Source organism: Bradyrhizobium lablabi, assembly GCF_018131005.1.
Taxonomy (GTDB): Bacteria; Pseudomonadota; Alphaproteobacteria; order Rhizobiales; family Xanthobacteraceae; genus Bradyrhizobium; species Bradyrhizobium lablabi_D.
Genome location: NZ_JAFCJK010000002.1, coordinates 965,857 through 1,022,551 on the forward strand (window position 1 = coordinate 965,857; position 56,695 = coordinate 1,022,551).

The 56,695-nt window shown below is 61.2% G+C and carries 57 protein-coding genes and 1 pseudogene (1 of these 58 cut by a window edge); 33 read left to right on the forward strand and 25 right to left on the reverse strand.

The window, feature by feature from the left end; translation table 11 throughout:
* Positions 1-84: 84 nt before the first annotated feature.
* Positions 85-1,260, forward strand: a complete 1,176-nt coding sequence (locus tag JQ553_RS09480; protein WP_212499606.1) for an LLM class flavin-dependent oxidoreductase — start codon at positions 85-87, stop codon at positions 1,258-1,260.
* A gap of 788 nt (positions 1,261-2,048) precedes the next feature.
* Positions 2,049-2,267, forward strand: a complete 219-nt coding sequence (locus JQ553_RS09485; RefSeq protein ID WP_212499607.1) for a hypothetical protein — start codon at positions 2,049-2,051, stop codon at positions 2,265-2,267.
* Here the strand turns inward: JQ553_RS09485 and JQ553_RS35225 are convergent.
* Positions 2,261-2,503 (reverse strand): DUF6894 family protein, encoded by a 243-nt coding sequence (locus JQ553_RS35225; protein ID WP_409363044.1) that lies wholly within the window; start codon positions 2,501-2,503, stop codon positions 2,261-2,263. The two genes, JQ553_RS09485 and JQ553_RS35225, sit on opposite strands and share 7 nt — an antisense overlap.
* A 208-nt stretch (positions 2,504-2,711) precedes the next feature.
* Between JQ553_RS35225 and JQ553_RS09490 the strand changes: the two genes are divergently transcribed.
* Positions 2,712-3,260, forward strand: a complete 549-nt coding sequence (locus JQ553_RS09490) for a hypothetical protein (RefSeq protein ID WP_249144055.1) — start codon at positions 2,712-2,714, stop codon at positions 3,258-3,260.
* Between the two features lie 509 nt (positions 3,261-3,769).
* Positions 3,770-4,159: a hypothetical protein gene (locus JQ553_RS09495; protein ID WP_212499608.1), complete on the forward strand. Its 390-nt coding sequence runs from the start codon at positions 3,770-3,772 to the stop codon at positions 4,157-4,159.
* Between the two features lie 213 nt (positions 4,160-4,372).
* Here JQ553_RS09495 and JQ553_RS09500 read toward each other — a convergent pair whose 3' ends face one another.
* Positions 4,373-4,834: a VOC family protein gene (locus JQ553_RS09500; RefSeq protein WP_212499609.1), complete on the reverse strand. Its 462-nt coding sequence runs from the start codon at positions 4,832-4,834 to the stop codon at positions 4,373-4,375.
* A 909-nt stretch (positions 4,835-5,743) separates the two neighbouring features.
* Positions 5,744-5,935 (reverse strand): annotated as a pseudogene (locus JQ553_RS35230) (IS481 family transposase); the annotation flags it as partial.
* Positions 5,936-6,713: 778 nt separating this feature from the next.
* Here JQ553_RS35230 and JQ553_RS09505 point away from each other — a divergent pair.
* From JQ553_RS09505 to JQ553_RS09530, 5 genes are all read left to right on the forward strand, one after another.
* Positions 6,714-6,899, forward strand: coding sequence for a hypothetical protein (locus JQ553_RS09505; protein WP_212499738.1), 186 nt, complete (start codon positions 6,714-6,716; stop codon positions 6,897-6,899).
* A gap of 575 nt (positions 6,900-7,474) precedes the next feature.
* Positions 7,475-7,735 carry a DUF3551 domain-containing protein gene (locus JQ553_RS09510; RefSeq protein ID WP_212499610.1) on the forward strand — a complete coding sequence of 87 codons (261 nt, stop codon included), beginning with the start codon at positions 7,475-7,477 and terminating at the stop codon, positions 7,733-7,735.
* Between the two features lie 919 nt (positions 7,736-8,654).
* Complete coding sequence (locus JQ553_RS34890) at positions 8,655-9,332, forward strand: PEP-CTERM sorting domain-containing protein (protein WP_212499612.1); 678 nt, start codon at positions 8,655-8,657, stop codon at positions 9,330-9,332.
* A gap of 586 nt (positions 9,333-9,918) precedes the next feature.
* Entirely contained in the window at positions 9,919-10,062 is a 144-nt protein-coding gene (locus JQ553_RS35235; RefSeq protein ID WP_409363049.1) for an H-NS family nucleoid-associated regulatory protein, read from the forward strand.
* 65 nt (positions 10,063-10,127) lie between these two features.
* Entirely contained in the window at positions 10,128-10,487 is a 360-nt protein-coding gene (locus tag JQ553_RS09530) for a hypothetical protein (RefSeq protein WP_212499614.1), read from the forward strand.
* A 141-nt stretch (positions 10,488-10,628) separates the two neighbouring features.
* Here the strand turns inward: JQ553_RS09530 and JQ553_RS09535 are convergent, their stop codons facing one another.
* The gene (locus tag JQ553_RS09535) at positions 10,629-11,267 is read right to left on the reverse strand and encodes an invasion associated locus B family protein (RefSeq protein ID WP_212499615.1); all 639 of its coding nucleotides are present in this window, start codon (positions 11,265-11,267) and stop codon (positions 10,629-10,631) included.
* A gap of 71 nt (positions 11,268-11,338) precedes the next feature.
* Positions 11,339-12,223 (reverse strand): dienelactone hydrolase family protein, encoded by an 885-nt coding sequence (locus JQ553_RS09540; protein WP_212499616.1) that lies wholly within the window; start codon positions 12,221-12,223, stop codon positions 11,339-11,341.
* Between the two features lie 345 nt (positions 12,224-12,568).
* On the opposite strand from JQ553_RS09540, the gene JQ553_RS09545 reads away from it, so the two are divergent.
* Entirely contained in the window at positions 12,569-15,673 is a 3,105-nt protein-coding gene (locus JQ553_RS09545; protein ID WP_249144056.1) for a GAF domain-containing protein, read from the forward strand.
* Positions 15,674-16,180: 507 nt separating this feature from the next.
* Here the strand turns inward: JQ553_RS09545 and JQ553_RS09550 are convergent.
* Positions 16,181-17,383, reverse strand: coding sequence for an aspartate kinase (locus JQ553_RS09550; protein ID WP_212499617.1), 1,203 nt, complete (start codon positions 17,381-17,383; stop codon positions 16,181-16,183).
* Positions 17,384-18,562, reverse strand: coding sequence for an N-acetylglucosamine-6-phosphate deacetylase (nagA, locus tag JQ553_RS09555; protein ID WP_212499618.1), 1,179 nt, complete (start codon positions 18,560-18,562; stop codon positions 17,384-17,386).
* Positions 18,563-18,948: 386 nt separating this feature from the next.
* On the opposite strand from nagA, the gene JQ553_RS09560 reads away from it, so the two are divergent.
* The 6 genes from JQ553_RS09560 (at position 18,949) to JQ553_RS09585 (ending at position 24,923) form a co-directional block, all read left to right on the forward strand.
* A complete protein-coding gene (locus tag JQ553_RS09560; RefSeq protein ID WP_283817233.1) occupies positions 18,949-19,941 on the forward strand; it encodes an N-acetylmuramic acid 6-phosphate etherase in 993 nt (330 codons plus the stop codon).
* Positions 19,942-19,952: 11 nt separating this feature from the next.
* Complete coding sequence (locus JQ553_RS09565; protein WP_212499619.1) at positions 19,953-20,951, forward strand: SIS domain-containing protein; 999 nt, start codon at positions 19,953-19,955, stop codon at positions 20,949-20,951.
* A 306-nt stretch (positions 20,952-21,257) separates the two neighbouring features.
* Positions 21,258-22,262, forward strand: a complete 1,005-nt coding sequence (locus tag JQ553_RS09570; RefSeq protein WP_212499620.1) for a cyclopropane-fatty-acyl-phospholipid synthase family protein — start codon at positions 21,258-21,260, stop codon at positions 22,260-22,262.
* Positions 22,263-23,396: 1,134 nt separating this feature from the next.
* Entirely contained in the window at positions 23,397-23,684 is a 288-nt protein-coding gene (locus tag JQ553_RS09575; RefSeq protein ID WP_212499621.1) for a DUF3892 domain-containing protein, read from the forward strand.
* Positions 23,685-23,988: 304 nt separating this feature from the next.
* Positions 23,989-24,141, forward strand: coding sequence for a hypothetical protein (locus tag JQ553_RS09580; RefSeq protein ID WP_212499622.1), 153 nt, complete (start codon positions 23,989-23,991; stop codon positions 24,139-24,141).
* Between the two features lie 488 nt (positions 24,142-24,629).
* Positions 24,630-24,923: a hypothetical protein gene (locus JQ553_RS09585; RefSeq protein WP_212499623.1), complete on the forward strand. Its 294-nt coding sequence runs from the start codon at positions 24,630-24,632 to the stop codon at positions 24,921-24,923.
* A 297-nt stretch (positions 24,924-25,220) separates the two neighbouring features.
* Here JQ553_RS09585 and JQ553_RS09590 read toward each other — a convergent pair whose 3' ends face one another.
* The 5 genes from JQ553_RS09590 to JQ553_RS09610 all read right to left on the reverse strand — a co-directional run bounded on the left by JQ553_RS09590 (position 25,221) and on the right by JQ553_RS09610 (position 27,777).
* Complete coding sequence (locus tag JQ553_RS09590; protein ID WP_312015108.1) at positions 25,221-25,679, reverse strand: hypothetical protein; 459 nt, start codon at positions 25,677-25,679, stop codon at positions 25,221-25,223.
* A gap of 59 nt (positions 25,680-25,738) precedes the next feature.
* Positions 25,739-25,903 carry a hypothetical protein gene (locus JQ553_RS09595; protein WP_212499624.1) on the reverse strand — a complete coding sequence of 55 codons (165 nt, stop codon included), beginning with the start codon at positions 25,901-25,903 and terminating at the stop codon, positions 25,739-25,741.
* 87 nt (positions 25,904-25,990) lie between these two features.
* Positions 25,991-26,200: a DUF3551 domain-containing protein gene (locus tag JQ553_RS09600; protein ID WP_409363045.1), complete on the reverse strand. Its 210-nt coding sequence runs from the start codon at positions 26,198-26,200 to the stop codon at positions 25,991-25,993.
* A 385-nt stretch (positions 26,201-26,585) separates the two neighbouring features.
* Positions 26,586-27,437 carry a 3-hydroxybutyryl-CoA dehydrogenase gene (locus JQ553_RS09605; protein WP_212499626.1) on the reverse strand — a complete coding sequence of 284 codons (852 nt, stop codon included), beginning with the start codon at positions 27,435-27,437 and terminating at the stop codon, positions 26,586-26,588.
* Between the two features lie 148 nt (positions 27,438-27,585).
* Positions 27,586-27,777 (reverse strand): hypothetical protein, encoded by a 192-nt coding sequence (locus tag JQ553_RS09610; protein ID WP_212499627.1) that lies wholly within the window; start codon positions 27,775-27,777, stop codon positions 27,586-27,588.
* A 1,047-nt stretch (positions 27,778-28,824) separates the two neighbouring features.
* Between JQ553_RS09610 and JQ553_RS09615 the strand changes: the two genes are divergently transcribed.
* The 6 genes from JQ553_RS09615 (at position 28,825) to JQ553_RS09635 (ending at position 32,590) form a co-directional block, all read left to right on the forward strand.
* Complete coding sequence (locus JQ553_RS09615; RefSeq protein WP_212499628.1) at positions 28,825-29,028, forward strand: hypothetical protein; 204 nt, start codon at positions 28,825-28,827, stop codon at positions 29,026-29,028.
* A 73-nt stretch (positions 29,029-29,101) separates the two neighbouring features.
* Complete coding sequence (locus JQ553_RS09620; protein WP_212499629.1) at positions 29,102-29,350, forward strand: hypothetical protein; 249 nt, start codon at positions 29,102-29,104, stop codon at positions 29,348-29,350.
* Between the two features lie 215 nt (positions 29,351-29,565).
* Positions 29,566-30,855 (forward strand): hemolysin family protein, encoded by a 1,290-nt coding sequence (locus tag JQ553_RS09625; protein ID WP_212499630.1) that lies wholly within the window; start codon positions 29,566-29,568, stop codon positions 30,853-30,855.
* A 103-nt stretch (positions 30,856-30,958) separates the two neighbouring features.
* Positions 30,959-31,558, forward strand: a complete 600-nt coding sequence (locus JQ553_RS09630) for a formyltransferase family protein (RefSeq protein WP_212499631.1) — start codon at positions 30,959-30,961, stop codon at positions 31,556-31,558.
* A 173-nt stretch (positions 31,559-31,731) separates the two neighbouring features.
* A complete protein-coding gene (locus JQ553_RS34360) occupies positions 31,732-32,091 on the forward strand; it encodes a hypothetical protein (RefSeq protein WP_249144057.1) in 360 nt (119 codons plus the stop codon).
* On the forward strand, positions 32,036-32,590 hold the full coding sequence (locus JQ553_RS09635; protein ID WP_212499632.1) for a hypothetical protein: 555 nt from the start codon (positions 32,036-32,038) through the stop codon (positions 32,588-32,590). Before JQ553_RS34360 ends, JQ553_RS09635 begins: the two co-directional genes overlap by 56 nt.
* A 115-nt stretch (positions 32,591-32,705) precedes the next feature.
* Here JQ553_RS09635 and JQ553_RS09640 read toward each other — a convergent pair whose 3' ends face one another.
* The gene (locus JQ553_RS09640) at positions 32,706-33,104 is read right to left on the reverse strand and encodes a RidA family protein (protein ID WP_212499633.1); all 399 of its coding nucleotides are present in this window, start codon (positions 33,102-33,104) and stop codon (positions 32,706-32,708) included.
* A 138-nt stretch (positions 33,105-33,242) separates the two neighbouring features.
* Between JQ553_RS09640 and JQ553_RS09645 the strand changes: the two genes are divergently transcribed.
* Positions 33,243-34,121, forward strand: coding sequence for a DMT family transporter (locus JQ553_RS09645; protein ID WP_212499634.1), 879 nt, complete (start codon positions 33,243-33,245; stop codon positions 34,119-34,121).
* Positions 34,122-34,276: 155 nt separating this feature from the next.
* Here the strand turns inward: JQ553_RS09645 and JQ553_RS09650 are convergent, their stop codons facing one another.
* Together JQ553_RS09650 and cysK are read right to left on the reverse strand one after the other, a co-directional pair.
* Complete coding sequence (locus JQ553_RS09650; protein ID WP_212499635.1) at positions 34,277-34,516, reverse strand: BrnA antitoxin family protein; 240 nt, start codon at positions 34,514-34,516, stop codon at positions 34,277-34,279.
* Between the two features lie 3 nt (positions 34,517-34,519).
* Positions 34,520-35,494 carry a cysteine synthase A gene (cysK, locus tag JQ553_RS09655; RefSeq protein ID WP_212499636.1) on the reverse strand — a complete coding sequence of 325 codons (975 nt, stop codon included), beginning with the start codon at positions 35,492-35,494 and terminating at the stop codon, positions 34,520-34,522.
* 253 nt (positions 35,495-35,747) lie between these two features.
* On the opposite strand from cysK, the gene JQ553_RS34365 reads away from it, so the two are divergent.
* Positions 35,748-35,963, forward strand: coding sequence for a hypothetical protein (locus JQ553_RS34365; RefSeq protein WP_249144058.1), 216 nt, complete (start codon positions 35,748-35,750; stop codon positions 35,961-35,963).
* A 13-nt stretch (positions 35,964-35,976) separates the two neighbouring features.
* Here JQ553_RS34365 and tgt read toward each other — a convergent pair whose 3' ends face one another.
* Positions 35,977-37,110 (reverse strand): tRNA guanosine(34) transglycosylase Tgt, encoded by a 1,134-nt coding sequence (gene tgt / locus JQ553_RS09660; RefSeq protein ID WP_212499637.1) that lies wholly within the window; start codon positions 37,108-37,110, stop codon positions 35,977-35,979.
* A 262-nt stretch (positions 37,111-37,372) separates the two neighbouring features.
* Here tgt and JQ553_RS09665 point away from each other — a divergent pair, with 262 nt between their 5' ends.
* Positions 37,373-38,410 carry an aspartate-semialdehyde dehydrogenase gene (locus JQ553_RS09665; RefSeq protein ID WP_212499638.1) on the forward strand — a complete coding sequence of 346 codons (1,038 nt, stop codon included), beginning with the start codon at positions 37,373-37,375 and terminating at the stop codon, positions 38,408-38,410.
* A gap of 216 nt (positions 38,411-38,626) precedes the next feature.
* On the opposite strand, the gene queA is transcribed toward JQ553_RS09665, so the two are convergent.
* The 5 genes from queA to coaD all read right to left on the reverse strand — a co-directional run bounded on the left by queA (position 38,627) and on the right by coaD (position 42,008).
* Entirely contained in the window at positions 38,627-39,724 is a 1,098-nt protein-coding gene (queA, locus tag JQ553_RS09670) for a tRNA preQ1(34) S-adenosylmethionine ribosyltransferase-isomerase QueA (protein ID WP_212499639.1), read from the reverse strand.
* A gap of 294 nt (positions 39,725-40,018) precedes the next feature.
* Positions 40,019-40,483: a peptidylprolyl isomerase gene (locus tag JQ553_RS09675; RefSeq protein WP_212499640.1), complete on the reverse strand. Its 465-nt coding sequence runs from the start codon at positions 40,481-40,483 to the stop codon at positions 40,019-40,021.
* Entirely contained in the window at positions 40,459-40,893 is a 435-nt protein-coding gene (locus JQ553_RS09680) for a hypothetical protein (RefSeq protein WP_212499641.1), read from the reverse strand. The genes JQ553_RS09675 and JQ553_RS09680 overlap by 25 nt, the downstream gene beginning before the upstream one ends.
* Before the next feature lie 9 nt (positions 40,894-40,902).
* Positions 40,903-41,466: a peptidylprolyl isomerase gene (locus JQ553_RS09685; RefSeq protein WP_212499642.1), complete on the reverse strand. Its 564-nt coding sequence runs from the start codon at positions 41,464-41,466 to the stop codon at positions 40,903-40,905.
* 44 nt (positions 41,467-41,510) lie between these two features.
* Positions 41,511-42,008 (reverse strand): pantetheine-phosphate adenylyltransferase, encoded by a 498-nt coding sequence (coaD, locus tag JQ553_RS09690; RefSeq protein WP_212499643.1) that lies wholly within the window; start codon positions 42,006-42,008, stop codon positions 41,511-41,513.
* 266 nt (positions 42,009-42,274) lie between these two features.
* Between coaD and JQ553_RS09695 the strand changes: the two genes are divergently transcribed.
* Both JQ553_RS09695 and JQ553_RS09700 read left to right on the forward strand, forming a co-directional pair.
* Positions 42,275-42,532 (forward strand): hypothetical protein, encoded by a 258-nt coding sequence (locus tag JQ553_RS09695; RefSeq protein WP_212499644.1) that lies wholly within the window; start codon positions 42,275-42,277, stop codon positions 42,530-42,532.
* Positions 42,533-42,644: 112 nt separating this feature from the next.
* A complete protein-coding gene (locus JQ553_RS09700; protein WP_312015109.1) occupies positions 42,645-44,558 on the forward strand; it encodes a KUP/HAK/KT family potassium transporter in 1,914 nt (637 codons plus the stop codon).
* Positions 44,559-44,619: 61 nt separating this feature from the next.
* On the opposite strand, the gene JQ553_RS09705 is transcribed toward JQ553_RS09700, so the two are convergent.
* From JQ553_RS09705 to JQ553_RS09720, 4 genes are all read right to left on the reverse strand, one after another.
* Positions 44,620-45,273: a hypothetical protein gene (locus JQ553_RS09705; protein WP_212499645.1), complete on the reverse strand. Its 654-nt coding sequence runs from the start codon at positions 45,271-45,273 to the stop codon at positions 44,620-44,622.
* Between the two features lie 194 nt (positions 45,274-45,467).
* Positions 45,468-48,194, reverse strand: a complete 2,727-nt coding sequence (gene gyrA / locus JQ553_RS09710) for a DNA gyrase subunit A (protein ID WP_212499646.1) — start codon at positions 48,192-48,194, stop codon at positions 45,468-45,470.
* A 202-nt stretch (positions 48,195-48,396) separates the two neighbouring features.
* The gene (locus JQ553_RS09715) at positions 48,397-48,795 is read right to left on the reverse strand and encodes a DUF2306 domain-containing protein (protein ID WP_212499647.1); all 399 of its coding nucleotides are present in this window, start codon (positions 48,793-48,795) and stop codon (positions 48,397-48,399) included.
* Positions 48,796-48,826: 31 nt separating this feature from the next.
* Positions 48,827-49,318: a single-stranded DNA-binding protein gene (locus JQ553_RS09720; protein ID WP_212499648.1), complete on the reverse strand. Its 492-nt coding sequence runs from the start codon at positions 49,316-49,318 to the stop codon at positions 48,827-48,829.
* Between the two features lie 440 nt (positions 49,319-49,758).
* On the opposite strand from JQ553_RS09720, the gene JQ553_RS09725 reads away from it, so the two are divergent.
* The 6 genes from JQ553_RS09725 to JQ553_RS09750 all read left to right on the forward strand — a co-directional run.
* Positions 49,759-50,505 (forward strand): outer membrane protein, encoded by a 747-nt coding sequence (locus tag JQ553_RS09725; protein ID WP_212499649.1) that lies wholly within the window; start codon positions 49,759-49,761, stop codon positions 50,503-50,505.
* Between the two features lie 261 nt (positions 50,506-50,766).
* Positions 50,767-51,537, forward strand: coding sequence for an outer membrane protein (locus tag JQ553_RS09730; RefSeq protein WP_212499650.1), 771 nt, complete (start codon positions 50,767-50,769; stop codon positions 51,535-51,537).
* Between the two features lie 238 nt (positions 51,538-51,775).
* Positions 51,776-52,438 (forward strand): outer membrane protein, encoded by a 663-nt coding sequence (locus JQ553_RS09735; protein WP_212499651.1) that lies wholly within the window; start codon positions 51,776-51,778, stop codon positions 52,436-52,438.
* 247 nt (positions 52,439-52,685) lie between these two features.
* On the forward strand, positions 52,686-55,661 hold the full coding sequence (uvrA, locus tag JQ553_RS09740; RefSeq protein WP_212499652.1) for an excinuclease ABC subunit UvrA: 2,976 nt from the start codon (positions 52,686-52,688) through the stop codon (positions 55,659-55,661).
* A gap of 51 nt (positions 55,662-55,712) precedes the next feature.
* Positions 55,713-56,354 (forward strand): HAD-IA family hydrolase, encoded by a 642-nt coding sequence (locus JQ553_RS09745; RefSeq protein WP_212499731.1) that lies wholly within the window; start codon positions 55,713-55,715, stop codon positions 56,352-56,354.
* A gap of 132 nt (positions 56,355-56,486) precedes the next feature.
* Positions 56,487-56,695, forward strand: partial view of a DinB family protein gene (locus JQ553_RS09750; RefSeq protein WP_212499653.1) — the beginning only. It continues 355 nt past the right edge of the window; only the first 209 of its 564 coding nucleotides appear in the window; its start codon is at positions 56,487-56,489; its stop codon lies beyond the right edge, outside the window.

Here is a 56,695-nt window from a genome sequence, read left to right on the forward strand (position 1 = left end):
TGTCGGGGAACCGCGGACCAAGCGCCAGCTTGAACCGGGTCAGTAGGCCAGCGACGGCCCCACCAAAAGTGGAGGAATGTCCCCATGAGCCAGCGTCTGCGCTTCGGCATTTTTCTCGCGCCCTTCCATAAGCCCGGCATCAACCCAACGCTCGCATTGCAGAGCGATCTCGATCTCATCCAGTGGCTGGATCGCTGCGGCTATGATGAAGCGTGGCTCGGCGAGCATCACTCTGCTGGCACCGAGCTTTCCGCCTCTCCGGAAATCATGATAGCGACGGCAGCCGAGCGCACGCGTCACATCAAACTCGGCAGCGGGGTGATCAGCGTTTCGTATCACAACCCTCTGTGGGTCGCTGAGCGCATCGTTCTCCTTGACCATTTGACGCGCGGGCGGGCGATGCTGGGCCTCGGCCCGGGCTCGCTACCCACCGACGGCGCCATGATCGGTCTGCAGCAGAGTCAGACGCGCGGGCTGCTGGAAGATGGCGTTGCCATCATCACGGAGCTTTTGACCAGCGACGAACCGGTCACGTTCAAGAACGATCGCTGGGACCTGCGCGAGGCGCGGCTGCACCTGCGGCCTTACTCCAACCCACTCTTCGACGTTGCTGTCGCGGCCGTAGCGTCTCCTACCGGCGCCAAGCTTGCCGGCCGATATGGCCTGGGCATGCTGTCGGTGGGCGCTACCACCGCCGCCGGCTTTGATGCGCTGGCGCTGCATTGGGATGTGCTGACTGCCGAGGCGAAGGCGCATGGCAAAACCGTTGACCGGAGCAAGTGGCGACTTGTTGGCTTGTGCCACATCGCGGAAACCAAAGAACAGGCACATCGCGACGTCGAATACGGCATCGAGCACTGGTTCCGCTACTTCCAGCAGGTCGCCGCATTCCCCCAAATGGCGGTGGTCGGCAACTCGGTCGCCGAAATGATCGAGTTCATCAACGGCTCAGGCCTCGGTGCTATCGGCACGCCGGACGCGTGCGCCGCCCAGATCGAGCGGTTGTGGCAACAATCTAGCGGCGGCTTTGGCGCCTATCTGCTGTTGGCGCACAACTGGGCCAATCCTTCAGCAACATTGCGCAGCTACGAACTGATCGCACGCGAGGTGATGCCGCAGTTCCAGGGCCACGCGCAGGCGACGCTTGATGCCGCGCGCCGCGCCAAGGAGGTCCGCGAGAGGCTCGCGGCGGCACAGGCGCAAGCCGTCGAAGATGCCCGAGCGCGCTATGGCGCGGAGGTGGCCAAGCGGCAGGCTTGAGCTATTCGGCATCGCCGCAAATCCAGCCATTCCGCGCTCAGTTCGTTCGGGCTCGAATTCCTTCGTCGGTCGCGAGAACATAATAGGTTTCGTAAGGAGACATACCCTCGCTGATGACCGGGTGAAGGGCCGGCTGCGAGCTTTTTTGAATAGGTGCACCCTGTGCCAAGGGCGTGACATGGCGGATCTCCCGCTTTGCAGTGACCCGTTTTGCGACGAACTGCCGTTACACCGCGCTGGTGGGCCTCCAAAGGCAGCGTGGTCGCCACGCACCATTTGAGTGCGCCATCAGCGACTGACAACCCCCGCACCAGAGCAACGGCCACAGGCTATGCGCGAAAGACTTGAGCGAATTGGGTTTCAACGCGCGCCGCCTCATCGGCCACAGCAAGCCGGATTTGGCGGACCGGACCAATCCAATCCGCTTACTCGCAGGTCAGATCGGATCAAGTGCGTTTTGATGCCCGCTATGCCCCAAAGGACATAGCACAAACCAAGCCTGCGTCCGACGCAGCGCGGATCCACTTCATTCGCTGACGTCGAACAGGGTGCCAAACGCCGCCTACGCGCCGAGAGCTTCACGGACCACTACAGTCACGCCCGTCAGCTTTTCGTCAGTCAGACCATAGGGGAGCAAGCCCTAGCTGCCTTGGATTGCAGCCAGGAAGCATTCGAGCCTGATTGAGCACTCAGCGCATGCGAAAGCATGGGACAGATCGATTCCCGTTGTCTCCGCTATTGAAGATCCCTCCATCCCACTTCCTCTTTGGTCGGTCGACACGGGCTTCTTGGAATTCTTCCGACCCTTTAAGCAGGCGACGCTTGCGGTCGGCCTGATCGTCGGCCGATGCTTCTGGATTGGTAATGCGATCGATTGCGTTCGCCGCCATTTCCCGAGCCCGGCGTTTCTGGTCTTCACTCGACTGCCGGCTGGTGAGCTCACGGCTTCGAGGGCGAACGACAGCGTCGAAGCCAAGTCTGAAACGGGCGAAGGAACAGGTCATTGACGTCGAACGATGTTCGGGCGACCCCCCGATGTAATCGGCGCCTCAAATATCTCGTTGCCACTGTCATCTCGGACCGAGATATAGTTTCCGGGTTTCGCGAAATTCGGCCGCTCGGTGCCAATCCTATGAGCGACGAACTGCGCGTGGTCCTTTGCTTCCTTGCGGGACCGGCACTGGTGCCCCAAGACATCGTGGGCCGGAAGTTCGCCGGCTAAATCAAAGAAGAACCTCTTCATTGGCGTACAACGCAGTGCTGCGCCGGCCGTTCCTGAACGGCCGTGACGCTGCACTCCTGCTTTTGAACGATCTTGCCCCTGGGCAACCGCCTCGCCGGTTACAAGGTTGTCCCTGCAGATCGATCCCCAGCGAGGATCGGCCGGCACCGCCGCGGTAAGTCACGGGAGCTGACCATTCCATCAATTGAGAGCCCGCGTCGCGTCGACAATGAAACATTTCGAGCCATCGGAGTTTGAATTTGCTTCGGAGAAATTAACAGTGAAGCAAATCCTGAAACCGGTCATTTATGTGCTGGCCGCCCTGTATTTCCTCGTCGACGCGGCTTTCACGGCCATCGCGAGGCCAATATCTAACTGGCTCGCCAGGCATGTCGTGTTGAGGCGGTTGCGCGCCTGGATTAGATCGTTGCGGCCCTACCCGTCGCTGGCGCTGTTTTCGGTGCCGGTGATCATGCTGGAACCGGTCAAGCCGATGGCCGCATATCTGGCCGCTACAGGTCAGATGGTGAGCAGCGTCGTGACATTGATCGTCGGCGAGCTTCTAAAGCTCGTCCTGGTCGAGCGCCTCTTCGACCTTACTCGGGACAAGCTGATGAAAATTCCGGCCTTTGCCTGGGTGTACACAAAATTCCGCGAAGCCAAGGCTTGGCTGAAAGCCACCGAGGCTTGGAAGGCCATTGTCACGATAGCCAAGACCGCCCGTCAGTATGCAAGCCAGATGAAGAAATCCGCTGCGACGGCGTTTCGGCAGCCTTAGGCCATGACTCGCCGCCACTGCGAAGGGGCTTCTACTCGAACGGCGTGAAGCGGCTTCGAGCGCACTGGCGCGCTCGGAAAGCCGCTCAAAAAAGAAGGGTTGCGCTCGTCGTGGGTTCGGGCAGCAGCTTCCAAACTACACTCCCGCCCCCCGGCTCTCGAGAACCCCAAATCCCGGCAGCTGGGCTTTTGCGCGAACAGGTCCTCTCCAGGCTGGATGAGCTGCCGCGCTCACGCCGCTCGAGCCATCCTAGGGCGGTGGCGTGGTCGAACCCAGCCCTTCCATCCGGCCGGCGTGGCCTGAAAAGCATCGGCTCATCGAGCCGTCGTCTTACCGTTGGTTAACGTCCCCCGCTCCAAAGGGGACGTGACACCAGGGACGGCCCCAGCGAAGCACCCGCTGGGGCCGTTTTGATTTTAGTTACAGCTGTGCGCCGATCCGGACTTCATGGGAACAATGGTTCTTCGAATCGGTTGTCGAGCGTGCTTAACCAAGCAGAAGCATGTTGGATGCCGTATTGTAGCGGTCGATCGCTTGTTTTGTGGAGTTTTCCGTTCCTGCTTGTTCTGAGCGGCTGCAGCGAAAAGCCCGAGTGCGATTCAATCGAAACCCGAAATGCCGTGCTCCAGATTGTTTCGGACGACCACGGTAATCCGCTGGTCAACTTCGCTGCCAAAAATTCAACCGCAATGCCAAATCCGGAAAACGTTAAACCGCTATATCTTCTCGGTGAAAGAATAGTCACCACTTCAACGAGTGAGGACAAGCGAACGCTACAATGTAGCGGCGCGATTTCGGTTAGTGTTGGCGACACAAAAGCGTCTAAAGAGGTAGAGTTTACGGTACAACAATCGTTGGACGGCAAGATTTCCGTATCGGTTATTCCATTCCAGTTTTGAAATCTCCTTGCCGCGTCTGGGGTGGGTTGTTCTCGCCCTGACCGCCCAAGTTTCGGCATCGCTTATCGACGACGTCCGCTCTAACCTCCGGAGAACGGACACGCGGGTAAGGGACCCGCACGGAAATCAGAGCATGCCGTCAACTTCTCGCACGTGCGATCACCACTCGGCCTTTTTCTCTCGCTTGTACGTTCATAGCTGGGCTTTGGTCCTCTAACCGTTCTGGGTACCGTCAGCGTAGCCACCACCGATCTGTGTGCCAGGCGCCAGCAGTCCTTTGCCCGGAACATGATTGATCTCCAACCTCGTGCCGTCCGGATCCTCAAACAGCACCGAGTAGTAGCCGGGTGCGAAATTGTCCTCCTGCGGTGCGTGAATGATGTGTGCGCCGATCTTTAAAAGAAAGTTGTAAACCTCGTCGACGTCGGCACGTTCTCGCGCACGAAAACAATGATGATGTAATCCGACAGTGCCCTGACGGAATCGTTGGCCGGCATACTCCTCTGCTGGAGCATGAATGCCAAATCCCGTACGACCGCCGACACAATAGAAGGTGTTCACGGTGTCCGCCACGATCGTAAGGCCCATAAATGGCAATAGCTGTGCGTAGAAGGCGCGTGCGGATGCAAAATTTCCAGCCGTGATGAATGTGTGGGCGATACCATTGATTTGCATATTCTATCCTCCCGCAATTATCAGTTTTCCAAGAGCGGTTCCCCTGCCGCCTGAAGCCGTGGTCGTCACGAAGGGCCCTTGGCCTTTGGGATTCGCGGCCTAGCCACGGAGCCTCAACATTTGAATTGCAGATGCGCGTGAAAAGGTTCGGGCGCGGTAGCCAAAAAAACCGTTCTTTGACTTTTTTGGTTGCCCCTACCCCTCAACTTGGCCGATCTGAGCCGAAAGCCATGAGCAGCAAGCCTGCCTCGCTTACACGCCGAACCAACGGCTCAGCGATAGACCAAGCCGACGCGCGGTGGTGCCGTAGGCTTCCGATTTGCGTTAAGTCGTCACATCGAGATGTTCAGCAACACCTCCGACTCAATACGGTCCGAATTTCAAGGCAGGGACGCGTGAGGAACATTGGCGGTTAGTTCAAAAACGTCACACCAAGTCGGCGTGCATCACGCCAAACTACTTGGCATATCGTATCGACGTCCGCGCTCGGAATGCGCAATCCGAAGGCCGCGGGCACGAAAGGCGCGTCAGGAGTCTGAACGACTGCGGAGGAAGCCGTGAGATGGCGGACCTTGCAGCGCATGGGAGCACCATCAATCACTATCTGGCCTGCACAGACATTGCGCTGCCGCTCGTTCGCCAAGTCTCGCCGTTCCCCATTATACCGAGGCGGATGTTGATTGGCGATTCCCGACTCAAATAAGGCCAGACCGTGGTTTCATGCGACGCCGCGAGCCTTTCTTCCATGGCAGCGAGCGCTGCCAGTACGCTGTCCTGCGCCTTGACCGTCCCTGCGCTCGGCCTGCTTCGTGTCACCTCACCCATTCGCCAGGCAATCTCGCGTGCAGTCATGCCGTCCAAGCTATCCTCAAGCACCGCGAAGTGTGCGCCCAGGGCCGAGGCGGTTACCTAAGACAATGGTGACAACCTCGTGCCGAACGGGTTGGCGAGGGGCTGCGAGGTTCTCTGCTCCAGTCGAAATATCCCGGATCGTAGTGCATGAAGCTGACGAGCCAAATGCCGTCGTCGACCTCCTTGATGCCGCTTTTATCCGGCCAGCACGGTGGAGAGGTTGATCCGCTTCCGGTGCTGGCGGAGCCGTTGGATCGTCCGCCCCTGGCACGCGCCTTGCCAATGGGTCGATGCTGGCATTTCCGCGACCCAGCTTGATACAGGGCGCCGCCGGGACGCTATGTTTCGAGCCCGGCGGCGTACTTTCTTGGGATAACTCGTATCTCCAGAGGCGTAGTCGCCCCTTGCGTTTCCGGTGATTTCCGGGCTTGCCGCCGAGCCCAAGTCATTCGGTGCGGACTAATTTCGACGATGAAACGATTGAATGGTCAGGTAGCTGATCGCAACTCTTTCGCTCTTTGAGAGGGTGGATCGGAGTAGAGCCAAATGTCGAGGTCTCGGCGGCGTTGGTGAATTCGGCCAGACTTGAATCCGACGACCACTCCACGTAAGCGATAAGGGCGAAGACAACTGCTGCCACGAGGAGAAGCTGAACCGCCGCCGTGGCGCCTATTCCCCACCAATTCTGGCTAGCGAATAATGGCATGGCGGTTCTTCCGACACCGGGTTTCACCCTGTTGTTAGACCAATTCGCAATGCGCAAGTGTGAACTGCCTTACATCTCACGCCCACTTGATGTCCCGCCGCGGTATGCCCGCCAGCGTGAACCGGCGAGCCTTTGATTTTGTAGGCAATCAAACCACCGCTGCGCCGAGTCGGCACGCTCGGCACAAAAGCCAATTTCTTTCGAACCTTCCGGTCGGCCGGGAAGACCTATTTCTGAGGTCCCCGCCCCACCAGCGGGGCTTCCGTTCGTCTCAAAGTCAGTCCTCAGCTTGGATTTCGGGTGTAAGGCGAAGGCAGCACGATGATCCCATCGTTTCACAACGCAGACAGACCGACCCACCGGCGCGTGATGGTAGTGGGTCTGGTGTTTTGCGTCGCCTTTGTCGTCATCAGCTTTTCGCTGCGGCCGCAGCCGGCTGACGATCGCGTGCTGGTGAAGGCGGACCGGCTGGTGCGTACTGCGGGCGAACCGCACAAGGCGAGATAGCTTCTGCCTTTGATGTGAGCCGATCATCGCCCGGCGATGCCAAACTCGAGCCGGCGCTGAAATGCACCAGTGTATCGCCGCCGATACCCAAAATGGTCGGTCACGACGCGCCCAGCAGCCCCGCCGGGCGGATTGCGGCCGGTCACGTCGCTCAACCTTCATTGACACAATGCGGCGCCCGTGGAGTTTGGTACAGCCCGCGACCGGTTGGTGCAGGGAATTTGACGATCCGATCGCGCTCTCCGCTGGGCGCGTGCCGATGCCACGTTGCAAGGACAGCACCTTGCAAACTTGTAACGACGTGAACATCAAGGCGCCTTCGGGAGGGCTAAATGCAGGCCAAATGTGAGGGCTTATGAGCAACCAACCTTGGCCCCACGGAATTCACTCCGATGTTATTTCAAGCCGCTATTGTTTGCCTGATCGTACTCAGCATCTGCGTGCTCATCGCCCACGCGGTCGACGCTCTTAGGACTTAACGCCAGCGTGAGCCGGCGTGCGAACCGCCCCTCCCTATCGGCGCGAAGAATACCTATTTCAGCGCAGTAGCCGCACACATCCCGATGGAGGTTCTGATGCGCATCCTGGCGTTGGCGATTTTGGCGATCGGGGCGGTCTCAACAAGGCCAGCGGCAGCTCAGACGTACGATCCGGCGTATCCGGTTTGCCTGCACGTGTACCGCGCGGGCGCGAACTATTATGACTGCCGCTACACCTCGCTGCCTCAGTGCAACGCGTCGGCATCGGGCCGTGCGGCGCAGTGCGTCATCAATCCATATTTCGCGGGCGCGGAAGATCCCACGGGTTATCGGTCGTATCGCCGCCGCGTTTACTAGAGCAGTCGTCTGGAGCGCTTTCGAGCGAAGTGGTCCCCGGTTCGCGTGAAGAAAACCTGTCAAAACAAGGATCTGGAGCTTCGGTTCTGATTCAATCGATAATGCTCGAGAGAGGCCCAGCCTCCAGGTAATCCGGCGGACCTTTGATTCCGTGGGCAGTCAGCCGGGGGCTGAGAATCGGCCAGTGAGACTGGTGCGCCGCTTTTTGGGCGTTGCAACTTCCCCTTGGGCTCGACTTTGTGATATCATAAAATATGACAAAGTCAGTTCGTGATTCCAAGAAATCCGGAAGCAAAATGGGGCGGCCCAGAACGACTGGGCCAGGCCAGCCGCAGGTCGTTCGAATGCATGACGATCAGTTGGCCGGGATCGATGACTGGATTGTCGAGCAGGGCATCAAGATCAGCCGCCCCGAAGCTATCCGTCGGCTGGTCGAAATCGGACTAAGGGCCAAGGGCAAATGAGCGTGCAAGCGGGCCTAACGGGCTGGCTGGTCGTGATGGCGATGATCATCCTCATCGTTGCCATATGGCGGAAGTGGATTTAATTGCGCCTCGAGTTGCCGCCCGGCAGTCCAGCGTACTGGGGTGCTGACGGCCGGGTCACCTGCAACGGGACGGACGGCGCCGTGAATATTGTAACCAAACTGGCATGACCGGATTGGGCACGCGGTGCCGTTTACCAAGAGGTGGAAGGGCAAGCCGAATGATTGGCGTCAGGCCGATCGGCTCAGCCTGCGTGGGAGGGTGCAATGGAGGGACATTTTAGAAGGAGTTAGGTGATTAAAATCGCTTTTCGGGCTGGCGGGATTAATCCTATTTATTCACAGAATTAATTAGACCCGTCTTCGTGATTACTTGACTTTGTTCTGACATAATGGAAGCCTCCGACCGAATATTTAAATAATTGGGAGAGGTCGGTGAATAAATCATTTGGTCATGCGGGGCTGACGGCTATTGTCATGCTGGCGGGGGTTGGCGCGGCCCAGGCCGCAACCATCGACTGGACGAATTGGGCCGCAGGCACAGTCACTGCTGGAACTCCGGGTAACGCCACTGCAGCGGCCGGCAGTGTTGGAGTTACCTACACCGGAGAACTTCAGGAACTAAACTTCGAACCCAGCTATACTCCGGTAAGTTCGTTTTCCGGAGGGACCGTCGACAACGCCCCGGTTCAATCCTACGGAACCATTCGTATCATCGGGGGATCAAGCGGCACCAACTCGATCCACTTCAGCCAGGCTGTGCTCAATCCGGTTTTTGCGATCTGGAGCCTGGGGCAGACGGGCATAGAGCCGAGTTTCAACTTCAATGCGCCCTTCACAATTCAGGCCGGTGGAGCGAACGCCGAGTACGGGGGAAACCCGATAACCTCGTCGGGCGATCAAGTTTTCGGCGTTGAAGGCAATGGTGTCATCCAGTTCATCGGCTCCTTTACAGACATCAGTTGGACAAACCCAACCGCCGAAAACTGGTACGGCTTTACGGTTGGTGTTGCTGCTGTCCCCGAAGCGTCCACATGGGGAATGATGCTGCTTGGCTTCGCCGGCGTCGGCTTCCTCGCCTATCGTCGCCGCAACGCGCTCAGCATGGCCTGATATTTGGCCGAAGTCAGGGCTTGCCGAGTAACCGCCTTCGGGCGGTCTCTCCTCAACGTTCTCCAAACCGATCACCGGGTGGCACTGGGGCATTATCGGTTCTGATTGAATCAGAACCGAAGCTCCAGATCCTTGTTTTGGTGCGCTTTCTTCACACAAACCGGTCGCCACTTCGCTCGAAAACGCTACAAATCTAAAGACAAGGAAACGACGACCAGCCGACCTCAGCCGGACTTGTTCAAGCCCATAGTCCGGCAGACGGTCGAGCCACACAACGCAACCAATTCTGCCTGGGTATGCACACCAGTCTTGGCAAAGATACTCTTAAGCTGATTTCTCCCCGTTTCCTTGGCGATCCCAGCTTCATCAGTAATGGCTTCAAGTTTAGTGCCCGTCGCAACCTTGGCCGCTAGCCGGGCTTCCGCTGGTGTCAATCCGAACACTGCTCGGAGAGCCATTTCCGGGGGGCGCCACCGTTTGTCGGGATTCGCTTGCGGCAAAACTCGTCTCCGAAAAGCACGAGTTGGAGCGACGCTTGGCTCGACTAGCTGGCGGACAGCAGAAGATCCGACGTCCCTACCCGCAGGTGCAGGCGAAATACTTCAATCCGGAAAACCCGTCGCAAACCTGGTCGGGCGGTGGATTGAAGCCTCGCTGGTTTGCGGCGCAGCTGGAGGCAGGTCGACGCCTTGACGAGCTGGTACTACACGATCGTCCAATCGCGGCTTGAATAACGCTCATTGCCGGAGCGCCGAGCCCGGCTGCATCGCGTGGGGAATATCAAAGGACTTCCATGTGAACAACATCAACGCCTTCGCACGCGAAGAACCGTCCAAATTCACCGACGGCTTCGCCCGATGCCCTTCGGACACCGGCACGAACAGCGGGCATCGCGACGAGCGACAACTCGATCAAGTTGTCGAAACCCTCATTTACGTTGCTACCGCAGATAGTATGCTCCCATCGGAGGCGCTTGCTGCTTTAACCAAAGCTCTCGGTACATTACTCGCCTTCACCGCTCGACGTCAGGGACTCGCTGAGGAAGAGGTTCTAACGGCATGCCAAAACGCCGTCGCTGATTACGCAATGGCCGCGGCCATCTATATGCGCGAAACCTCGGACGCTGATCCAGCAGTATCGGAAGTATTCTCCTGAGAGGACAATCTGATTCTGAGGTCGACCGAGGCGCTCGGTCGCCCCGTTCGAGATGTTAAACAATCAGCTTGTCCCCTTGCGAACTCCAGGGGGCTGCCGGACCGTAAACCCCGCGTTGTGGAGTGCCAAGGTTCGAGCGACCTATCGTGAGTTACCTTCATCATTGGCGCGTTCCCATTTCCCTTGCAGTTGCTGCTCAAAGATTTGTGCAGGAGCGCCCTGACGCGCTTGTGCAAGGTTGTCGAGCGGGAGCGAGGCAATGACGGTAACGACATTGGCATTGACCGCTTCAATCGAGAGTGTCTTGCCGGATTCTAGTTCCCGGAGGAAGCTCGGGTCGGCAACGGTTGCCGCGACGCATCCGTTTGTCAGGCAGATGGTGTAGGGAACGTGCAGTGTACCGCCACTGTCGACACTCAGCTTAATACCTGGCTGGAGAAATAGCCCCACCGGAACGAACATCTGCAATCGTACCGCAGGAGCATCCTGGCGTTCGATGAGATCGACCCTCAGGATCACCTGACCTATGTCCGATCTTCCGTCGATGGTCGTGCGGCAGACCGTTTTTGTCTCTGCGCTCTCTACGCCGCGGAAGCACAATTTTTTCCAAGTTGAGTAAGTGAGGTTGGGAATCTTCCGCTGTCCTCGCGCAGCGATCTCGGCCTCGGAAAAATCGATCATCGCGGGAACATCACCGAACGGGATCACCTGTTGGCCGTGGGCAACGGTCGCCGCCGCTAAAGCGCCCAGCATGATGAAGCTAGCGGCGACCGATCGCATTGCCTCCTTGATTGATCGGGCGGTTTGACCACACATCGCAAACGCCTCCGAAATACAGTTGGATTGTTCTATCAGTGGTTCTTCAAAAATTCAGACACCAAGGGAGCCCAGATCTGTATGGCATCAGCAGAGTTGATCATAAAATGACCGTCTCCCCCAAAATCCGGCAAAACAAAATAGTTGAGCTTGCCGCCGCCAGCTTGAAAGGCCGTCGCCAATCGGTTGCTGAGCTCGGGCCCGAAGTAGCTGTCATTGCGGGAGTAAATCCATAACATTGGTATCCTGGCCGTTCGTCCGAACTCTGCCGCCGCTTCGACCAGATTGTCCGGTGCGCAATTGCTGTTGGGTTTGCCCTTAAAGCGGCCGCCGCGCCCGGCGGCGAAGCCGATAATGGCACGCACTGATCGGGGGTTCTGACTGGCAAGCGCGATCGCACCCCAGCCACCACCTGATTGACCGACGACGATGACGTCATCCGGCTTCACGAAAGGCTGAACCGACATGTAGTCGATTACCCACATATCGAGCGAAGCAATTGCAAGTCCAGCGTCACGAAAGTTTGCGGCCAAACAACTGCCGACACCCGAGAAGAAGAGACCGAACAGGCCTCGCTCCGGGACTTCGATCGCTGTAACGCCGTATCCTGGACGCACCGGCGCAACCACGACGTAACCCTGCCTCGCGAACCAAAGCGCCGCGTCCCGAAACTCGATCACGGGAAAATAGCTTCGCTCCTTCGGATCAAGCGAAACTCCGTGGTTCATGACCAGAAGAGGAAACGGTCCCTCACTTGCAGGGCGGACCACGTAGGCCAACATGGGGACGGCTGATGGAATTGCCCACGTCTCTTCCTGGAGCTGGGGGCCGAGATTGTTGTGAAGCGTTTCGTCGGATCCTGCCGTGGCAGAGTTGGGCAGCAGCAGGATCAGAGCAATTACTCGAAGTAGTTGCTTCATGAAATGCTCTCCGGCCAGTTATTTCAATGTTAGCAGATCCTTCACAGTGGGGCGAGTAGCAGGCCCCGTACCACCGGCAATGAACCGAATAGTCAGATCGATCAGTGTCGCTGACATGATTCCTTCGTGTCGGCGCCTCGAGGCTTTGTACATACACGAAATGCGTAGTGAAGCTTGATGTCGGCGCTGCACGGGTGATCTACTCGATCACCGTGAGTCCGAGCGACCCGACGCGGACGTCATTTGAGCCGGCAAGCTGGAATCCGGCCCGGTCGGCCTCGGTCGGCCCTTCCAGAATGAAGGCTTAACCCGATAAGATGGCGTTGTTGAACCCCGGGGGCGTATATGGCGCGGCCATCGAGAACGGGCGGCAAGACGATCGCTGCGAAAGCACGTAAGGCCGGCTCAGCAAAGAGCCACAACCCGGCCAAGCGGCGCATTGGCCCAACCGGCATCCGATCGAAGCGCAATGCAATCTCAGATTACATGAAGGAGTTAAAGGAAGCGCGCGAGCAACAGGCGGCTACCGCCGACATCCTCAAGGTGATCGCAAGTTCGCCCTCCGACGTCCAGCCGGTGTTCGATGCAATCGCCTCAAACGCCAACCGGCTGATTGGCGGATACTCGACCGCGGTTCATCGCGTCATCGACGACATCAATCACCTGGTGGCCTTTACCCCGATCAATCCACTATCCGACGAAGCATTGAAGGCCATGTTCCCGCGCCATCGAAGTGAAGTGCCGGCCGTCGCCTACGTCGAAGACGGCGAAACGGGCCAAATCGCCGACTCCGAACTGGCCGATCCGCAAACCCGCGCACTTGGGCGCGCCCGCGGTTGGCGCAGCGTGACATTCACGCCGCTGATGAGTCATGGCAAGTTGATTGGTTACATCGCCTGTACGCGAAGCGAGCCGGGCGTGCTCGCGGAACATCACGTCCAATTGCTGCGGACCTTCGCCGACCAGGCGGTGATCGCGATCGAGAACGCGCGGCTATTCAACGAGACCCAGGAAGCGCTGGCGCGGCAGACCGCAACAGCCGATGTGTTGAAGGTGATCGCATCCTCACCCTCGAACCTTCAGCCGGTCTTCGACGCCATCGCGGAGCGCTCAAAGACCCTGATCGGTGCCCACTCAACAACGGTAGTCCGCTACGTCGACGGCATGATTCAACTTGCGTCCTTTACACCCATCAGTCCGGAAGCAGACGCGACGCTTCGGGCGATGTTTCCCAGGCGGCCGGAGCCCGGCAATCCGCGGGTCGAACAGGTTCTGCGCGGCGAGATTGCGCGGATTACCGACGCGGAGTCCGAGATTGAAGTTCAGGCATTGAGGGATGCGGCGCGGGCACGTGGCTGGCGCAGCCTGCTGCTGGTGCCGCTCAAGGACCATACCGACGTGATCGGCTGGATCAGCGTCACCCGCACGGAACCCGGCGCGTTCGCCGATAAGGACGTCGAACTGTTGCGGACCTTCGCCGATCAGGCCGTCATCGCGATTTCGAACGTCGAACTGCTCCAGCAGGTGCAAGCACGAACCCGTGACCTCCAGGAGTCTTTGCAACAGCAGACCGCCACCGCCGACGTGCTGAAGGTTATCAGCCGCTCGGCGTTCGATCTGCAAGCGGTGTTGCAGACTCTGGTCGAATCCGCAGCAAAGCTGTGCAACGCCAGCACGGCCAACATCCGGATTCGCGACGGTGACGTGCTCCGTGCGCAGGCCTTCGTTGCCGTATCGGAAGATCTGAAGGATTTCCTGCTTGATCATCCGGTCGAGCGCAGGCGGGGACACGTTGTCGGCCGCGCCTATCTCACAGGCGAACTGGTCCATGTTCCGGACGTGTTGTCGGATCCTGAGTATGACGCCGTCGAACAGGCCCAACGGTGGGGATATCGGGCCGTGCTCGCCGTACCGATGATCAGGGAAGGTCGCGTCGAAGGCATGTTCTCGCTGGTGCGATCCGAGCCCAGACCTTTTTCGGATCGCGAGATCGAGCTGGCGCGCACCTTTGCGGACCAGGCACTCATTGCCATCGAAAACGTGCGGCTGTTCAATGAGACCAATGAGGCGCTGGAGCGGCAGATCGCGACCGCCGACATTCTGAAGGTCATCGCCCGTTCGCCCGACGATGTGCAGCCGGTATTCGAAGCGATTGCGGAGCGGTCGAACCGGATTGTCGATGGCCGATCAACCGCTGTGTACAGCCTGGTCGATGGTATCCTGCATCTGATGGCTTTTACGCCAACGAGCCCTGAAGCCGATGCGACGCTCCAGGCGTTCTTCCCGCGGCCGCTGTCGCAGCTGAGTTGGGGCGAAGCGATCGACAAGGGAGAGCTGTCCGAGGTCGTCGACATGGAAGACCTGTCCGTTCCACAGGATGCGCGGGATTTGGCGCGGCTACGTGGTTACCGCAGCGTGCTGCTGGTCCCGCTAGTGCAGGACCGGCAGACCATTGGCGCGATCAGCGTGACACGCGTTGCGCCCGGCAAGTTCGCTCAGCACCACATTCAGCTATTGCAGACCTTCGCCGACCAAGCCGTCATCGCCATTTCGAATGTCGAGCTGTTCCAGGAAGTACAGCAACGCACGAGAGACCTGTCGCAATCGCTGGATGACCTTCGCGCCGCGCAAGATCGTCTGGTGCAAACCGAAAAGCTCGCTTCGCTCGGCCAGCTCACCGCCGGTATCGCACACGAGATCAAGAACCCGTTGAACTTCGTCAACAATTTCTCAGCGCTGTCGGTCGAATTGACAGATGAGCTCAATGATCTGCTCAAGTCGGCGGTACTTGGGGACAAGATACGCGGCGAAGTAGAAGATCTGACCACGCTCCTCAAGGGCAATCTCGGCAAGGTCGTGCAGCACGGGAAGCGGGCCGACTCCATCGTCAAGAACATGCTGCTTCACTCGCGCGAGAGCTCTGGCGAACGCCGCTCCGCGGACATCAACGCCCTTGTAGGCGAGAGCCTGAGCCTCGCCTATCACGGTGCGCGGGCGGAGAAAGCTGGCTTCAGCATAACGGTCAAACACGACCTCGACCCCGAGGCGGGCACCATTGATCTGCATCCGCAAGAGATCACGCGGGCGTTGCTAAATCTGATCTCCAACGGTTTTTATGCAGCAACCAGACGCAAGGTTGAGGCGGGAGAAGATGCCTTTGAGCCTATGCTCAGCGCTACGACCAGGAACCTGGGCCGTACAGTGGAAATCCGGATTCGCGACAACGGCATCGGTATCGCGCCCGAAGTGAGAGAGAAGATATTCAATCCCTTCTTCACCACCAAGCCAACTGGAGAAGGGACAGGGCTCGGCCTCTCCATGACCCATGACATCATTGTCAAGCAACATGGCGGCAGGATCGACGTCGAAACTAGGATCGGCCAATTCACCGAGTTCATCATCACCCTGCCACGTGACAATCGTACGGCCGTGGACGAAGAGCCCAAATGACCGCCTTCGCCCAAGGGGTGACATTCGCGAACGAAGGGGGCCGCCACTCAGGCAGCCTCCGGTCTCTCAGTTTCCGACAATTCGATCGGAACGTGCCGTGCTCGGCTTACTACCTTCGGCCCTCCATCTGGGTATCGGGCATCAGTGAGGTGACCAATGAGCGTTTCCAGGATCAGAAAGAACTTTTCGGCAAGCATGGATAGGCACTCCTTCCGTCGATTGTCGAACGCGGCGCCACATTTGATTCTGGCGGCTCTTCGACTGCGAAAGGATGGCATGGTCCCGGTTACGTCAGCGCTTCAGCCCTCAACGAAAATGGTTACGGCGGCAACTTGATCCCCAATGTCAGCACAACAGCGAGCAGCGGGTCCGCCCGTGACACGGTTGCAATTTCCTCAGCATGCACTCGAATTCGTGATTGCACCGCGCGCCGACCTCACGCGTCGTTAAGGCGATGTGAGGATCAGTCCTCTTCGATTGGTCGATCAGTTCTGCATTTCGTCGAACCTATGTTTTCTGGACAAGCGAATGCAACGCTTTAACCGCGGCCTCCCGGCTCTCCACGGGGACAAACAGACTGACCGAATGCGGCGACAGCACGTACTTGTCGGGGACAATCCCGTGATGTTCGAGAACCTGCAACGCCCTGAACGGCAATTCCGACGAAACGCCGCCGAAGCAGGTGAGACTCACCGAGCTTGACGCCTGGCGCTGCCTGCGGAGATCCTTGCTTAGCTCCAGCGTGCGCAACAGGGCGTCGAGCCACTCCGAATCGCAAGCCACGGTCATGCTGGTTTTTCCCACGCTGAAGCTCGAGGCGAGGAGCTGGGGCCAGGACAGGCTGTTTTGCTTGAGATGCTGTGCGAATCTCTCAAAACCGTGATTTAGATTCCTGGAATCTATTTCCACATGCTCAATGCGAGCCATCGAGTTGACGGCCAGAACCTTTCCGTTTTCCATACCTGCAACCTCTTTCATCACTTGCGTGCTGTGTTCAAGGCCACCCCACTGCTTGAGAACCAGAGGCACATCCTGACTTTGCGCCAGCTCTACGCTGCGAAAATGCAGGATCTTAGCACCCCAGAAACACATTTCGGACAGGGATGCGAAGTCCACTCGCCGCAGGGGTTTTGCATCCGGCACGATGCGTGGATCGGCAGAACAAATTCCGTCGACCTCCTTGATGATTTCACAGCTCTCGGCTTTCAGAGCCGCGGCCATCGCAACGGCCGTGGTGTCGCTGCCGCCGCGGCCGAGCGTGGTGATTTCCCTGGTCGCCGGGTTCACGCCCTGAAATCCCGCCAGCACCACAACGCGCCCACGATCAAGTTCCTCACGCACGCGAATGGGCCGCACATCCAGAATGCGTGCGGAGGAATGGGAGTCGTCCGTCATGACCCCAGCCTGGCTGCCGGTGAAACTGATCGCAGGCACGCCAAGGTCGGAAAGCGCCATGCTCATCAGGGACATGCTGATGCGCTCACCGGTCGTCAGCAGCATGTCGAGTTCACGGCGATTGGGAGATGGGCTCACCTCATGAGCCATCTGGATCAATTGGTCGGTGGTCGTGCCCATGGCGGAGACGATCGCCACGACACGATGACCGCGGCCATGCAGGTCGGCGAGACTGCGCGCTACCGCGCGAATTTTCGCCGGCGTTTGAAGACAGACGCCGCCATATTTTTGCACGATAATGGGACGGTTGCTCATCTAGTGAGAAGCCTCGCTCGCCTCGTCCATCGAACCTACACCGCCTATCCATGTGCCGACGACTTCAAAGTTCGGATTGATGGCGACAAGGTCCGCGCGGTATCCGGGCGCGATCCGTCCAAGCTCGGCCTCAAGACCCAGAAATGCCGCGGGCGTCCGAGAGGCCATGATAAGGGCATCGGCAAGGGGGATTTCGAGCAGCGCAACAGCGTTGCGGACCGCCTCGATCATGGTGAGGTGAGCGCCCGCGAGCGTGCCGTCGGGGCCAGTCAGGCGATTTTCGTGCAACGTGATCTGCCTTCCTTGCAGCATGAATTGCCGGTCGTTCGTGCCCACCAATGGCATGGCATCGGTGATCAGCATCAATCGATCGCGGCCTTTGCAGCGGAAGGCAACACGCAAACCGGCACGGTCAACGTGGATGCCGTCGCAGATGATCCCCGCAAACAACCGGTCGTCCTGAAGCGCCGCGCCCACCAGGCCCGGCTCCCGGGCGTTCAACTGCGACATGGCATTGAACAGATGGGTCACCCCTGAGACACCGCGATCCGCCGCCTGCCCGATTTCAGCTGCGGTGGCGTCGCTGTGGCCGGCCGCGATACGCAATCCGGCGCCGATCAATTCGTCGATCATGGACGCGGGCACGCATTCCGGAGCCAAGGTCACAATGGAACGGCCGCGGTCGCCAAAACTCCTGATGGCGGCGAGATCGCGCCGATTGGGCACGCGCATCTCAACTTCCGGGTGAATCCCCTTGCGCGACCCGTTGAGGGCCGGCCCTTCCAGGTGAAAGCCGAGCACGCCGGGAATCTGCAGACAAGCCTGGGCCACTGCAGCCAGCCGCTCGATGACCTCGCCGCGATCGGTTATGAGGGTCGGCAGGCAGCCCGTGGTTCCCTTCTTCCGGTGCGCCTCAACGATGCGTCGAACGCCAGCCTCCGTTGGCTGGTCGTTGAGAAGAACGCCCCCTCCTCCGTTCACCTGGATGTCGATGAATCCGGGTGCAAGGATCGCGTCTGCGGGGAGGTGGATTGAGGCGCGCGCCTCTGCCTCGCCGAAGGCGATGCTTTCAATCCGCCCCTTGGAGATCCTGACCGAACCCGGCCCACGCATGTCGGTACCATCAAAGATGTGCTGCGTGGCAATCGTGAGAGAGACGGAAGACCCAGCGTGGCCCATCAGTATTCATCCGAGAATGGCAGTCACGGACTCGTGAGGCGAGTCGCGTGATAGACTTCATATGTACACAACGGCTTTGAGAGGACCCGGAGCGAAACCCTCGCGTTAGCTTTCCATGGGAACAAAAGGTACCACGTATCTCGACATTGATGGAGGCGGAACCCGCTGCCGCGCCCGGGTCGAGGATAAACGCGCGGCCGATGCCATTGGCGAACTGCTCAATCCGCCCCTGGCGAGGGGAATTGACCAGTTCTCGCTTGTGGGCGGGCACGTGGATGCCACAACGCCCTGGCTGACGCCTGGTCCGCGGGCCCGCCTGAGGCGTCCGGACCCTGGCGCGTTGTTGGCGCGCGGGCGGCTTGACCTGCCCAAGAGAGAAACCGACCATGAACAGCGGTTCAAAGTTCCGCGCTAAGGGCGCATGGATCAACTATATGGCCACCGAAGAAGTCGATCCCCGCTTTGCCGATCTTGATGCATGGTCGCTGACGTCAGCGATCGAAGCCATGTGGGAGGGTCAGCTTGCGGCAGTCGCGGCGATCGGCCATGCCCTTCCCGCGATCACCGCGGCGACCGAAGCGGCCAAGGCAGCGCTGGGCGATCGTGGACGCATTGTGTATGTCGGTGCCGGCACCTCTGGCCGCGTGGCAGTCCAGGATGGCGCCGAGCTGATGCCGACCTTCGCCTGGCCCAACGAGCGCGTTCGCTTCATCGTCGCCGGCGGAGACAGCGCGTTTGTCACCAGCATCGAGGGCGCGGAGGACGATGTCGATGATGCGGTCACGCAGATCGATGCCGCGCGGCTCACGCCGCACGACGCGGTGATTGCAGTTTCCGCCAGCGGGACAACGCCATTCACGGTCGCAGCGCTGCGGCAGGCAGGCTCTTTCGGTGTGGTGACGATCGGTGTCGCCAACAATCCCGACACTGCATTACTGGCATCGGCAAAGTTTCCGATCTTGATCGAGACCGGCCGCGAACTGATCGCCGGCTCCACGCGGATGAAGGCGGGCACCGCGCAGAAGGTTGTCCTCAACCTGATCTCCTCAGGGATCATGCTGCGGCTCGGCCGGGTGCATCGTGGCATGATGGTGAATATGCAGCCGACCAATGCCAAGCTGAAGCGACGCGCAGAGGCCATGGTGGCGCAAATCGCGCACTGTGATCCCTCGCACGCGGCACGCTCGCTTGAGCAGGCCGAGGGAGACATCAAGACGGCAGTCCTTTTGGCGTTGGGTGTCAACAGGGTTGATGCCGAGATCATTCTGAAAAACTGTGACGGCAACCTGCGCCGCGTGTTTGCCGAGCTCGCCAGGGATCGTGACCGGCAACCCGAGGGAGCCGCGGCTCGCAAGCAAGGTGGAGCGGTTGAGCCGTGACGACGTCCGCGATGGCGAGCGAAATCGGGGAAAGCGCGGATGTCGTCGCCAAAATTGTTCGTAACCGCCCCGCCACGCGCGCAATTGCACAACGAATTGGGATTGGCTCAGCGCCGCTGTGCGTCGTGTGCGGCCGGGGAAGCTCTGGGCATGCCGGGGTTTTCTTAAGATACCTTGTCGAGACGCGGCTTCGCCTTCCCGTTTCGGCCAGCGCTCCTTCGGTGATCACGGCATTTCGCACGCCCTTGATGCTGCGCCATGCGCTGTTCGTCGTGATCTCGCAATCCGGGCGCAGCCCGGATCTTGTCGCGGCGACCAGGTCGGCGCGCGCCGCGGGCGCCTGCACCATCGCCATCGTCAATGCGACGTCGTCGCCGGTGGCTGACGAAGCGGAGTTCGTCGTTCCGATCGAGGCCGGTCAAGAGCACTCCGTCGCGGCGACCAAGACCGTGATCGGCTCGATGGCCGCTAGCGCCGGACTTGTTGCCGAGCTGGCGGAAGATCGTGCGCTGTGGTCAGCCCTCGACAGGCTGCCCGAGCGCCTGCATCGCGCGCTGGCGCTCGACTGGTCCGAGATTGCCGATGATCTCGCCAATGCGTCTGCTGTGTTTGTGGCGGCTCGGGGCCTGGGCCTCGGATCGGCGCGGGAAATCGCGCTCAAACTTTCGGAAATCCTGCGCCGGCCTTCCATCGGTCTGAGCGTTGCCGAGCTGCAGCATGGGCCGCGGGCCGCGTTATCATCGCGCACGCCGGTTCTCATGATGCGCCTCATGGATGAAACGGCGGCCACCGTGGACGCGTTCGCAGAAGAATTGCGCGAGCAAAAGATCACGCTGCATCTATGCGGCGGACCGCGTGGCTCCCTGCCCTGGTTGGCCGAGGATGACCCGGCCACCGACCCTATCACGATGCTCGTCCCGGCCTATCGGCTGATCGAGCATACGGCGCGCGCCTGTGGATTTGACCCGGATCGTCCGCCTCGCCTGAGCAAGATTACCGAGACGTTTTGACAGCTGACAGACCGCCGCGCGATTGTTCTCGCGCGGCTTCGTCCTGGATGACATCCCAGTGCTCCGCGAGCAGGCCGTCTTCCGACCGCACAAGGTCGGAGAGGAAGTAATGAGCCGGAAATCGTCCTTTGCCGCTAACATCTGTTTCGCACCGACCCGGACGGGCTCACCTCCTTCTTCATTGCGCTCCCCAGAGGAACACAAAGTCGTATAATAGCGAGGCACAGTGATGCTTGGGGCGCAGCATCCTCATCGACCGAGAATGCCCCCTCGCGCTTGGAAGGTTTCAACGGTCAGGGAGGTACCTTGGACATTGTTCTGATATTTCAGTTGTTAGCGGCGATCATCGTTGCGTTGTTCGTAGCATACAACCTTCTTCACTACGTACTTTTTCTCTTGGTCACTCAACCAAAGGACGCGAGCAAGATCGGGCACCAGCTGAACCAATTCGAGCAGCGACAACTGGTCGAGTGGACACCGCAACCGAACGACTTTCTCAAGCACGATGACGAGAAGCGCACATATGATGACGTGTTCGGCACGTATCGCGACGAACAAGCGAACTACAGCACATGCGTTTTTCCCCGAGTGGTGTTTTCGCGCCCCTACGAAGCCGAATTCGTTCTTCTGAAGCCGGAAGACGGGATGCGGCTGCTGGATCTCGGGTGCGGATCCGGCGCGGCGGCCGACTACCTCGCCAGCCGGCGCTTTATCGAAATCGTGGGTGTGACCAATTCATCCGTGCAAGCGGATATCTGCCGGCGGAAATTTGCCAAACTTGGTGGGCGTGGACAGGTGATTGTCGCCGACTTCGACAGCCTCGATCTCCCGAGTGAAAGTTTTGACGCCATCTATGCGCTCGAATCGATTGGGTACACCAAAGACTTGGACGCTTGGCTGGCGCGGTGCTGGCGACTGCTCAAGCCGGGAGGACGCCTGTTAATCCGCTCACCGGGGTCGCTGGATCACTGTCGCCGTAAGGAGGATTATCTGAGCGTCACCGCCTTTTTCGACAATTGGCGCTACAACTTTGTCGGAGCCAATCTTCTCGTCTACAAGATGCGTCAGCTCGGCTTCAACCCGATCCGTTATCGGCGACTGCCATTCTGGGCTTGGGGCGTCACCTGGAACTTCATTCAACACCTGCTGTTGTGGAAGTACCGGCTAAAGATGCGCACATTCGTGGAATTGGAACGGATCATTTGGCGCACTTCGAAGGTCTTTGTCTTCGGCAACCCCTACAACACGGTGCTGGCCACCAAGCCCGAGGCAGTATCTAGCTCTCATCAGACTATTGCTCCTGAGAAGTAGGGCCCGGGAGTTTCGCGCAAATGGACCTTCCCACCCGGTCACGCCAGCGCGGGTCTTGGGATAACCACGGCCCTCACCGTGGCGGCAAAGACGACAATCCGCGTCGTGGATGCGAGCGCGCATCCGTGGCTTCGAGTGGTAGACGTAGAGGGTCATCCGGCGCCGGGCTCAAAGGCAAGCCAGGTGTACACCGACCATCGAACCCAAAACGGCCCCAGCGGGTGCGTCGCCGGAGCCGTCCTTGGAGACACGTCCCCTCGGGGGCGGGGGACGTCAATTCATTCTAAGACGCCGATGCACACGCGTCTGCGGCAGATTTGTTTCGCGACATTGCCTGCGCTGACTGCCGAGCCCAACCGGCCGGCGAACTTCTCGCGCTAGAAGAAAAAAGGGCCGCTTGTCAGACAAGTGGCCCAAGTCTAGGGAGGAAACGCCCAAGGAGGGCAGCGATAGCGCGGGGCGCCACCGCATATTCAGTTGTGTGTCCGGGTGAGAAAAAGGTTCAAGATTCAGCCTGCCTGCGCAGCCGAGACGTCGTGCAAATCTGCAAAAAGGTTCGGTTTTCGTCGCTCCCGCGCCGCATATCGCTGATCGTTTGCTGATGTCTTGAATGCGCTGGGCGCGCGTACCGAACCTGGCGTCTATCAATCAGGGTGCGATCAGCGTTGGCGTGACGTCGATGGTTTGCGGCTGCCGCTCGCGCGCGACGATTTGGATCACGACGCTGGCCGGGTTCGCGGAGGCTGTTGCTGCTTGTGCCGTCTGAGGCGAAAAAGCCGGCAAGCCGAGAATGAAGCTCGAGGAGCGGCGGGCAACCGCTGTCGACTAGCCCCGCCCGTGCGCCGGCTCTGTCGGATCAAGTCGGCGATCCAGTTCGGCAAACAAGGCTGCACCTGATTGCTGACCAGGGGCCCGGACCAGGGCGCACCCGCAACCTGGCGATTGACAGAATGTCGCATCTTTGAGACATTTTGGTTCCATTCATATTGAAATTTAATTTTAAAGCGGGACCAAAAATGAATTTAAGCTGGTTGCCAGGATCGCGATTTAATCGCGAATCCGATGTTATGTTCATCAGCAGCCGCTAGGAGTCCACAGCAGCGGATAGGAGCCGGCGTTCAGAAAGAGGCCAGAATGGCCGCTCGCGTAGAGATCCAGTGCAGTACCAAACGTCCCAGCCACCACGATCCCCATGATCGTATCCAAGGCGTCGGAGGCGTTCATAACGGCGCACGTTGGTGGCTGGAAGCGGATGCCGCGATCGGAGCCATCGAAAGCGGCACGTACTGCTTTTTCGTCAGCATGAATGAAAAAAGCATCAACGTAGTGGTAGCCACCAACAACGGATGCAAATATCTCAACACATCGGCGGACGGTTACGCGCCGAATAATCTTTTGAATCTTCCGGACTGTCCTCGATAGCCTGACATGGCTGACAGCACCGACTGGCGAAAGAGCGCCTTTCGGGCGGTCTTTTTTTCTGACGCCCTCCCCTCGGCTTGAAAAGAACTGGACGGTCCGGCCGCCGGTCAGGCTCCCTTCGGTGGTAATAGAGAACCACTAACTCCTATCCGGGATTAGTTTAATTCCACAAAAAACAAATGCATCCGGATCCGGCGACCCGAAAGATACCGATTTGACGCTAGTTGCATCGGCGCGGAAGTGATGCCGCATCCGGGCCCGAGGGGTTCCGACGAAACACAATGGCAGCGCCACGAAACCGTTTTTGCGACTTCTCGAAATCGACCTGCAACGTGGCGAACCTAGCGTCTCGGCAAAAGAGGGAAGCGTCATGTTCACCTATATCCTGAATGTGCTCTATGAGCAGTCGCTTTGCAGCTACCTCAACGCCATGCCGGACGAGGAAGCAGAGCGATGACCGAAGCCATAGCAGCCGTCCTCGCGTTGATCAGCATCGCCATTTTCCTGGCGCACGCCTTTGATGCGTTCACCCATCGGATGCACTAGCCAGCCCTTCAGGCTGACGGGCCTCATCAACAGTTGCCCGGACATGGTCGGCGCAGGCCTGCCGACGTCGCCGACGGGACGAGATGTTTGCATCTATTACCGGTATCGTCGGAGTTGAGGGTAATCACCATCCCCACGGTCGGCCTGGTCCCACGCCGAATTGCTGGATTGTCCTTCGAATTGGGTTGATGCATCGCCGAACGGTCGGTGGTGGCGTGAGCCCGTGCGCTCCGTAACTCCACGGATTGCACTGCGGGCGCAAAGTCGTGATCTGTGTTACCGCAAGTCGTGATCTGTCTTACTGCAAGTCTTGATCTACCTTACTTCAAAGAGCTATGGCGGCCCCGGTCGTGAGCCGGTAAGTTGCCGGTGCCTTGTTTGATTTTTCGGGATCACGCGGTGCGCACCCTTCTCATCATGGCGGCGATCTGGCTGCTGCTGAACGTCCTGTTCGTGGTGCTGATGGCGCCACCGCGCAAGCCGCGACGGCTGGAACCTGCGAACCGATCCGGCAGGGACCTCACTCCTGCGCCCATCGACAAGAACGCCTACCCGTATGGGGACGACGAGGAGAAGCAGTCATTTCGTCACATCATCGTCTCGGTTGGAATTGGGGCGTTCTTCGTGCTATCGCCGTTTCTGATTGAGGCGATCGAGGCGACCAAACGCTTCTTCAGGGGGAGCCGTGAGTGAGGACAGACTCGACCGGCGGTTATCCATAACATTCATCTGGTTTCGTTCGACGAAATGAGGAAACGCGATTGGGCTTTCGTAGCGGTCTGCATGGCAGGCGCGCTGGTGTTCGGTGTCTGGAGTGTCCGGCTGGGCGTCGCTTTCTATCGTTCGCAACACGGTGCGACAGACCTCAGCAGTTCACACCGGCGCGGTGAGCTACCCGGGGATCCCGCGGAGCTGAAGCGGGCCGATCACGCCGGTGAACTTCGAGTTGGGCACGACCACTAAGGCCCGCGACCCAATATCAATCCGAAGCTATGCCCAGACCATGCCGGGAATGACGGCGAGGTCGTCGTCGTCTCTCCTCGTCCGACCGTGCCGCTTGCGGCGGTTGATGTCGCTCGCGCGCCTATGACGAAGGTCCAGCCGCCGCCAGACCGCGGGCACGCGTCGCAGCATGCCGCGCGTGCGGCGGATGGCCAGCCTGACGATGTAGATCACCGCGGCAGTCCGCGCAAAAATGCCGAACAGGACCAGGGCCGAGAAGATATCGATATAGGCTAGCAAATCACCGAGCAGCATCAGCTCGGGAGGGATCGGTATCCGATGCTCATAGGCCAAGATGACAATGGCAACGGGGATCAACGCGATGACCCGTCGCAGTGTCAGCCGATCGAGCAAGGCCGCGAGTTCGACGACAAAGACTTGCCACAACCAATCGCCCAACGCCGCGGGCTTGTCGATCGTCCAGGTCTGCCAAAGCCGCTTCAACACCGTTCGCTCCGCGTCGTCCTTCGCCGCAGCGCCTGCATACCGACGTCGGCTGGCGCGGCTCAGGAGTTAGAAGTGCCTTGGCTGCCCTTGCTGCCATGCTGGCTCGCCTGCTCTCCGCCCGAATCCGCCGACGGAAAGATGCGCTCGTAGTTCGCGCGCGCCTCGCGGATGAGGCGAGCCCGCTCAAGCTCCGACTTCGAGATGAACCGTATAACCTCGCCCATTTGCTCTCCAATGAAAACTCGTCGAGATGCGATCAGGTATGCGAACATCGTGCCAGACGAGTGCGGTGCAGGGATCCCCGATCCAAATCACCGGATCATCCGGCGGCATCTGCAGCCGGCCTGGCGGCCCGAGGCAGACATCCGGCACTGCTCAAGGGTCTGAAAGCCGCAGTAGCCCGGATACCCCTCCTCCTTGCCTTGCATGCACCAGGGAACGTCATAGGGATCAGCAGCGGACGCTGCGCTAACAGGTACGCCCGCAGCGAACGCCATGACTGCCACGACCGGCCTGCGCACGACTCCTCACCTACTTTCGTCCAAACATCACAGCCGATTTAAGTACGAAAGCGACTTTCACGAGGTTTCCGGCCAGCTCCTCAAGAAGGTGTGAAACCCCTGTGAGGCGGCGGTTATTTTTTGGATGCGGACCGACCGGCCATTCCGGCGATGTGCGTGCGGCGATGGAGAGGAGATGACAGCGGCGGCGTGACTGGCCTCGCAAAGAGCACGAGGCCCGGTGTGCCTAGGAGACCGGGCCTCGCGTCTATCGTCCCCCGCCTACCGGCGGATCAGAGGATGTCTGATGGCGCGCGTGATACGCCAGGATCTACCGGCGATCCATCCCGGATGACTACGGTCTCGGCCGCGGCGTGCGAACGTCGGCGCGCCGCGCAATCCGAGCTCACTTGCTGTAGCTGTAAAATCCCTGGCCACTCTTGCGACCGAGATGGCCAGCGTCCACCATCTCCTTCAACAGCGGCGCCGGGCGATATTTGGGATCGTTGAAGCCGGTGTAGAACACCTCCATCACCGACAGCATGGTGTCGAGTCCGATCAGATCGGCGAGCGCGAGCGGCCCGATCGGATGATTGCAGCCGAGTTTCATGCCGGCATCGATCTCCTCCGCGCTCGCGATACCTTCCTGCAACGCGAAGATCGCCTCGTTGATCATCGGGCACAGGATACGGTTGACGGCAAAACCCGGGCTGTTCTTTGCGGTGATCGCGACCTTGCCGACGCGCTTGGCGAAGGCTTCCGCCCTGGCGACGGTGTCGTCGGAAGTCTGCAAGCCGCGGATCAGTTCGAGTAACGCCATCACCGGCACCGGATTGAAGAAGTGCATGCCGATGAAGCGGTCGGGGCGATCGGTCGCCGCCGCGAGCTTCGTGATTGAGATCGACGAAGTGTTGGTGGCCACCAGCGCATGCGGCTTCAGCGTCGCACCAAGCTCCTTCAAAATCTTGATCTTGAGATCCTCATTCTCGGTCGCAGCTTCGATGACGAGGTCGCAGGAAGCAAGTTTGGCCCTGTCCGTCGTCGCCGTAATGCGCGCGAGCGTCGCCTCGCGGTCAGCCGCCGTCATCTTGTCCTTGTTGACCAGGCGATCGAGGCTTGCCCCGACCGTCTTTAGCCCGCGCTGGACCGCGGCATCGGAAATGTCGATCATGATCACGCCGAGCCCGGCGGCTGCACATACCTGGGCGATGCCGTTGCCCATGGTACCGGCGCCGATAATCCCAACCGTATCAACCATTCTGTTTCGTCCCTCCCGCTGCTTGAGCCGGCTCGCGGCCCGCATCTGTGCAAACCGGCGGACCTGCCGTCCGCGGATAGCGAATCCATAGCAGTCTGGCCCCGCTGCCGATACGGGAAAGGAGGTATCCGGTGCCGTCTCTCAGGCGCTATTCGGGACGCGGCGGCAGCGGTTGCCGTGGCGGAACCGCAATCCGCGGCGGACGTTGCGAGCGCGGCGGCTCAGCGACGCGAGGCAGTTCAAGCATCCGATTGAGCCTGACGATCCACCAGGCCAAGCGGGCATAGCTGCGGCGGAGCGCCACCACCATGCCTTCGTCGGTCTCATGTTCCGGATCCATGGCCGAGTTGCTAGCCTCCATCCTTGAAGAAACCGTGTGGCGCAATGACGCATGCCGAGCCCGACCTTCAAGATTCCGCTAACTAAATTTGGTAGACTGTGTTGCGCAGCCCGGCACGCAAAGCGATTCCAGACGAAATGGAACCGTGGCGCGCTGCGTTGCTAGTTTAGCGCGAGCGGAAGCCGTGCTAGCTTCGTTCAAGATTGGCGCCAGGAAACGCTGAGGACACGGTGTTTCATTTGTTTTCGTGGTGGAAGACGAGCAAGCTGGTCCTTGCTTGCCCGAATTGCAAAGAGATTGCCCAGCCCGAGGTTTTTCGGAGAGGGAGATATTTGGTTGGCGACAAGTCGTTGCGCTGCGACCAATGCGGAGCTGCATCGCCGGTCACTCTGTGGCGCTTCGAAGGATTGTCGTCCGACGCTTGTGCGCACACCAACCACACGCATCCGCGGCAGCCGATACTGTCGGAGTCGCGTACCAACTGAGGGCGATGCCTAGCACAGCATGACTGTGCCACGTTGGTGGTGTTGTCGCAGCGCCAGTAATCTGCCGGATTGAATATGAATCCATTGCACCGCAACATCGCGATGCCGGTGCGACTCGCATTTTGTTGATCGAATTTCCGGCTTCGCGCGGCGACTTAAGGGAATAGACGATTGAGGGCTACGCCCATGCTTGCCGAAAAATTCTTTCTGTATCTCGAGTCGTTGCTCAAGAGCCAAACCTATTTCGATGGAAGCCAGCGCGTGGTCAGCACCTCGCCCCACGTCCCGGTCAAGCTGCCGAGCAGCAAATAGCGCAGCGGCGCGGCCATTTCGTCTGAGCTGCCGCGAAGCTCCGGCGGCAGATCGCGGCCACGATCGCCTCGCCACCGCTAGCGACGTCGCGCACTGTCCACGTCAGCGTGGAGCCGTGCGGAGTAGCCTTCGTCGCGCGACCGGGCCGAGCAAGGCTCGGCAGAACCCGACTTGGCCGAGATCGTGAGCCAGCTCACATCTCTCAGCACCTCGGCGCGTTACAGTAGCTTGTGAGCTGCACGGTGACGCCATGGGCAACAGGATCGATTTCGAAGGCATCGTCGTCGCAATCTGCGTTGCCGCCTATGTCGCGATCATGCTCGTTCACGTTGCCCGCGACGATCTCGGCTTCTCCGGCGCGCAGATACGACACCTGTCGATGGTCGGTGCGGTTGTACTCGCCATCCCGCTGGCGATGGATCTTCTGCGCACTGGACCGGACAAAACCGGCTGACAAATAAGGCACTAGGCGATTGCCCGCGAATCGGCCTTATTTCACCGCGAACGTTCTTTGAAATTCCGGCGGCATGACCCAGCCAGAAGTCTCGGATCAGAATATTCGCGCCCTGCGGGAATGGCTGCGCAATGCCTGGCAGCAGCTCGGCGATCCCTCGCTCACCGCCTTCTCCCGCCGAGAATTGCGCAATCAGATTAAGCAATGCAGCGCGGATTTGCGTATGCATCTGCAGGCTCAATCGGAACGGCCGCCGGAGCTGCCGGCCGCCCCCGCCAAGACGTTCACAAGACCCAGGCTGCGGTTGTTGACCTGGAACTGAGATTTACGCCGAATTTTCCGATGCACCGGCCACCGCGGTTCTCGCCGCGACGTTGACCGCCTGGCCAAGCGCGCCAAAATGCCGCGCACGTTCGCGCACGCGGTTCATTCAGTGCACCCGCTTGCGCGTCGCCGCCAGGGCCGGCACAGCGAAACGGCGTCGGCGTGGCTATATTGGGACCGCGGCCGACGCCGCCAACACGCTTAGGATCCGTCGTGCTGTATCTGGAACTTGCGATCGTGACGGCCTTGATCGTCATCAACGGTCTCCTGTCGATGTCGGAGCTCGCCATCGTCTCTTCGCGTCCCGCAAGGCTTGTGGGCCTGGTCGAGAAGGGCGTCGGCGGTTCGCGCCGCGCGCTCGCGCTGGCGTCCGATCCCGGAAAGTTCCTCTCGACGGTGCAAATCGGCATCACGCTCATCGGCGTGCTGTCGGGCGCGTTTTCGGGCGCAACGCTCGGCCAGCGCGTCACGCTATGGCTTGTGGAAGCCGGACTGTCTCGGGCGCTTGCTGACGCGATTGGCGTCGCCCTCGTCGTCGGCGTCATCACCTATGCGTCGCTGATCGTCGGCGAGCTCGTCCCGAAACAGATCGCGCTGCGCGATCCCGAGGCGATCGCGGTCAGAGTCGCGCCGGCGATGACTGTCATGGCAAGGCTGTCGCTGCCGCTGGTCTGGCTGCTCGACCGCTCCGGCAAGGCGCTGCTCTGGGTGCTCGGCCATCGCGAGGACGCGCAGGACCGCGTCAGCGAGGACGAGATCAAGACGCTGGTGGTCGAAGCCGAGAACGCCGGAGTACTGGAGCCCGGCGAAAAGGAGATGATTGCGGGTGTGATGCGCCTCGGCGACCTCCCGGTGGGCGCCGTGATGACGCCGCGCCATGAGGTCAGCCTGATCGACCTTGCCGATTCCGCGCCCGAGATCCTGTCAGCGCTGCAAAAAAGCAGTCACTCGCGCTGCGTAGTGTTCGACGGCAATCGCGATCATGCGATCGGCATCGTGCAGGCCAAGGATTTGCTCGACGTCTATCTCTCCGGCCGCACGCCTGACGTCCGGGCACTGACCCGCGACGCGCCCATCATCCCTGAGACCGTCGATGCGCGCGACGTAGTCGCGATCCTGCGCGATTCCGCCGTCCATATCGGCCTCGTGCATGATGAGTACGGCACCTTCCAGGGCGTCGTCACGAGCGCGGATATTCTCGAAGCAATCGTCGGCGCCTTCCACACCGAACAGGGGCCGGCCGAGCCCGCTTATGTCAGGCGCGACGATGGCTCCTACCTGATCTCTGGCTGGATGCCGGCGCTCGAATTCGCCGACCTCCTCGGCATCGCCCTGCCGGCGCCGCGGCCTTATCAGACCTGCGCCGGCTTCCTGCTCCAGGAATTCGGCACGATCCCCAATGTGGGCGAGAAAATCACCGCGAATGGTTGGCAGTTCGAAATCGTCGACCTTGACGGCCGGCGGATCGACAAGGTTCTGGCGACCCGGCTCGAGCCGGCCTGAGGTTGCGGCCCTGGTCCCCTGTTGATAACCGGCGGGGAGACGAAACAGGCGGCTGCGGTGTGCTATCGGCATACTGACCCGGGCCAACCACGGAATTGATCCCATGCGAATTACCCTTGTCGGTTCCCGCCATTTCGGCGTGACGACGCTCAATATGCTGCGCGAACGCGGCGTCGAGGTCGCCAGGGTGGTCGTCCATGACGGCGAAGACCGGCTTGCGGCGGCCGCCAGGGCATTCGGCATCGACGTCGTGGTGCAGGCGAACCCCAAACTCGTCACCGCCGCGGAGATCGCGCCCGCTACTGACCTGATCGTGGCGGCTCATAGCCATGCCCGCGTCAGCAAGGAGGCGGTCGCGGCGGCGAGACTTGGCGGCATTGGCTACCACCCATCTCTGCTGCCACGGCATCGCGGCATCGCGGCCGTGGAATGGACCATCAAGGAAGGCGACCCGATCTCCGGCGGCAGCATCTATCACCTTGCCGACCGCATGGATGCTGGCGCGATCGCTGCCCAGGACTGGGTCTTCGTCAAGAAAGGCGAGACGGCACGCGAGCTCTGGGAGCGCGCGCTGGCGCCGCTTGGCCTGAGGCTGCTTGGCGAGGTCATCGACTACGCGAAGACCCACGAGACCCTGCCTGCCAAGCCGCAGGACGAGCAGTTCGCAACCAAGGCGCCGAGCCTTCCAGGCGGCAGGCATTAAGTCGGATCAACCTCACCATATTACCTCCATCGCCTCGTTCCGCGATGGAACCGGGTCTGACGCGATAGGTTATAGGTTGATAGGAACCTTTTGAGGCTTTGCAGCAAAGCAAATTTTGGACACATTGTGCCCGGATAAGCCGGGCTATCACCCGAAATCATGAGGATTTGATTATGCGCTCCAACCGCATTGGCGGTCTGCTTTTTGCATTCGTTGCCAGCTCTGCAGTCGTGTTTTCCGCTGCTACTGCTTCGGCCCAGCAGCCCTATGATGGCCTTTGGCATGTCACCGTTACGACCAAGACTGGCAGTTGCGATGCGACGACCAGTTCAACCCTTACTGTCACCGAGGGCAAGATCACGGCGCCTGGCGCAGGGATCTCCGGCACTGTCGGCAGCGGGGGACTTGTGCGAGTCTCGATCAATGGTGCATATGCGAACGGTCAACTCAGTGGTAACTCCGGATCGGGGAAGTGGAATGGGGCATCAGCTGGCGTACCGTGCAGCGGCCGATGGGAAGCATCCCGTCAGTAAGATCAACGGCGCATCAGGACTTTTCGCCAAGGCGCGGCGGCCTGCTTTCGCAGCCGTCGCGTTTTTCATGACGGCGCTCGCGACCACGACCAGCCATGCCCAGTCCGGGCCCTTCGCCGGCTTGGCCGGCACCTGGTCCGGCGGTGGTACCGTCACCCTGGATGACGGATCGAGCGAGCGGATCCGCTGCCGCGCAACCTACCGGGTGTCCGGCCCCACCATGGCGATGAGCCTCACCTGCGCCAGTGACGCCTACAAGTTCAATCTGCAGGCCGACGTACAGGCCCAAGGCGGCGTGGTAACCGGCACCTGGAGCGAGTCGAGCCGCAACGTCGGTGGCGAGTTGCAGGGCCGCGGCGGCGGCGGCAACTTCCAGGTGCTTGCCAGCGCGCCCGGCTTCAACGCCAACATTTCCCTGCACACCAGCGGAAACAAGCAGTCGGTCTCGATGCGTGCGGACAGCCAATTCCGCGCTGCCAACATCTCGCTGTCGAAGTAGCGGATAGCCCGACGAATCGGCCCTCGGGCACCACGTCCGAGGGCGTTTTTGTTTGACCTTATAGCGTCTCCGAGCGAAGTGATGCCGGGTTCGCGCGGCGAAGCGGCTTGTGGTCCTACCCGGCCGGCACGAACGCGGTGACTTCGATTTCGACCTTGGCGCGCTGATCGACGAGCCCGTCGATATAAAGCAGCGTCGAGGGCGGGAAGTTGCGGCCGAGGGTTTCCTTCCACGCCGCAGCGATGCCGGCACCGGCGGCCTCATACTCGCTCCGGCTGGTCAGATACCAGGTGAGGCGCACGATGTTCTGAGGCCCCGCACCGGCTTCGTGAAGGAGCTTGACGATCCGCTTCAGCGCGGTCCCAACCTGAGCGGCCATGTCGGGCTGATATTCGCCCTTCTCGTCCCCACCGGTCTGGCCGGCCAGCACGATCCATTTCCCCGGACCGTCGAAGCTGACGCCGTGCGAGAAGCCGCGGGGTTTCGACCATTCGGCCGGGTGCAACACGCGCATGAGCAGATCCTCCTGATTGTTTTCACCGATTGCTTAGCACCCAACGACAGGGCGGCGCATCACTGCGTCGGCAGATTTGCGCGTTGCAAATCTGGGCCAACTCGCCGATACCGGCGATCCCTCGTCATCTCGTCCCATATGGATCGCACCCCCTCAAAGACCCGCGCCGCGCTGTGGATGGCCGGGTGGCTCGCGCTGATGTTGATCGTGGCCGTCGCCGGCCGCGAGGCGACGCGCGAGGTGAACGTCTTTCAGTTGATGGAAGTGCGCTCGGTGCTCGGCTTGCTGTTGCTCTTCCCGCTGATCCGCATGAGCGGCGGCCTCGCGGTGTTGAAAACGGCGCGTGTGCATCTGCATATCGTACGCAACCTGATCCACTACAGTGCCCAGTTCGGCTGGTTTTACGCGCTGACGCTGATTCCGATCGGCCAGGTCGTCGCGATCGAATTCACGATGCCGATCTGGACCGCACTGCTTGCGGCCAGCTTCCTCGGCGAGCGGCTGACGGTGTGGAAGATTGTCGCGATCGTGCTCGGCCTTGTCGGCGTCGTCGTGATCGTGCGGCCAGCGACCGGAGAGGTCAATCCGGGGCAGTTGATCGCGCTCGCGGCAGCCGTCGGCTTCGGCGTCTCGATTGCGATCGTGAAATCCCTGACGCGGACCGAACAGACGCTGGCAATCATATTCTGGATGCTGGCGGTGCAGTCGGCCGCGGGCTTCTTCCCCGCGCTCTACGTCTGGACATGGCCCTCGCCTTACGTTTGGGGATGGCTCGTCGCGATTGCGTTCTGCGGCACCTTCTCGCACTACTGCATGGCGCGCGCGATGCTGCACGCGGATGCGACCGTGGTAATCCCGATGGATTTCCTGCGCGTCCCGCTGACCGCCATTCTGGGCTGGCTGATCTACGCAGAGCGCCTCGACATCTTCACCGCGCTTGGAGCCGCGCTGATCCTGACGGGCAACGTCCTGAACCTGAAGCCCGGCGCACCGGTTCCCGCCCGCGCCCGAATCTGAATTTCACACGCGCAATGTGAGCTGCATCACGCGCGGCTGCGGCATCGATCCGGTCGGGCGTTTCATGGGCGGCATGGTCGGCGGCTTCCTGCGCTGAACTGCGAAGCTTCTGGCAGAAAAAAGCCCGGGGAATCCTGGGCTTCTTGTTGCGAACGTTACTTCCCTGCAGCCTTGCGCAGCGCCTCGTTGATCCGGTCTTGCCAGCCGGGACCGCCCTCCTGAAAGTATTCCAGTACGTCCTGATCGATCCGCAACGTGACCTGCTCCCGGACGCCTGGGACCGCCGCCGTCTTTGATGGCGCCACCGCCACCTTGGTGGTGGCGCGCTTGAAGGCGGCTTCTGCCTCGCTGCGGGCGTCGTTCAGGGTTCGCGGTCGCCTCGGTTGATCGGCCATCTCTCAGATTCCTTCAAACAACACCGTCGACAGGTAGCGCTCCGCGAACGACGGCACAATCGCCAGAATGGTTTTGCCCGCGGCTTCCGGCCGCTTGCCTATTTGCATCGCCGCGGCGATCGCCGCGCCTGAGGAAATCCCGCCGGGAATACCCTCGCTGCGCGCCAGCGCCCGAGAGGTCTCGATCGCGCTCGCGCTGTTGATCTTGATGATCTCGTCGATCACGGAGCGGTCGAGGATGTCGGGCACGAATCCGGCGCCGATGCCCTGGATCTTGTGCGGGGTATGCTGGCCGCCTGACAGCACCGGGCTTTCCTCCGGCTCGACCGCCACGACCCGCAAACTGGGCTTACGGGGTTTGAGCACCTGCCCGACCCCGGTGATGGTGCCCCCGGTGCCGACGCCGGCGACGAAGTAATCGATGTTGCCGCCGGTGTCGTTCCAGATCTCCTCCGCCGTGGTGCGGCGATGGATTTCGGGATTGGCGAGGTTCTTGAACTGCTGCGGCATCACCGCATTCGGCGTCGTGCGCACGAGTTCCTCCGCAGTCGCGATCGAGCCCTTCATGCCCAGCGAGGCCGGCGTCAGGATGATCTCGGCGCCGAGGAACGCCAGCATCCTGCGCCGCTCGATCGACATCGATTCCGGCATCACCAGCTTCAGCCGGTAGCCGCGCGAGGCGGCCACATAGGCGAGTGCAATCCCGGTATTGCCCGAGGTCGGCTCGATCAGCACGGTGTCGGCATTGATGATGCCAGCCTTCTCCATCGCGACGATCATCGCAGCGCCGATACGATCCTTCACGCTCGCGGCCGGGTTGAAGTATTCGAGTTTTGCAATGATGGTCGCGGTGACGCCTTGGGCCTGCGGCAATCTGCGCAGCCGCACGATCGGCGTGTCGCCGATCGCATCGACGATAGAGTCAAAGACGCGTCCGCGTCCGGGTTGCACTGCACTCGTTGTCGATGAGGCGTCCATCAAAAATGGCTCCTATTGAGATCATGCGGGAAACATGCGGTCTTCTGCATTAGAAGCGGTGCACCATCGGTTGCGCAAGCCAGAACCGTGGCGGATGTTCGCTGCGTTGCGATACTGGAACTGTGCGCAAGTCACGCAAAGCAAAAGCAATATTACGTAAAACCAACGCATTTGTGTTGCGACAAGGTCAAACAAATGAGGTTATAACGTCCGTGCGAGGGAAGCTCAGGTTCAGAACGCAAAGGAGGTCACGATGCCAGCAGTTGCTGAAATCTTGTCGACCGTCGCGTCTCGACCCGATCCGCGGGGATGTGAATTGCCAACTTGCCCGGTGTGTGCGGACTCCATGGTAGCGGCGGAAGCCTCCGCCTATCTGAATGATCACGTGATCAGCTATTTGTGGACCTGCGACACATGTGGTTACGGGTTTGTAACGAAGCATTCGGTCAAGCGGTACGCCTGTAACTGACTTTTGAACACGCTCACTTTTGAGCGATGTCACCGCGCGCCCATCCGGCGCGCGTTTTCGTTTTGAAATCCTCGAAGGTGCCGTTGGCAATCGCCTCGCGGAGACCCTGCATCAGTTCCTGGTAATAGGCGACGTTGATTTCCGAGAGCAGCATGGCGCCCAGCGTCTCGCCTGAGCGAACGAGGTGATGCAGATAGGCGCGCGAATAGGTTCGCGCCGCCGGCCACGGGCTTTCCTCATCGAGCGGCCGGGGATCGTCAATGTGACGCGCGTTTCGCAAATTGATCTGGCCGAACCGGGTGAACGCCATGCCGTGGCGTCCATTCCGTGTCGGCATCACGCAGTCGAACATGTCGACGCCGCGGGCGACCGCCTCGAGGATGTCTTCGGGCGTGCCGACGCCCATCAGATAACGAGGGCGATCGGCCGGCAGCGCCGGTGCGGTCTCCTCGATCATCGCGAGCATCACCGCCTGCGGCTCGCCGACCGCAAGCCCGCCGATCGCATAACCGTGGAAGCCCATATCGACCAGACCACGCGCGCTGACCTGCCGCAGCGCTGGAACATCGCCGCCCTGAACGATGCCGAACAGCATGTAGCCGTCGGGCGCCGTCGCAAATGCACGCTTGCTGCGCTCTGCCCAGCGCAGCGAGAGCTGCATCGCCCGCTCGATGTCGGCGTGCCCGGCCGGCAGGCGGACACATTCGTCCATCTGCATCGCAATGTCGGAGCCGAGCAGCCGTTGCACCTCGATCGAGCGCTCAGGCGACAGCTCGACCTTGGTGCCGTCGATATGCGAGCGGAACGTCACGGCCTGCTCGGTCACCCTGCGCAGTTCGGAGAGCGACATCACCTGGAAGCCGCCCGAGTCGGTGAGCATCGGGCCGCGCCAGCCTGTGAACCGCTGCAGGCCGCCCAACGCGGCGACCCGTTCGGCGCCCGGACGCAGCATGAGATGGTAGGTGTTTCCGAGCACGATATCGGCGCCGGCCTCGCGCACCTCGCGCCAGTGCATGCCCTTCATCGCACCGGCCGTGCCGACCGGCATGAAGGCCGGCGTACGCACTACGCCATGTGGCGTGGTCAGGCGGCCGGTGCGGGCGGCGCCATCGGTTTTGAGAAGCTCGAAATGGTGCGGAAGGCTCATGGCCGCGCTTATGGCGTGACAGCCATGCCGGATTCAACCATGTTTTAACGCGGTTTCAGCCCAAATTCCGTTGACCCGCGCCAATGTCTGCAGCATAAGACCGCGCCATGATCATTTTGACCACACGTTCCAGCAAAACCACCAAGCCCTCCGGAGCCTCGGGAGGCGTGCGCGCGTAGTCGGTCGAACCGCATCACCTCAACCCGAAGCCCCGCCTGATGAAGGTCCGGGGCCTTTTTATTGCCTGCAAGCATGATCTGAAATGGAGGACAAAGTGAGTAACGCTCCCGTTGTCGCGATTGTCGGCGTGACCGGTGCCGTGGGCGCCGAATTCATCGCCACCATGGACAAGCGTGGCTTCCGCGTCGGCAAGCTGAAGGCGCTGGCGAGCGCCCGCTCGGCCGGCAAGACCGTCGACTTCCGAGGCAAGCCTGTCGTGATCGAGGAACTCACCGAGCGCTCCTTTGAAGGCGTCGACCTCGCGCTGTTCTCGGCCGGCAGCGGCATCTCGAAGAAGTTTGCGCCTGTCGCGGTCAAGTCCGGCGCCGTCGTGGTCGACAACTCCTCGGCGTTTCGCATGGACCCGAACGTCCCGCTGGTGATCCCGGAGATCAATGCGAACCGCATCCGCGATCACAAGGGCATCATCGCCAATCCGAACTGCGCCGCCATCACCGCGCTGGTGCCGTTGTGGCCGATCCACCAGAAGAACCGCATCAAGCGCGTGATCATCTCGACCTATCAGGCGGCGAGCGGCGCCGGTGCGGCGGCAATGGAGGAACTGGTGGAGTCCACCCGCGCTCACCTCAACGGACAGGTCTATGCGCCGAAGGTGATGCCGCACCCCTATGCCTTCAACCTCTTCAACCACAATACGGCTGTTGATCCTGAGACCGGCTACAACGACGAGGAGACCAAGGTCATCAAGGAGACCCGCAAGATCTTCGAGGATGACAAGATCGCGGTCGGCGTCACTTGCGTGCGCGTACCGGTGCTGCGCGCGCATTGCGAGGCGATCACCTTCGAATGCGAAAAGCCGATCACCGAGGACCAGGTGCGCGCGATCCTCTCGCGGGCGCCAAGTGTGAAGATCGTCGACGATCGTGCCAAGAATTACTTCCCGATGCCGGTCGACGCCTCGGGTCAGGACGACGTGTTGGTCGGCAGAATCCGCAAGGACCTCAGCGATCCCAGCGGTCATTCGATCTCGATCTTCGTTGCGGCGGACCAATTGCTGAAGGGAGCGGCACTCAACGCGGTGCAGATCGCGGAGCTGTTGCCTGCGCGCGCGATGGCGTAAGCAACGCGACGCTGTCTGCCCGTCATGTTGACGAATGACGGTATGATGTGCGCACAGCCCATCCGCGTCATTGCGAGCGAAGCGAAGCAATCCACCCGGCCGTACGTGCGGAACGATGGATTGCTTCGTCACTTCAGCGCAAAACTGCTCTGCAATTTTGTCGCGAGCTTCTCGCAATGACCGAGTTGCACGGACCGGGATTTGCGGTTGCCGACCCTACAAATCCAGATCTCCGCGCGGCTCATGCGCGCGGAACAGCAGGCACGCATCGCCATACGAATAGAAGCGATAGCCGCTCCGGATCGCATGGGCGTAAGCGCTCTTCATCGTGTCGAGCCCGGAGAAGGCCGATACCAGCATGAACAGCGTCGAGCGCGGCAGATGGAAGTTGGTCAGCAAGATGTCCACTGCGCGGAAACGATAGCCGGGCGTGATGAAGATCGAGGTCTCGGCCGAGAACGACTGGATGGTGCCGTCGGCCGTCGCAGCGCTCTCCAGGAGCCTGAGCGATGTTGTGCCGATCGCCACGATCCTTCCGCCCCTGGCGCGGGCAGAATTCAGTGCGGCCGCCGTCTTGGCGGTGATGCAGCCCCATTCGGCATGCATCCGGTGTTCCGTGGTCTCCTCCACCTTCACCGGCAGGAACGTCCCTGCCCCGACATGCAGCGTCAGCCGGTGCAACCCGACGCCGCGGCTGCGCAGCGCGGCTTCGAGCGTCGGCGTGAAATGCAGGCCGGCGGTCGGCGCTGCCACTGCGCCCTCGTTCGCCGCGAACATGGTCTGGTAGTCGGCGGCGTCCCTCTCGTCGGGCGTGCGCTTCGACGCGATGTAGGGTGGCAGCGGCGGCGTGCCGACATCTGAGATCGCCTGCTCGAGCGCCGGTCCGTGGAACGAGAACGACAGCGTGACTTCGCCCTCCTGCCCCTTGGCCTCGACCTGCGCATCGAGATGACCGAGCAGGCAGACCTTGCCCTCATTGCCGAAGCGGATGGTATCGCCCGCCGCAAGCTTCTTCGCAGGCTTCACCAGTGCCTGCCAGCGCGACCCGTCGATCCGCTTGATCAGCGTCGCCTCGATCTTCGGCTCGGTGTCACGGCCGATCCGACGGCCCTTGAGCTGAGCGGCGATCACCTTGGTATCGTTGACGACGATCTGATCGCCCGGTTCGAGCCAATGAGGCAGGTCGGCAACCGTGCCGTCGCGCAGCACGCCGTCGGGATGCACCACCAGCATCCGCGCGGAATCCCGCGGGCTTGCCGGGCGCAGCGCAATCCGCTCAGGCGAAAGTTCGAAATCGAAGAGGTCGGTACGCATGTGCTTCTTGGTTCCAGCCGGCAAAAGTGCGTCTGGCGATTGGGCGGAGCCGATCGCGCAGCCAGATCATGCCGGGATCACGGCTGCGCCCGCTGCACCACGCCGTCGCGTGCGGCAACGGAGCGATCACGACGAAGCGTCTTCCAGCAAAATGAAGCATTGGATCGCTTCGCTCGCGCTCGCAATGGCGTAAGCCGGCGAACCGGTCGCGCTTGATTGAGAATCTAAACGGGATGACGATCCGAAGAAAGTCATCCCGTCCCGGAATGCATTACAGTGAAATGCGTAACGACGTCAGGTCGCGTCCGCTGCCATGCGCGCCTTGACGATCTTGTCCGGGTCCTTCACCGGCTCGCCGCGCTTGATCTTGTCGACATTCTCCATGCCTTCGGTCACCTTGCCCCAAACCGTATACTGGCCGTTGAGGAAGGAAGCATCATCGAAGCAGATGAAGAACTGGCTGTCCCCCGAATCCGGGTTGGCGGCACGGGCCATCGAGGCGGTGCCGCGGACATGCGGCTCCTTGTTGAACTCGGCTTTCAGCTTCTTGCCAGAGCCGCCCATCCCGGTTCCCTGCGGGCAGCCGGTCTGTGCCATGAAGCCGTCGATCACGCGATGGAACACGATGCCGTCGTAAAACCCCTCGCGCACCAGTTCCTTGATCCGCGCGACGTGGTTCGGCGCGAGATCGGGCCGCATCTCGATGGTGACCGGGCCTTTGGTGGTTTCAAGGATCAAAGTATTTTCAGTGGCAGCCATGCTCGCTTCTCCTGCGTTTTCGGCTCACGTTTTCGGGTTTTGAACGGAATCGCGAATGGGCGGCCGGCAACAGCGCCACCCAACCCTTCGGTAAATGGCAACGGCGTGCAGCGTTGCAAAGTTTCCATCACGGCGATGCGATATTGCAGCCGGTCGTTCTCGGTCGCCTGTTCCGACTCGTAGCTGATCCTGGGATGGCCGAGGATCGTGCCCTGCCGATTGAAACTGACGATCACGGTGATGTCGATCGGGTTGGCGACCGACAGCGGCGGTGGCTTCCAGCAGCGATGGAGCTGGATGTAGAGGTCTTGCAGCGTATCGAGCTGACCTGTCTCTGCCCGCGCGGGCCACGCCAGCGCGAGCAGCACGACGGCGGTCGCAAACCAGACACTTGACATGCCGCGCTGCATTGTCCGGTCTCACTTGATGTCGGATGCGACCTGCACCTTCACCATCTTGTCCGGGTCGGTGACGGTGCCGCTCGCAGAGCCCGCGGACGCCTTCTTCAGCTTGTCGACCACGTCCATGCCGGACACCACCTCGCCAATCACGGTGTACTGGCCGTTCAGGCTCGATCCGTCCGCGAACATGATGAAGAACTGCGAATTGGCGCTGTCGACGCTGTCACCGCGTCGCGCCATGCCGACGATGCCGCGCTTGAACGGCACGTTGGAGAATTCCTGCTTGAGGTTCGGATATTTCGAGCCGCCGGTACCGTTGAAGTTCTGGCCGTCGCCGGTCTGCGCCATGAAGCCGTCCATGACGCGATGGAACGGCACGTTGTTGTAGAAGCCCTCGCGCGCGAGCTGCTTGATGCGCTCGGCATGCTGAGGCGCGATGTCGGTGCGCAGCTTGATGACGATACGGCCCTTGGTGGTGTCGATCACGATTGCATTCGCCTTGTCGAGATCGGCGGGTAGCGTTTGCGCGATTGCGGGAACGACGCAGAAGAGCGCGGCAACGAGTGCGAAAATTCGGATCATGGAGACTCCGGAGCAGGACGTTTGGGAAGCGGGGACGGCCGGCGTCAGCCGGCGAATTTTGCCTTCAGGCTAGCGGCGACCGATGGCGGCACGAATGCGGAAAAATCGCCGCCCATCTGCGCGATTTGGCGGACCAGTGTGGCGGTGATCGGGCGGACTGCAACCGAGGCCGGAACGAACACGGTATGGACCTCGGGCGCCATCGCCTCATTCATGCCGGCGAGCTGCATTTCGTAATCGAGGTCGGTACCGTCGCGTAAACCGCGAATCATAAGCCCTGCGCCCGCCGCCCGCGCCGCGGTCACGGTCAGGTTGTCATAGGTTGTGCAATCGAAGGCGCAGCCGGCCTTCTGGGCTATCGGCCCGAATACCTCGCGGACCATTTCAAGCCGCTCGTCGGTCGAGAACAGCGGTTTCTTGCCGGAATGGACGCCGATGGCCACGATCAGGCGGTCGCACAGGAAAACAGCCTGGCTCACCACGTCCAGGTGACCGTTGGTGACGGGGTCGAAGGAGCCGGGATAAAGCGCGACACGGGGCATAAGCCCCCCTCTATCCTGCCTCGCCCTCTCCGGCAAGCCAGCCCGGTACCGTTAGGCCCCGAGCGCCCAGTTCTCACGGTCGATGAACCAGTCCTGGGATGCCAGCATCCACCGGTCGAATGTTTCGTCGCCCGGGCCCCACGAAACCAAACCAGAGAGGAACGAAACCATTTTCCGGCATGGCGAAGACGTCGGGAAACTTGCGCCCGGTACCTCTGCCGCAACGAAAACGACGGGCCGGCAGGGCCCGATGACAGGGGACCGTTATGATCAAGGCACTTTCCGCTATTGCCATTGCTGCGTTTGTTGCCGGCGCGTTGACCGTTCTTCCCGGCTTCGCCCCGCAGGTTGAAGCCAGCACGCCGCAGCCGCTGGCCAAGGGCGACCGCCTCGACATCCGTACCGCCGGCAAGGACTGCTCCCAGCAGGCCTGGCCCAATTTCGAGGCATCGTGCCTGCGGACCGTAGGTTCTAATTCGACCGTCCGTGAAGTCCGCCTCGTCACCGCCAACCGCACGCCATAGCGGCGAGCACTTTCACGCAAATCCCATGGTAATTTGCGACGTCCCGTCGCAGAGTATGGTCTGACGCGCCCCCCGGATGCCCGGCGGGTGTAAGGCAGCCGGGGGATCGCACGTGACCAGTACGCCCGCCATCGCCTCCTCCGGTCATCATCCAAGCCCGCTTCCGTTTGCCGCGACGCTCGGTGCCCTCGGCGTCGTGTACGGCGACATCGGCACCAGCCCGCTCTACGCGTTGAAGGAAGCGGCCAGGGCCGCAGCCCATGGCGGAGCGATCACCCACGACGCCGTCCTCGGCGTGGTCTCGCTGATCCTGTGGGCGCTGATCCTGATCATCTCCCTCAAATATGCCATGCTGATCCTGCGTGCGGACAATCGCGGCGAAGGCGGTATCGTCGCCCTGCTCGCCTTGCTCTCGGCGCGCAACGCGCAGCCTGGCACCTGGCGGGCGCAGCTCCTCATCGTAGGGCTGATCGGCGCCGCCCTGCTCTACGGCGACGGCGCGATCACACCGGCGATCTCTGTGCTGTCGGCCATCGAAGGTTTAAAGGTCGATGCGCCGTCACTGGCGCCCGCGGTGGTGCCGATCACCATCGTTATCCTGGTCGGCCTGTTCGTGATGCAGAAGCAGGGCACCGGCTTCATCGGCCGCATCTTCGGCCCGGTGATGCTCGGCTGGTTCATCGTGCTCGCAGCGCTTGGTCTCCACGGCATCGTCAAGGCGCCGGCCGTGCTCGCCGCGCTCAGCCCGTTCTATGCCTTCGATTTCCTGATTCACCAGAACTTCCATATCAGCTTCGCCATTCTCGGCGCCGCCTTCCTCGCCGTCACCGGCGGTGAAGCCATGTATGCGGACATGGGGCATTTCGGCCGTTTCCCGATCCGCCTCGCCTGGTTCGCAGTCTGCCTGCCCGCGCTGGTGCTGAACTACTTCGGCCAGGCTGCCCTTCTGATCACGGACCCGAGCGCGATCGACAATCCGTTTTTCCAGCTTTCTCCTGACTGGGCGCATTACCCGCTCGTCCTGCTGTCGACGGTCGCTACTGTCATCGCCTCGCAGGCGATCATATCGGGCGTGTACTCGCTGACCCAGCAATCGATCCAGCTCGGCTTCCTGCCCCGCATGCATATCGAGCACACCGAAAGCGACGCGATCGGCCAGATCTACGTGCCGCTGGTGAACTGGCTGCTCGCCGCGGCGACGCTGGGTGCGGTGCTCACCTTCGGCAGCTCGGATGCGCTGGCCGGCGCCTATGGTATCGCCGTCTCGCTGCTGATGGCGATCACAACGCTGCTCGCCGCATTGGTTGCGATCCAGTGGGGCTATTTGCCGATCCTCGTGATCGCTGTGAACGGCTTCTTCTTCATCATCGACGCGATCTTCTTCGCGGCGAATTCGACCAAGCTGTTCGAAGGCGGCTGGTTTCCGCTGCTGCTCGCCGCCGTCGTCGCATTCCTGATGCTGACGTGGCGCAGCGGCGTGAAGCTGGTCGAGAAGGCGCGGGCGAAGCTGCGCCAGCCGGAAGAGGATCTGATCGAGACAGCCGTCACCAGGTGCCACAGCCGGCTGCCGGGTACGGCCATATTCCTCGCGTCAGCCCCCAAGGGGGTGCCGCTCGCGCTGACGCAGTTCGTCAAGCACAACCACGTCCTGCATCAACGCGTGCTGCTGGTCACGGTGCAGATCGAGGAATCGCCGCGCATCTCGGACGAAGACCGTGCCGAGGTCCAGGAGATCACTCCAGGCATCATCCGTGTCATCCTGCGTTACGGCTTCATGCAATATCCGACCATCTACGAGGGACTGAAGCTCGCGTGCCGCCAGGGCAAGTTGCCCGGCGTCCGTCTGACCGACGTCACCTACTTTATCGGCCGTGAGACCATCATTCCGCGCGAGGACATCCCGGGCATGTGGGTATGGCGGGAAGGACTGTTCGCGTTCCTGCAGCGCAACGCCGAGCGCACCGCCGCGTTTTTCGGCGTGCCTACTGGACAGGTCGTCGAATTCGGGACGGAGATCGAGATTTAAGCGGCACCCGAGCCATGGTGATGCAACTGAGTCAAACTATGGTTCCGGCCCCACCCTGATGCTACTCCGCATCTTTCGGTTTCTCGTGGGATGCGGGAGGCCGGCGCTTCGGTTTTGGAGACTTGGCGCGGGATCTTAGATTCGGAGTCCTTGGCGGAGCATGTTTGTACCGCCATGGCCGCCCTAGCACAAAAGAGTCGGTGAGGCTGAACGGGTTCGCTTGATCAGGGTTTATTATCCTATCCAGCTTCAGACAGATGGTCCCACAATCCAGCTGCATTGCTCTGAGTTCTTCAATCTCGAAGACCTCGAGTTCAGAGGAATGCAAATGTTTGGATATCAAGACATTGGAGACAACCAGTTTGCCGTCAAAAAATGAAGCGCCCCTGTGAACGAGGCTATGGCGTCTCTTGCTGATTGCCACCAACTGAGTGAGGCAGTCATCTATTACGGTTTGGTTCGACAATGGCGCGTTGTCGATCCGCATAAGCCGTCGAATGATCTCTGTGAGGTCAGGCAATCTCATGCCGCCGAATACGATCCTGGCCTTGTCGTCTGGCATTCCCGAAAGCTGGCGAACCAAGAGGTGTACCGCTGCCTCCGCATTTGCAAACGAGGTTACGAACCGACCAACGGCCTCGTAGTGAGGCGTATCCGGCCTAATCTCGGGAACTTGTCCTGGCTGTTCACCACCCAAATTATCAAGCAGCCCCATGGTTAAACCGCCTCCAATAAATTGAAGTTTATCCGCGCTGCCAAGGGCGGTGGTTAAGTTTAAGAGCACTCTGGAGTTCCCGTGCTGGATGGCCCGGGTCGGCAAACGCAACACCCTTAGCGGCCTTGCGCAAGAGCTTGAGCGCTCGTCAATCTAGACGGCGAACGAGGAGTGACGAATTGAAGCCGCCCCGACTACTCCCCATTCCCGTTCGCGCCGTTCTCCTCTTCCGGAATGTGCTCGACCGAGACGACGTGCTCATCCTCGGCGGTGTCGAACACGATCACGCCCTGTGTCGAACGGCCGGCGATCCGGATGTCCGCGACCGGGCAGCGGATCAATTGACCCTTGTCGGTGACCAGCATGATCTGGTCGGCCTCCTCGACCGGGAAGGACGCGACCAACTTTCCGTTGCGGTTGTTGACGCTCATCGCGACGATGCCTTTGCCGCCCCGGCCGGTGGTGCGGTACTCATAGGACGAGGTCCGCTTGCCGTAACCGTTGACGGAGACCGTCAGCACCACCTGCTCCTTGGCAGACATCTCGGCGTAACGCTCCTGCGATAGCTGGATCGCGCCCGATGTCTCCTCACCCTCGGCGTCCGCCGGCTCCTCGGTCGCGGCCTCGCCCGCAACCGCGCGGCGCATCTTCAAATAGGCCGAGCGTTCGTCCGACGTGGTCTCGACGTGGCGCAGGATATCGAGGGAGATCAGCTTGTCGCCCTCGGCCAACGCAATGCCGCGCACGCCCATCGACGTGCGACCGGTGAAGACCCGCACGTCGGTGACGGCGAAGCGGATGCATTGGCCGCCGGCGGCTGTCAGCAGCACGTCGTCATGCTCGGTGCAGATCTGCACGTCGACGATCGCTTCGCCGTCATCAAGCTTCATCGCAATAATGCCGGAACGGCGGACATCGACGAAGTCGGACAGTTTGTTGCGGCGGACGTTGCCGCCCGTGGTTGCAAACATTACGTCGAGATTGCCCCAGGAGGATTCATCCTCCGGGAGCGGCATGATGGTGGTGATGCGCTCGCCCTGTTCCAGCGGCAGGATATTGATCAGCGCCTTGCCGCGCGCGTTGGGAGCTGCCATCGGCAGCCGCCAGACCTTTTCCTTGTAGACCTGGCCACGCGAGGAGAAGAACAGCACAGGCGTGTGTGTGGACGCCACGAACAGGCGGCTGACAAAGTCCTCGTCGCGGGTCTGCATTCCGGCGCGGCCCTTGCCGCCACGGCGTTGCGCCCGATAGGCCGAGAGCGGCACGCGCTTGACATAGCCGGCATGCGACACCGTCACCACCATGTCCTCGCGCTGGATCAGGTCCTCGTCCTCGACCTCGCCCTCCTGCTCGACGATGACGGTCCGCCGCGGGGTGGCGAACTTCTGCTTCACCTCGGTCAGTTCGCTCTTGACGATCGCCTGAACGCGGGCGCGCGAACGCAGGATGTCGAGATAATCGGCGATTTCCGCCGCGAGCTTGTCGAGCTCTTCGGATATCTCGTCCCGCCCCAGTGCGGTCAACCGCTGCAGCCGCAGGTCGAGAATGGCCTTGGCCTGCTCCATCGACAGTCGGATCGTGCCATCGTCGTTGATGCGGTGCCTGGGATCGTCGATCAGCGTGATCATCGCCTCGACATCCCGCGCCGACCAGTCGCGCGACATCAGCGTGTCGCGCGCCGCGTTCGGATCGGGCGAGGTTCGGATCACCCGGATCATTTCATCGATATTGGCGACCGCGATCGCCAGGCCGACCAGGATATGGGCGCGGTCACGCGCCTTGGAGAGCCGGAACTTGGTCCGCCGGGTCACCACCTGCTCGCGGAACGCGACGAAGATGGTGAGCAGATCCTTCAGGGACATCGTCTGCGGACGACCGGAATCCAGTGCCAGCATGTTGGCAGGGAAATTCGCCTGCAGCGGTGTGAATCGATAGAGCTGGTTGAGCACCACATCAGGAACCGCTTCACGCTTTAGTTCAATGACGACGCGATAACCGTCGCGGTCAGACTCATCACGCAAATCCGCAATGCCCTCGATCTTTTTTTCCTTGTACAGGTCGGCGATGCGCTCGACCATCGTCGCCTTGTTCACCTGATAGGGAATCTCGGTGATGACGATCGCCTCGCGCTCCTTGCGCATGGTCTCGAATTCGACCTTGCCGCGCATGACGATCGAGCCGCGCCCGAGATGGTAAGCGCTGCGGATGCCCTGGCGACCGAGGATGATGCCGCCGGTCGGAAAATCCGGTCCGGGAACGATGTTGATCAGCTCGTCGATCGTGAGCGCCGGATTGTCGATCAACGCGACGCAGGCGTCGATGACCTCGCCGAGATTGTGCGGCGGGATGTTGGTCGCCATGCCGACCGCGATGCCGCCGGCGCCGTTGACCAGCAGGTTCGGGAACTTGGCCGGCAGAACCGACGGTTCCTGCTCGGAATTGTCATAATTGGACTGGAAGTCGACCGTGTCTTCGTCGATGTCGCCGATGACTTCCTGCGCAGATCGGGTCAGGCGCGCTTCAGTATATCGATAGGCCGCCGGTGGATCGCCGTCGATTGAGCCAAAATTGCCCTGCCCGTCGATCAGCGGCACGCGCATGGAAAAATCCTGCGCCATCCGGACCATCGCGTCGTAAATCGACTGGTCACCGTGCGGATGATATTTACCGATCACGTCACCGACGACGCGCGCGGATTTGACGTACTTCTTGTCCGGCGTGTGTCCTTGCTCGTGCATCGAGTAGAGAATGCGCCGATGCACCGGCTTCAAGCCGTCGCGCGCATCCGGCAGCGCACGCGCCACGATCACGCTCATGGCGTAATCGAGGTAGGACTTCTTCATCTCGTCGAGGATGGAAACGGGACGAATATCGGAAGGCACCGGCGGCTCGCCAGGCTTGTCGTCTTCGGGTTCGGACAAAGGGGAAATCCAGTCAGTTCTTGTCGGGAATCATATAGCCCATCGAGGGCCTGATAACCACCCTTGGGCGACCTGCAAAGCCGCTTTTTCCCTTCGCTTTTTCATGCACTTATCGGCCGATAAGGCATTCCCGATGCGCCGCGGTTCGAGGAGCGAAAAATGGGTGGCGGGAAGCGCATGGAACCACCAGTTTGCTGTTCGCTTACTGCCCGAACACCACCGCATGCATGATCCGCCCGGGCACGAAGGTGAACAGCCCGGCGACGACCAATGCTCCGCAGAACATCGAGACCATCGTGATCTTGTGGCGGCGGACATTGCGCGTTCGCGCCGCCATCACGCCCGCCGCCAGCATGATCAGGGTGAAGATCGACAGCAGGTGAATCGGGCTCCAGGGGCCGATAAGGCGGATCTGATGGATCCAGAATGAGCCCAGCGCCACCACCAGCATCAGGATCACCCAGATCCATCCGAGCGTCCGGTGCGGCAGCGTACCCTTGGGCGCAGCAAGCTGAACGGAGCCGAGCAAAAAGGCCGCCATTGCCGCAAACGCATGAAGCGGAATTGCAGGAGCGGCGTCGAGCAACGGCGCGAGGCTCATGATGACAGCCCTCCGACAGTCGAAGCGCCGTTCAGAACGGGATGTCGTCGTCCATATCGCTGTTGCGGGAGTCCGCGGCCACGGCGCGGCGTGGCGCCGAACTGACCGGGCCGGCCGATCCGAAATCGCCGCCATTGTCATCGGAGAAGCTGCCACCCCCGCCACCGCCGCCCCGTCCGTCGAGCATGGTCAGGTTTGAGTTGAAGCCCTGCAGCACCACCTCGGTCGAGTATTTCTCGACCCCGCTCTGGTCGGTCCATTTGCGGGTTTGCAACTGGCCCTCGATGTACACCTTTGCGCCCTTCTTCAGGTATTGCTCGGCAACCTTGCAGAGGCCCTCGTTGAAGATCACGACGCGGTGCCACTCGGTCTTTTCCTTGCGCTCGCCAGTTCCCTTGTCGCGCCAGGTTTCCGAGGTTGCGATGGAAAGATTTGCGATCGGACGGCCATCCTGAGTCCGCCGGATTTCCGGATCCTTGCCGAGGTTTCCGACCAGGATCACCTTGTTCACGCTTCCCGCCATCGCTTCATCTCCACTCAAACCGGGCTGGCCGGACATCGGCCACCGCTCTCAACCTTCGCCACTTACTGCAGGCGTCGCGAACGACCCTATACGCCCACGCCGGCTCCCCGGCTGCGCCATCCACGGTCCTCTCACGGTTATCCACATATAGCATCGCGCGGGTCAGCGTTCCAGTTTTGTTCGCAACCGGCCGTAGCACGACCGGGAGCCTGGCTCAGTCGGCGTGTTCCCGCCAGGCACCCCGCCTAGCCATTCGCCCGCTTTGAAAAGACTAAAGAAATCATCGCGTTATTGGATCCGCACTTCTCCAGCGAGTGTGGTATTTGGGAGACGGCCTTTCCGGCTGAATCGGAGTATAGGCTACGCACTGGCGCGGGCGCTCGCGTCTGACAACCGCTTCGGGACCAACGAGAAGCGGACAAGGCCTGGAGACAGTCACGATGAAGAGGTTTTTGCTGGGTACCGTCGCGCTGGTTGCGCTAGCTGCGCCGGCCTCGGCTGCTGATCTTGCTGCGTATCCCTACACCAAGGCGCCTCCGGTAATCGCGGCGATTTATGACTGGAGCGGTATCTACGTCGGCGCCAACGGCGGCTGGGGTTCGAGCCACAATTGCTGGGACCAGGTCCCGGCCGGCGTGTTCGTCGGGTCGGACGGCTGCCACGACGCAACCGGCGGCGTGGCCGGTGGCCAGCTCGGTTATCGCTGGCAATCTGGCCTCTGGGTGTTCGGCCTCGAAGGACAGGGTAACTGGGCTGACCTGAAGGGCAGCAATGGCGCTCAGCTCTTCGCACCGGGCACCTTCACCAACCAGAGCAAGATCGAGGCGTTCGGCCTGCTCACGGGTCAGATCGGCTACGCCGCGAACAACGTGCTGCTCTACGTCAAGGGCGGTGCCGCGGTGACCGGCAATCGGTACCGCACGTTCTTCACGCCGACTGGCGCCCTCGTCGCCAGCGTTGACGATACCCGCTGGGGCGGCACCGTCGGCGCTGGCCTCGAATATGGCTTCGGTCCGAACTGGTCGGCGGCGATCGAATACGACCACCTCTTCATGGGCGACCGCACATATAACTTGACGACCGCGGGTGGTTTTCTCTTCAGCAACCAGCGTATCAACCAGGACGTCGACCTCGTCACTGTCCGCGTGAACTACAAGTGGGGCGGGCCGCCCATCGCGAAATACTGATCGCGACCGTTTCGCGCTCGAGTGGAAAAAGACCGGCCCGCGCGCCGGTCTTTTTGTTGGATTTTCTATCAGAGCACAACCCACGGTCGTGGGACTCGCAAAGACGTTAAGCGGGGGTAAAAATGGAACCCGTTCAAGTTCTTGGCCGATGTGGCCACCGGGTGACAGCCCGCTCCCAGCGTGCGTGCTAGGGTTCTTGCGAAATAAAGAATCAAAAAGCAATTGCGCGGAATTTTTCAGAATCACGAAGGGGTGGACCCGATGAAGAAGTTACTGATGGTGACGGCCAGTGTATTGGCCTTTAGCGTTTCCTCCGCATACGCAGCTGATATGGGCGCACGTCCTTACACGAAGGCGCCACCGCCGCCGCCAGCGCCCGTTCTGATCTGGAACGGCTTCTACCTCGGTGTCCAAGGTGGTGGTGGCTGGGGCAACAGCGATGAAACCTTCTTCCTGACGCCGAATTCGCCGGCGTTCCTTGGCAGTCAGTCATTCGACACCAGCGGCGGCTTCGCCGGCGGCGTGATCGGCTACAATTGGCAGATCGGGCAGACTGTCCTTGGCATCGAGGGTGACTATCACTGGGCCGACATCAGTGGCCGTTCGGCGATCATCAATATCGGCCCGCCGAACCTGCTTGACACCTACTTCACCCAGCTACGAAGCTTCGGCGACATCAAGGGCCGTCTTGGTTATGCGGCTGGTCCGGCGCTGTGGTTCATCAGTGGCGGCGCCGCGGTTGGCGAACTCCGGCACCGCTACGACGCTGCGTTGAACGGCGGCTTGGCCAACACTTTCGCCCAGACTGATACCCGCTGGGGTTGGACGGCTGGCGCCGGCGTGGAATACATGTTCACGCCAAACTGGTCGGGCAAGATCGAGTATAACTACATCGACCTCGGAAAGAGCACGATTCAGTACACCCCGCTCATCGCCAACCGTTCAGAGTTTAACGACACCTTCCATACGGTGAAGGTGGGTCTCAACTATCACTTCAACTGGACTAACCCGTACCCGGTCGCGAGGTACTGATCGCAGGTCCACAATTTGACGAAAAGGCCGGCCCAGTGCCGGCCTTTTTTGTTGCCCGGAGGACATGTGTTCGAGCGAGCCAGCATCTGCTGACCCACATATTTGCGGCTGTTGTTGCCTTTCGGTGACGCAACTCTGGCGCATACCAGTGTAAAGCGCATGTCAGTTGGGCGAGGTGCCCGGCATCCGTTCACGGGGCTGAGCGGACAGCAAGAAAATCGAATTGGGGCTTTTTGAAATGAAGAATGTTTTGCTGGCCTCCGCCGGCGTGTTTGCACTTGCAGCTTTTGCGCCAGCCATGGCGGCCGATATGGCGGCTGCTCCCTACAACAAGGCGCCGGTAGCTCCGGTCGCGATCTATAACTGGACCGGCTTCTACATCGGCGGTTTCGGTGGCTATGCCAGCGAAGCCGCCTCCGGTACGCCGAAGGTGGAAGGCGGCTTCGGCGGCGGCACTGTCGGCTACAACTGGCAGGCGAACAACATCGTGTTCGGCATCGAGGCCGACGCTGCCGGGGCCGACGTCAGCGCCTCGGCGACGGTGCTGGGCGTCACGGCATCGACCCGCGTTGACGCTCTGGGGACGGTTCGCGGCCGCCTCGGCATCGCTGTCAATCAGGTGCTGCTCTACGGCACAGGCGGCTTCGCCTGGATCGACAACAAGATCAGTGGCAGCGCGCTCGGCGTGACGGTTTCGGAAAGCCACACGCACACCGGCTGGACCGCCGGTGCGGGCATCGAGGCGTTCTTTGCTCCGCAATGGTCGATCAAGGGCGAGTACCTCTATCGCAGCCTGGGCAGCGAGGACTATTTCGGCGTTCCCTCCGGAACGCTCAACCTGCACAGCGGCCAGATCGGCGTGAACTATCACTTCGGTGGTCCTGCCGTGGCGAGATACTGATCCTCACGTCCAATTGCGTCACTGGAAAGGGCCGGCCTCATGCCGGCCCTTTTGCGTTGGCGGAACTGCCCTGCTGACGCCTGCTGCCATCGGCGAAACAATCCGTTGATGGAATCAACACGGCACTGGAAATCGGCGTGCGTTCTTCCTACGTTCCAGTCCTCACACAGCCATCGGCGCAATGTCCCCTTGTCCGGCGATGCGCGCCCAGATACAGCGCAAGCACCACGCGCCTGGAATTGCCTCTATGGATGAAGTGCTCAAGGCGAAGCGCCAACAGACCGCCGGCTCGTCATCGCGTGCCATCACGATCCGGGGTGCGCGCGAACACAATCTCAAGAACATCGACGTCGAGATTCCCCGCGACAGGCTCGTCGTTTTCACCGGCCTGTCCGGCTCCGGCAAGTCCTCACTTGCCTTCGACACCATCTACGCCGAGGGCCAGCGTCGCTACGTCGAGTCGCTCTCGGCCTATGCGCGCCAGTTCCTCGAGATGATGCAGAAGCCCGATGTCGACCAGATCGACGGCCTGTCGCCGGCGATCTCCATCGAACAGAAGACGACTTCGAAGAACCCGCGCTCAACGGTCGGCACTGTCACCGAGATCTATGACTATATGCGCCTGCTCTGGGCCCGCGTCGGCGTGCCCTATTCGCCGGCAACGGGCCTGCCGATCGAAAGCCAGATCGTCTCGCAGATGGTCGACCGCGTCCTGGCGCTACCCGAGGGTACCCGCCTCTATCTGCTGGCCCCGGTCGTGCGCGGCCGCAAGGGGGAGTACAAGAAGGAGCTCGCCGAGTACCTCAAGAAGGGCTTTCAGCGCGTCAAGATCGACGGCGCCTTCTACGAACTCGCCGAGGCGCCCACGCTCGACAAGAAATTCCCGCACGACATCGACGTCGTGGTCGACCGTATCGTGGTGCGGCCGGACCTCGCTCAGCGTCTCGCCGAGAGCTTTGAGACCGCACTGAAGCTCGCCGACGGCCTTGCCGTGATCGAATATGCGGACGCGCCGGCGGCGGCTGCGCTCGAGGACAAGAAGAAAACGGCAAAAATCCACGACAAGAGCGGCCCCGAGCGCATCCTGTTCTCGGAGAAGTTTGCCTGCCCGGTGTCCGGCTTCACCATCCCGGAGATCGAGCCGCGGCTGTTCTCGTTCAATAACCCCTATGGCGCATGCCCGGCCTGCGGCGGCCTCGGCGTCGAGCAGCATATCGACGAGGATCTCGTCATCCCCGACAAGGAGCTGACCTTGCGCAAGGGCGCGATCGCGCCGTGGGCCAAGTCGTCCTCGCCCTATTACATCCAGACGCTGACCGCGCTCGGCAAGCACTACAAATTCACGCTCGACACCAAGTGGAAGGACCTGCCGAAGAAGACGCAGGCAGCGCTCTTGCACGGCTCCGGCGACGATGAGATCAAGTTCTCCTATGAAGACGGGGTGCGCTCCTACGACACCAGGAAGCCGTTCGAGGGCATCATCACCAACATCAACCGCCGCTACCGCGAGACCGAGAGCGAATGGGCGCGCGAGGAGCTGGCGAAGTATTTTTCCGATGTCCCCTGCGAGGGCTGCAACGGCTACCGGCTGAAGCCGGAGGCGCTCTGCGTCAAGATCGGCGGCAAGCATATCGGCGAGATATCGGACCTCTCGGTCAAGAGCGCCGGCGAATGGTTCGAGACCGTGCCATCAGCGCTGAACGCGCAGCAGAACGAGATCGCCGCGCGCATCCTGAAGGAGATCCGCGAGCGGCTGAGCTTCCTGCTCGACGTCGGCCTGAACTATCTCACGCTGTCGCGCTCCTCCGGCACCCTGTCCGGGGGCGAAAGCCAGCGCATCCGCCTCGCCTCCCAGATCGGTTCAGGGTTGACCGGCGTACTCTACGTGCTGGACGAGCCCTCGATCGGCCTGCACCAGCGCGACAATGCCCGGCTGCTCGACACGCTGAAGCGGCTGCGTGATCTCGGCAATACGGTGGTAGTGGTGGAGCATGACGAGGACGCGATCCGGCTTGCCGACCACGTGCTCGACATCGGCCCGGGCGCCGGCATGCATGGCGGCCACATCGTGGCACAAGGGACGCCCGCCGATATCATGCGCAATCCGAAGTCGCTGACCGGTAAATATCTCACCGGCGAACTGTCGGTCGCCGTGCCCGAGCGGCGGCCGCCGAACCATCGGCGCACCATCAAGGTCGTCAACGCCCGCGGCAACAACCTGAAGAACGTCTCGGCGGAGATCCCGCTCGGCCTGTTCACCTGCGTCACCGGCGTCTCCGGCGGCGGCAAGTCGACGCTCCTGATCGACACGCTCTATCGCGCGATCGCCCGCAAGCTGAACAATGCCAGCGAGGGCGCCGCGCCCCATGACCGTATCGAGGGACTCGAGCATATCGACAAGATCATCGACATCGACCAGTCGCCGATCGGCCGCACCCCGCGCTCCAACCCCGCGACCTATACCGGCGCATTCACGCCGATCCGCGAGTGGTTCGCCGGCCTGCCCGAAGCCAAGGCGCGCGGCTACGAGCCGGGACGCTTCTCCTTCAACGTCAAGGGCGGCCGCTGCGAGGCCTGCCAGGGCGACGGCGTCATCAAGATCGAGATGCATTTCCTGCCCGACGTCTACGTCACCTGCGACACCTGCAAGGGCAAGCGCTACAACCGCGAGACGTTGGAGGTGCTGTTCAAGGGCAAGAGCATCGCCGACGTGCTCGACATGACGGTCGAGGAAGCCGCCGAATTCTTCAAGGCGGTGCCGCGCGTGCGCGAGACTTTCAAAACGCTACACCGCGTTGGCCTCGACTACATCCACGTCGGCCAGCAGGCCACGACGTTGTCCGGCGGCGAAGCCCAGCGCGTCAAGCTGGCAAAGGAGCTGTCCAAACGCGCCACCGGCCGCACGCTCTACATCCTGGACGAGCCGACCACCGGCCTGCACTTCCACGACGTCGCAAAACTACTCGAAGTGCTGCACGAGCTGGTCGCCCAGGGCAACACGGTTGTGGTCATCGAGCACAATCTTGAGGTCATCAAGACCGCCGACTGGGTCATCGATCTCGGTCCCGAAGGCGGCGACGGCGGCGGCGAAATCGTCGCCTGGGGCCCGCCGGAAGACATCGTCAAGGCGCCGCGGAGTTACACAGGCAAGTTTTTGGCGCCGGTGCTGAAGAAGGCCAACAGCAAGCCGAGGAAGAGCAGCGCGAGCGAGGCGGCGGAGTAGCCGCGTACAGGGATAAGAGCAACAAGACAGAATATGAGCCCGCCTCGGGCATTGCCCTACTCCCTCGCGATCTTCGATCTCGACGGCACGCTGGTCGACAGCTTTCCGTGGTTCCTGCACACCATCAACGATGTTGCCGATCGCTTTGGCTTTCGCCGCGTCGCCGATGAGGATGTCGAGCAACTGCGCCACGCCCCGACGCGCGAAATCCTTGGCCATCTCCAGGTGCCGCCGTGGAAGCTTCCGATCATCGCCAGATATATGCGGCGGCTGAAGGCCGAGCACGCAGCAGATATTCCGCTGTTCAGCGGCGTGGAGACCATGGTGCGGACGCTGACCGCGAATGGCGTACGATTGGCGCTGGTGTCGTCCGACAGCGAAGCCAACGCGCGGCAGAAGCTCGGCGACCTCGCTTCGCTGTTCTCCCATTTCGACTGCGCGGCTTCGCTGTTCGGCAAGCCTGCAAAATTCCGCCGCGTCGTCAGGCGCGCGGGCGTGGACTTAGGCCAGGTGATCGCGATCGGCGACGAGGTCCGCGACATCGAGGCGGCCCGCGCGGTCGGGATCGCCTGCGGCGCCGTCTGCTGGGGCTACGCCGCGCCGGCGGCGCTGCGGGCGCATGGACCTGATCTCACATTCGAGCGGATCGGCGATATTGTGGATGAGTTGTGTCGGGTATCCTCGAAGGCCTGAAGGAACCAAGCCGTCACGGCGCGCGTAGGATTGGCAAAGCGTAGTCCGCCGCTGTTCCTCCGGCGAGACCGGCGGGTACACTTCGCTGACCCGCCGCCCTACGAACCACGCAGGATCCAGGGAGGAGCCGACATGTCCGCTGGCCTTGTGCAGACCTACCGTGCATTCGCCTACAACAATGCCTGGGCAAACCATCGGCTGCTTACTGCATGCGCGACACTGAGCCAGGCCGATTTCGAAGCCGAGCGGACCGGCTTCTTCCCGAGCTTGCAGCACACGCTGAACCACATCTACGTCATCGACCTCTTCTACGTCGATGCGCTTGAGGGCGGATGGCTTGG

Excerpts from the sequence above, each read along its gene's own strand:
- JQ553_RS09575 (WP_212499621.1), top strand. The coding sequence starts at position 23,397 with ATGGCCGCTCGCGTAGAGATCCAGTGCAGTACCAAACGTCCCAGCCAC.
- JQ553_RS09505 (WP_212499738.1), top strand. The coding sequence starts at position 6,714 with ATGATCCCATCGTTTCACAACGCAGACAGACCGACCCACCGGCGCGTG.
- JQ553_RS09650 (WP_212499635.1), bottom strand. The coding sequence starts at position 34,516 with ATGGCCGATCAACCGAGGCGACCGCGAACCCTGAACGACGCCCGCAGC.
- JQ553_RS09685 (WP_212499642.1), bottom strand. The coding sequence starts at position 41,466 with ATGATCCGAATTTTCGCACTCGTTGCCGCGCTCTTCTGCGTCGTTCCC.
- JQ553_RS09610 (WP_212499627.1), bottom strand. The coding sequence starts at position 27,777 with ATGGATCCGGAACATGAGACCGACGAAGGCATGGTGGTGGCGCTCCGC.
- JQ553_RS09560 (WP_283817233.1), top strand. The coding sequence starts at position 18,949 with ATGAACAGCGGTTCAAAGTTCCGCGCTAAGGGCGCATGGATCAACTAT.
- JQ553_RS09630 (WP_212499631.1), top strand. The coding sequence starts at position 30,959 with ATGCGAATTACCCTTGTCGGTTCCCGCCATTTCGGCGTGACGACGCTC.
- JQ553_RS09635 (WP_212499632.1), top strand. The coding sequence starts at position 32,036 with ATGGGGCATCAGCTGGCGTACCGTGCAGCGGCCGATGGGAAGCATCCC.
- JQ553_RS09495 (WP_212499608.1), top strand. The coding sequence starts at position 3,770 with ATGCCGTATTGTAGCGGTCGATCGCTTGTTTTGTGGAGTTTTCCGTTC.
- JQ553_RS09550 (WP_212499617.1), bottom strand. The coding sequence starts at position 17,383 with ATGAGCAACCGTCCCATTATCGTGCAAAAATATGGCGGCGTCTGTCTT.
- JQ553_RS09665 (WP_212499638.1), top strand. The coding sequence starts at position 37,373 with ATGGAGGACAAAGTGAGTAACGCTCCCGTTGTCGCGATTGTCGGCGTG.
- JQ553_RS09720 (WP_212499648.1), bottom strand. The coding sequence starts at position 49,318 with ATGGCGGGAAGCGTGAACAAGGTGATCCTGGTCGGAAACCTCGGCAAG.
- JQ553_RS09725 (WP_212499649.1), top strand. The coding sequence starts at position 49,759 with ATGAAGAGGTTTTTGCTGGGTACCGTCGCGCTGGTTGCGCTAGCTGCG.
- JQ553_RS09490 (WP_249144055.1), top strand. The coding sequence starts at position 2,712 with ATGAAACATTTCGAGCCATCGGAGTTTGAATTTGCTTCGGAGAAATTA.
- JQ553_RS09705 (WP_212499645.1), bottom strand. The coding sequence starts at position 45,273 with ATGGGGCTGCTTGATAATTTGGGTGGTGAACAGCCAGGACAAGTTCCC.
- coaD (WP_212499643.1), bottom strand. The coding sequence starts at position 42,008 with ATGCCCCGTGTCGCGCTTTATCCCGGCTCCTTCGACCCCGTCACCAAC.
- JQ553_RS09545 (WP_249144056.1), top strand. The coding sequence starts at position 12,569 with ATGGCGCGGCCATCGAGAACGGGCGGCAAGACGATCGCTGCGAAAGCA.
- JQ553_RS35225 (WP_409363044.1), bottom strand. The coding sequence starts at position 2,503 with ATGAAGAGGTTCTTCTTTGATTTAGCCGGCGAACTTCCGGCCCACGAT.
- JQ553_RS09605 (WP_212499626.1), bottom strand. The coding sequence starts at position 27,437 with ATGGTTGATACGGTTGGGATTATCGGCGCCGGTACCATGGGCAACGGC.
- JQ553_RS09620 (WP_212499629.1), top strand. The coding sequence starts at position 29,102 with ATGACCCAGCCAGAAGTCTCGGATCAGAATATTCGCGCCCTGCGGGAA.
- JQ553_RS09565 (WP_212499619.1), top strand. The coding sequence starts at position 19,953 with ATGGCGAGCGAAATCGGGGAAAGCGCGGATGTCGTCGCCAAAATTGTT.
- tgt (WP_212499637.1), bottom strand. The coding sequence starts at position 37,110 with ATGAGCCTTCCGCACCATTTCGAGCTTCTCAAAACCGATGGCGCCGCC.
- queA (WP_212499639.1), bottom strand. The coding sequence starts at position 39,724 with ATGCGTACCGACCTCTTCGATTTCGAACTTTCGCCTGAGCGGATTGCG.
- JQ553_RS09510 (WP_212499610.1), top strand. The coding sequence starts at position 7,475 with ATGCGCATCCTGGCGTTGGCGATTTTGGCGATCGGGGCGGTCTCAACA.
- JQ553_RS09735 (WP_212499651.1), top strand. The coding sequence starts at position 51,776 with ATGAAGAATGTTTTGCTGGCCTCCGCCGGCGTGTTTGCACTTGCAGCT.
- JQ553_RS09715 (WP_212499647.1), bottom strand. The coding sequence starts at position 48,795 with ATGAGCCTCGCGCCGTTGCTCGACGCCGCTCCTGCAATTCCGCTTCAT.
- nagA (WP_212499618.1), bottom strand. The coding sequence starts at position 18,562 with ATGGGCCACGCTGGGTCTTCCGTCTCTCTCACGATTGCCACGCAGCAC.
- JQ553_RS09675 (WP_212499640.1), bottom strand. The coding sequence starts at position 40,483 with ATGGCTGCCACTGAAAATACTTTGATCCTTGAAACCACCAAAGGCCCG.
- JQ553_RS09730 (WP_212499650.1), top strand. The coding sequence starts at position 50,767 with ATGAAGAAGTTACTGATGGTGACGGCCAGTGTATTGGCCTTTAGCGTT.
- JQ553_RS34360 (WP_249144057.1), top strand. The coding sequence starts at position 31,732 with ATGCGCTCCAACCGCATTGGCGGTCTGCTTTTTGCATTCGTTGCCAGC.
- JQ553_RS09615 (WP_212499628.1), top strand. The coding sequence starts at position 28,825 with ATGGGCAACAGGATCGATTTCGAAGGCATCGTCGTCGCAATCTGCGTT.
- uvrA (WP_212499652.1), top strand. The coding sequence starts at position 52,686 with ATGGATGAAGTGCTCAAGGCGAAGCGCCAACAGACCGCCGGCTCGTCA.
- cysK (WP_212499636.1), bottom strand. The coding sequence starts at position 35,494 with ATGGACGCCTCATCGACAACGAGTGCAGTGCAACCCGGACGCGGACGC.
- JQ553_RS09480 (WP_212499606.1), top strand. The coding sequence starts at position 85 with ATGAGCCAGCGTCTGCGCTTCGGCATTTTTCTCGCGCCCTTCCATAAG.
- JQ553_RS09595 (WP_212499624.1), bottom strand. The coding sequence starts at position 25,903 with ATGGGCGAGGTTATACGGTTCATCTCGAAGTCGGAGCTTGAGCGGGCT.
- JQ553_RS09535 (WP_212499615.1), bottom strand. The coding sequence starts at position 11,267 with ATGCGATCGGTCGCCGCTAGCTTCATCATGCTGGGCGCTTTAGCGGCG.
- JQ553_RS09680 (WP_212499641.1), bottom strand. The coding sequence starts at position 40,893 with ATGCAGCGCGGCATGTCAAGTGTCTGGTTTGCGACCGCCGTCGTGCTG.
- JQ553_RS09640 (WP_212499633.1), bottom strand. The coding sequence starts at position 33,104 with ATGCGCGTGTTGCACCCGGCCGAATGGTCGAAACCCCGCGGCTTCTCG.
- JQ553_RS09645 (WP_212499634.1), top strand. The coding sequence starts at position 33,243 with ATGGATCGCACCCCCTCAAAGACCCGCGCCGCGCTGTGGATGGCCGGG.
- JQ553_RS09500 (WP_212499609.1), bottom strand. The coding sequence starts at position 4,834 with ATGCAAATCAATGGTATCGCCCACACATTCATCACGGCTGGAAATTTT.
- JQ553_RS09695 (WP_212499644.1), top strand. The coding sequence starts at position 42,275 with ATGATCAAGGCACTTTCCGCTATTGCCATTGCTGCGTTTGTTGCCGGC.
- JQ553_RS34365 (WP_249144058.1), top strand. The coding sequence starts at position 35,748 with ATGCCAGCAGTTGCTGAAATCTTGTCGACCGTCGCGTCTCGACCCGAT.
- JQ553_RS09540 (WP_212499616.1), bottom strand. The coding sequence starts at position 12,223 with ATGAAGCAACTACTTCGAGTAATTGCTCTGATCCTGCTGCTGCCCAAC.